Source organism: Butyricicoccus sp., assembly GCF_977037065.1.
In genome coordinates this window covers 1-45,245 of the sequence record NZ_CDRQNY010000020.1, presented here as the reverse complement: position 1 = coordinate 45,245, position 45,245 = coordinate 1, and the positions used below count along the sequence as shown (strand labels likewise).

The window sequence follows — 45,245 nt, the reverse complement described above, 5'->3', positions numbered from 1 at the left end:
CCTAAAGCCAATTTCTTTAGGAGGGACAGCGAGTCGCTGTTCTGGATTTCAAGGTTATCCGCATCGCATAGCGATGCCCAAATCTGATACGCTCCGGCGAATAGCCAATCACTTCATGATTCTCGATTCGCCTCCGCTTAATCAGACCATTTTGTACTGCAAAGGGCTGATTTTTGGGAGGACGCTACACATGAAAATAGAAGGAAGCTGTGTGACCTTTGAGCCGTGCGATGCGGCTTTTGTGAAGAAGTTCGGACCGTTAGAAGCAGCAAATATGGTTTTGGATTACCATTCTGTCCACCCCAATATGCCATTTCTTTATGATGCCGAGCAGCTGGCCGGTTTCTTTGACATAAGCTGTGGTGAATTAAACCACATTGTCAATCACATCCAAAAAGAGTATAAAAAAGCATTTCTCCCCAAAAAAGATGGTACTTATCGCAGCCTATACATACCAAGTATCAGACTTCAATTTTGTTTGGGCCCAATCAAGGATAAAATTCTTTCACAGCTCCCTGTTTCAAAATTTGCAACTGCTTATCAAAAAGGAAGCTCTACTCGCAAAAATGCAGAGCCACATATTGGGAAAAAGAACCTTCTAAAACTGGATATTACCGATTTTTTCGGAAGCATCTCTTTTGAGCAAGTCCTCTGCGCAGCTTTCAACACCCGCTATGTATCGAAGCAGGTCGGCTTTCTGCTGACTTCTCTGTGCTGCAAAAATGATGCTCTTCCACAAGGCTCACCAACATCTCCTGCGCTCTCCAATATCGTCATGCGTCGTTTTGATGACCAGATCGGTCGCTGGTGTAACCAACGCCAAATCACCTATACTCGCTATTGCGATGATATGACCTTTTCCTCCGACCGTCCGCTTTACGGAGTCTATCAAAAAGTCAAAAAAATATTGTTTGAGATGGGCTTTGAATTGAATGAAGCGAAAACACATTTCATCAGCAATGCTGACCGGCAGACAGTAACAGGCTTGGTCGTCAATGAAAAGCTCTCTATCCCCAGCAGCTATAAACGAAACCTGCGGCAGGAAATTTACTATACTTTGAAGTTTGGCATAGAGGACAGCATCGTACACGGTAATCGGTTGAATTTTCTCGAAGACGGTCAACCAATTCGCTGCCCTACATATATGACACACCTAATAGGAAGTGTGCAGTATGTCTTGCAAATCGAACCGGAAAATCGTTGGTTTCTAAATGCCAAGCAAAAGCTGCTGGACTATGCTCGTGCATATTTTAGAGCCGAAGGATTAGGGGAAGAATACTATTTGCATCGCAGTCGCTTACGCGAAAAAGATGAATAAATTGCAGGGCAGTGACCTCGGATTTCGGGATCGCATTCAGATTTATAATGCATCATACTCACATTACCAACCGTGTCATGCGGCAGCAGAAATTTCCTCCCGTAAAGCTATAATCATGCTATACTTTTCCGGCAGAGTATGCTATGATTTAGCAGGTGTTCGGCCGGTCACGACCGAAATATCTTTTGAAACGTTGGAAAAGATGCCCTTCCCTTATGATATGGAGGGCTCTGAAAATCTTTCACTAAGGTGACATACCCCTTAGGTTCTGGTGTCCTCGACGTGCAGGTTCAAGTCCTGTTACCCGCACCAGCAAAAAAACGCTGTGGAATCTCTCCACAGCGTTTTTCTTTTGCTTATTTTTACTTGGACAGCTTGCTCTGTGCCTTCTGCTCAAAGCGCTCCTTCGCTACGATAGCGCGCTGATGCGTGCCCTCACCGATCAGGCCTGCCTCATCATATGCGGCAACCTTGAAGGTGAGCATCTTGCCGTTCGGCGCGATCTCGGTCAGCTCGGTCTCGATACGAACCTCCATGCCCTCCGGCGTAGCGGCAACGTGGCTTACGTTTACCAGCGTGCCGACCGTGGTCTTACCCTCTTCCAGCTCACCAGCTACACTGCCTGCTGCAGTGTTCTCGATAGCTGCGATCATCATCGGGGTGGCAAACACGGATACCAGACCGCTGCCTACATTGCATGCCAGCTGATCCTTGGTTACGATGAACTTCTTCTCACTCTTAATACCAACCTGCATTGGAATCTCTCCTTTTTTCTATAGTTTCTATAGTAAGATAAATTACTTTCTGCGGATCTCAGTCATGCCGCCCATATACGGCTGCAGCGGCTTCGGAATTGCAACCGAGCCGTCCTCACGCAGATTGTTCTCGAGGAATGCGATCAGCATACGCGGAGGTGCAACAACGGTGTTGTTCAGCGTGTGTGCGAAGTACAGCTCCTTCGGATTCTCCTTGCCGCGGACACGGATGCCCAGACGGCGAGCCTGTGCGTCGCCGAGGTTGGAGCAGGAGCCGACCTCGAAGTACTTCTTCTGGCGCGGAGACCATGCCTCTACGTCGCAGGACTTAACCTTCAGGTCAGCCAGGTCACCGGAGCAGCACTCGAGCGTGCGAACCGGAATGTCCATCGAACGGAAGAAGTCAACCGTGTTCTGCCACAGCTTGTCATACCACATCTTGCTCTCTTCCGGCTTGCAGACAACAACCATTTCCTGCTTCTCAAACTGGTGAATACGGTATACGCCGCGCTCCTCGATGCCGTGTGCGCCGACTTCCTTACGGAAGCACGGAGAGTAGCTGGTCAGGGTCTGCGGAAGGGTTTCCTCATCGTTGATGGTGTCGATGAACTTGCCGATCATGGAGTGCTCGGAGGTACCGATCAAGTACAGGTCCTCGCCCTCGATCTTGTACATCATGTTCTCCATTTCCTTAAAAGACATAACGCCCTTAACGACATCACCGTGGATCATGAACGGCGGAATGTAGTAGGTAAAGCCGCGGTCGATCATGAAGTCGCGTGCGTAGGACAGGATGGAGGAATGCAGACGGGCAATATCGCCCTTCAGGTAGTAGAAGCCGTTGCCTGAGGTGCGGCGTGCAGCATCGAGGTCGATGCCGTCGAAGGACTCCATAATATCAACGTGATACGGAACCTCGAAATCCGGAACGACCGGATCACCAAACTTCTCAATCTCAACATTCTCGGAGTCGTCCTTGCCGATCGGAACGGACGGGTCAATGATGTTCGGGATGACCATCATACGGTTCTTGACTTCCTCAGCGAAGGTCTTTTCATCCTCCTCGAGCTTGGTCATCTCATCGGCCATTGCCTTAACCTCGGCCTTGATCTTCTCGGCTTCTTCCTTCTGGCCCTTTGCCATCAGACCGCCGATCTCCTTGGACTTCTTGTTGCGCTGTGCACGCAGCTCGTCACAGCGGGTCTTGGCTGCACGGTACTTCGCGTCAAACTCGATGACCTCGTCAACCATCGGGATCTTCTCGTCCTGGAACTTCTTCTTGATGTTTTCCTTTACCGCATCCGGATTGGTGCGGACAAATTTGATATCCAGCATTGTTTCTATATCTCCTTTTACATTATATACATGTTATTCTGCCGTGTCGTTCGGCTCTGCATCCTGCGCTTGCTCAGCCTGCTCCAGTGTCGCTTTGGCCGACTGGAACAGTTTGCTGATGTTCTCATCAAAGCCATCCTCGCTGCTGCCCAGCAAACGCTCCTCGCTGTATTTCGTCAGCATTTCGTCGTAGGTCTTGCGGGCATCCGCGGTCTGCTTAGCCGCCAGAGAAACGCCGATCTGCGCAAGGTACTGGTACACCTCACGCTCCTCCATGCGCCGCTCGGTCGCGCCGACTACATCGGTTGCCGCCTGCTCATTGTCGAGCGTCTTGCGCACCTTATCCAGTGCAGTATTCTGCATGTCGTACTGCTTCTGCAAATCTTCCACTTTCTGGGTTGCGCCCTGTGCCACGGTCTGCTGCTGTGTCAGCTGCGAGCTCAGGTTTTCGACCTGCTTGTCCGCACGCGACTGCGCCACATAGCTGATCAGAATCAGCGCAATTGCTACAGAAAACAGTCCGACGATATAAAAGGTCAGCGTGGTGCGGCTGAGCTTTTTCTCCGGTTTGTTCTGTTCCGGCTGCTTATTCTGCTCGTCCATTGCTTGCCTCCTTTATACACGCAGGTTTCGGAGTGCTTCACTGAGCCGCTCCAAATCCTCTGCGCCGTAGTATTCCAACGTCAGCTGGCCGCTGTGCTTACCCTGCTGAATGCTGATCTTGCGTCCGAGGACGCCCTCCAGCTCCTTCTCCAGCTCGGCAATGTAGTCCACGGAAACCTCAGGCGGCTGCTCAGGCTTTTCGACCGGTTTTTTGTTCATGCGCTTGGCCAGCGCCTCCGACTGACGGACCGACAGGCCGACCATCTGTCTGGCTGCCTCTACGCGCTTATCCTCCTCGTTTACCGCAAGGACTGCCCGCGCGTGACCGCCGGAGATTTCGCCTTCGCTGACCATCGTACGCACCTCGGTCGGCAAAGCCAGCAGACGCAGTGCATTTGCTACCGCCGAACGTGACTTGACCACGCGCTTGGAAACCTGCTCCTGCGTCAGTCCAAACTGCTTCATCAGACGCTCATAACCTTCGGCTTCTTCGATCGGGTTCAGGTCCTGCCGCTGCAGATTTTCGATCAGTGCCAGCTCCATGACCTCGTCTTCTTCAGCCTCAAGCACCATCGCAGGAATGTCTTCCAGGCCTGCCTGACGTGCTGCACGCCAGCGGCGCTCACCTGCAATGATCTGGTAGTAGCCATCCTTCTCGCCCTTGCGTACCGTGATTGGTGTGATGACACCGTGCAGGCGAATGCTCTCTGCCAACTCGTCCAGAGATACCTGATCAAAGGCCTTCCTCGGCTGATCGGGATTCGGCTCGATTTTTGCCAAAGGCAGTTTTTTTGTGCCGTTATCCAGACTTTCTTCCATCAAATCGCTGGTATCACTGCCGAAAAGGTTGGACAAGCCGCCGCCCAGACCCATTTTTGCGCCTGCCATCAGCTTCTCCCCTTTCGGTCATTTTTCTTCAGAATCTCGTCCGCAAGAGCCAGATAAGCCTCTGCGCCGCGGCACATTCTGTCGTATGCCGTTATGGGCTTGCCGTGGCTCGGCGCTTCACTCAGACGCACATTACGCGGCACAACAGCCGAAAATACCTCGCCTGGGAAGTGCTTTTTCACTTCCTCAACCACCTGAATCGACAGATTGGTGCGTCCGTCAAACATAGTCAGCAGCACGCCTTCCATCACCAGCTTGCGGTTGAGTGCCTTCTTTACCATGCGCACGGTCGTCATCAGCTGACTCAGACCTTCGAGCGCGTAATACTCGCACTGCAGCGGCACCAGAAAGCTGTCGGCTGCACACAGGCAGTTGAGAGTCAGTAGACCGAGTGACGGCGGACAGTCGATAAATACATAGTCGTAATCGTCCTTCACCTGATCGAGTACGTTTTTCAGACGATACTCCCGGTCGGACATTCCAATCAAATCCAACTCAGCGCCCGCCAGATTAACATTCGCGCCCAGCAGATCAACCCACTTAGTCGATACGATGGCGCTCTTGACATCCGGTTGATCGGCTACGATCAGGTCGTAAATCGAGGTTTCCAGTGAGCGCGGATCCACGCCAAAACCGGAGGTTGCATTGCCCTGTGGATCGAAATCACACAGCAGAACGCGCTTTTCGCGCTCCGACAACGCTGCCGCGAGGTTGATAGCGGTTGTAGTTTTTCCCACGCCGCCCTTTTGATTGGCAAACGCGATAATCTTCCCCATAGTCATTTCCTCTCGTCCATGGTTTTTTTCTACGGATTTCATTATATCACATTGCACTTTTAATTGCAAAGCAATCGCAGTATTTTTACAGCTGTTTCACGTGAAACATCAAGTATTTTGCCGTTTTATAGGATACAACTGGTAAATCAACCGGCTTTTGTTTCACGTGAAACAAAAGAGAGCCGTTCGGCTCTCTTACCTTATTATATACTTCTACACGCTTTCCGACTTTCTCCAACTTTACCCAGAAGTGCTGTCCGTAACAGCACGTAAAAAGATCGCGCGACACTGTCATGTCGCGCCTGCGTAGAGTAGCTGACATGTGTAGCAGTACATTATCTGTGAACTGCGAATAGTCTACGAAAGTCATACAAGAGTAATCCAACTGCCGTTCCCCTTTTTCGCAGCAGTTGCCGCTCTCCGATTTTCGCCGTGCTTCCTAAAGGGAAAGGGGTGCTTCACAAGAGGGTGGAAACCGTAGGTGTCTACCCTCTTGTGCCCCTGCCGGGCAGGCAAGTCAAGTTCGCTTCACAAGCGACCATTAAATGTTTCACGTGAAACAAAATCCGCCCTCCTGTGAAACAAAAGTGTTTCACGTGAAACATCAGCTCTTTGCGTGCGGAATATTGATTGTCAGCGTAATTCCATCCTCGTTTTCCTGCCGGTCTACGGTTGCACCGATTCCGGCGTCCACCATTACGCCGACCGCCCGATTGAGCGTATTCAGGAAAAACCGCACATCCTTAATAAGCCGCACAACATTATCCTTATGCGGCGGCTCCGCTAACTCCGGATGCTTTTTCTGCTCCAGCAGGTTCTCGATATACTCCTCCGATCGGCTGACGTTTAATTCGTTCTCGATAATATAGTGCGTTGCGTTCATCCGTTCCTCATCATCATGCAGACGCAGCAGACAGCGCGCGTGCCGCTCTGTAAGGTTCGCACTGCGAATCAATTCCATATTCTGCGGAGAAAGCCGCAGCAGACGCAGCTTATTCGCCACTGCAGACTGTGTTTTCCCTACTTTACGCGCGGCTTCCTCCTGCGTTAGTCCGTACTGATCAATCAGACGCTTGAAACCGTAGGCTTCCTCGAAAAAATCCAGATCACGCCTTTGCAGGTTCTCCACGAGCGCAATCGCCGAGGAATCCTCGTTATCTGCCGCAATCAGCAGACACGGTACGTCGTTGAGTCCTGCAACACGCGCAGCGCGCAGTCTCCTCTCCCCTGCCACCAGCTCGTAACCGCCTCCGGGCGCACGCCGTACAGTCAGCGGATTGAGTACGCCGTACTGCCGAATGCTCTCTGCCAGCTGCGCAATTGCCTCCGGATCAAAATATTTCCTCGGCTGATTGGGATTGCGCGCAATCTCACTCACACGAATACGCCGCAGTGTGCGATCCTCTTTGCCGGAAACCAGCGTTAATACAGACATCATGGTTAACCACTCTCCAATTCGTCTTATTCGTTCATTTTATTCGCGCTTATCTCTGCCGCACCACCAGCAGAATGTCGCCCTCGGTAATAGATTACCATATAATTACATATTGACAAGTAAAATCGACCGCGTAATCTGCAAAATTCAACGAAAATATGACAAATTATATCTGATATCTATAATTTTTCCCTATTTTTGGGCAAAAAATACCCTCTGTAATTTTCCGTACAGAGGGGTACTTTCCGTATATTTCTCGCCTGATTTACAGCGGCGAAGTCTGTATTTTCTTGAAGCGGCGCGGATACTTTTCCGGTGTTTCCTGCGTTTTCTGCAGGCGCACGATGGCGCGGGAAACCTCATCGAACGGCACAGTGTAGTGCAGCACTTCAGCGTCCGGCGCACCGAGAATCGTGCGGGCGTTTGCCGCTGCTTCGACTTCCTCTGTGCAGTCCTCGGCCTTCATGGCGAGGAACGCACCGCCGACCTTGACCATCGGCAGCGCAAGTTCACTCAGCACGCGCAGATCGGCTACCGCACGCGACACCGCCAGATCAAACGTGCCGCGGTTGTCTCTGGCGTAATCCTCCGCACGGGCATGCACCGCCGTGACGTTGGTCAGACCCAGATCGGCAATGACTTCATTTAGAAAATCAATGCGCTTGCGCAGTGCATCAAGCAGCACAAACTCGGTCTGCGGGCACAGAATCGCCAGCGGCATGCCCGGAAAACCGGCTCCCGTTCCCACATCGAGCACGCGTCCATCCTGCGGCATATATAGTGCAAGTGCCGCGCAATCGAGGAAATGCCGGGTCACGATTTCGGTCGGATCGGTAATGGCGGTCAGATTCATAACCTTGTTTTTCTCACGCAGAATCTCGGAATAGCGCAGTAAATTGTCCGCTGCAGACGGACACTCTGCGATGCCCAGCTCGCGCAGACCGGCTGTCAAAAGCTCGCGTTCGGTCATGCCTTTTCCTCCTTTTTATGGGTCTCAATGTAGATCATCAGCGCCGTGATATCCGCCGGTGAAACGCCCGAAATACGGGCCGCCTGACCAAAATTCAGCGGCTTGACGGCGTTCAGTTTCTGGCGTGCCTCCAGTCGCAGCGAGTCCACCTCGTTGTAGTCCAGATCGAGCGGCAGCGGGCGGCTCTGCAGCTTACGGTACTGCTCCACATCACGCATCTGTCGCTCGATATAGCCCGCGTATTTGACGCGAATTTCCGCCTGCTCACGGATAACAGCAGGCAGCTCCGGACGCTCAGGATCGAACATTGCAAGGTCCGCATAGCTGAGTTCCGGACGGCGCAGCAGGTCGATCAGCTTGCAGCCCGCCTTGAGCGGTGTGGAGTTTTTGCCCGCAAGAAAGCCGTTCAATTTATCGCTCGGCGCAACGCCGACCGAGGCTGTACGGTCGATCTCTGCCTGCACGGCTTCGTACTTTTTACGTACTTTCTCTCCGCGTTCCGGCGGATTTAAGCCAACTCGAACACCAATCGGCACCAGACGCTCATCTGCGTTATCCTGCCGCAGGAGCAGGCGATACTCCGAGCGTGAGGTCATCATGCGGTAGGGTTCGCTCGTGCCGCGCGTCACCAGATCGTCGATCAGCGTACCGATGTAGCCGTCCGCACGGTCGAGTACAAGCGGCTTCTCACCCTTGATTTTGAGCGCAGCATTGATGCCCGCAACCAGTCCCTGCGCAGCCGCCTCCTCATAGCCGGACGAGCCACAGAACTGGCCTGCGCCGTACAGTCCGGGCACCTTTTTGGTCTCGAGCGTCGGCCGCAGCTCCAGCGGGTCGATGCAGTCATATTCGATGGCGTACGCCGGCCGCATAATCTCCGCGTTCTCCAATCCCTTGACCGAGCGCAGCATCTCGCGCTGCACATCGAACGGCATGGACGACGAGAAGCCCTGCACATAGACCTCCTCGGTGTCCAGACCCATCGGCTCAAGGAACAGCTGATGGCGCGGCTTATCCGCAAAGCGCACCACTTTGTCCTCGATAGACGGACAATAGCGCGGTCCTACGCCCTCAATCTGGCCGCCGTACAGCGGCGAACAGCTCAGATTTGCGCGGATGATTTCATGTGTTTTCGCGGTCGTGTAGGTCAGATAACACACCGCGCGGTTGTCCGGCGGATGGTCGGTCTCGAACGAAAACGGGATGATCTCATCCTCACCGGCCTGCTCCGCCAGATCGGTATAATTGATTGAACGGCGATTGATGCGTGGCGGCGTACCCGTCTTAAACCGCTGCAGCCGCAGTCCCAGACCGCGCAGCGACTCGGTGAGTGGCTTGGCTGCCGCCATGCCGTCCGGACCGGATTCACGGGTGTACTCGCCGATGATCACACGTCCGCCGAGGAATGTGCCGGACGCAATGACAGCCGCCTTGACCGGATGGCGTGCACCGATAGCGGTAACAACCGCGGAAACGGCACCGTTCTCCACCTCAACGGAAACGATCTCGTCCTGCATGAGAAACAGGTTTTCCTGCCGCTCAAGCGTGTGCTTCATATACTCTCTGTATTTAATGCGGTCGGCCTGTGCACGCAGCGAGTGCACTGCCGGTCCCTTGCCGCGGTTGAGCATGCGGTACTGGATGCAGGCCGCGTCAGCCGCACGCGCCATCTCACCGCCGAGCGCATCTATCTCGCGTACAAGGTGTCCCTTGGCTGTGCCGCCGATCGCCGGATTGCACGGCATATTGCCTACGGCGTCCAAATTGATCGAAAAACACGCTGTTTTTGCACCCAAACGTGCTGCAGCCAGTGCCGCCTCAATACCGGCATGACCGGCGCCGATCACCGCTACATCAAAGCTCTCTGCCGGAAAAACCGTCATTGGCGCTCTCTCCCCTTTCAAAAAATTCCTGTGATTTCGGTTGTGTGAAACCTGTGCGTAACTGTTGATAACTCTGTGGATACTGTTGATAACTTGTGAGTTTTTGACCACATTTTTATACATACAGTTTTATTTTCATTTTATTATTACAATAAGTAGTTGAATATAGGGCAATTTTTTGGGTTATCCACTATATCTCGTATACCGCCGGATAGAGGTTGTGCACAAGTGGTTTTTATTCCATTTTTCACTCGCAGTCATCTGTTAATCATCCTGCAATCATCCGGTAAACATACAGTATATATCATACACGATTTCAGCGCAAAATAAAAGAGGACGTTTGCACAGATTGCAAACGTCCTCTCTGAATTTTAAGTGCAATTTCTCTTAATAACAGCTGCAGCAGCGTCACTTTCCGACGCAGAAGTCGCTGAAAATGCGGGTGACAACGGCATCGGTCACAGTTTCACCGGTGATCTCGCCCAGTGCGGTAATCGCGCCCTCGGCATCCATCACGACCGCATCCGGCGTCATACCGGACTGCGCCGCATACAGCGCCGCTTCACAGCGTTCGGCAGCACGCGCCAGCGCCGCCGCCTGTCTTGCGTTGGTGATGAGCGCACCGTCAAACGCGCCGTCTCCCAGACCCACGGTTCGCGGGATAAGATTGAGCAGCTTATCCAGTCCGTCACCGGTTTTCGCAGAAAGCGGCACAATGTGCAGGAAGTGCTTTTTCAGCAGCTTTTCATCCAGCTGCTGCGGCAGATCGACCTTGTTCACAACCGCGATCGCGCGGTGGCCTGCCGAGCGTGCCAGCACGAGCATATCCTCGTCGCTGATGGGCTTGGAGCCGTCGAACACAGCCAGGATGAGCGAGGAAGCCGAAGCCTCCGCCATCGCCCGGTCAATGCCCGCCTGCTCCACCGGATCGTCCGTGTTGCGCAGACCGGCGGTGTCGGTCACGCGAAGCAGAATCTGTCCGACCTTGACATTCTCCTCGATGAGATCGCGGGTCGTGCCCGGAATATCAGTCACGATCGCCCGCTCGCGGCCGAGCAGCGTGTTCAGCAGCGTGGACTTGCCGGCGTTCGGCCTTCCGAGGATAACGCACGGTACGCCTTCTCTAAGAATACGGCCGCGCTCATAGCTTTCTGCCATGCTGTACAGACGGCTTGTCGTGCGGTGCAGCAGCGCTGCGGCGTCCTCGAACAGCACCGGATCAATGTCCTCGTCCGGGAAATCCACGACCGCGTGAAAATGCGCCACCATGCCGAGCAGCTCATCGCGCATCTGCTGCACGGGAGAGCCGACCGCGCCCATGACCTGTGCCGCCGCATTCTGCGCCGCTTCTGCGGTGCGCGCGGTGATCAGATCATGCACGGCTTCGGCCTCAGAAAGGCCCATTTTGCCATTTAAGAAGGCGCGGCGAGTAAACTCACCTGCCTCTGCCTGCCGCACGCCCTGCGCGAACAGAGCGTCCAGACCGGCACACAGCACGGCTGTCGAGCCGTGGCACTGCAGCTCCGCCATCGTTTCACCCGTATAGGTGTGCGGTGCGTGCAGCGCGACAGCGTAGCAGCAGTCGATCACATTGCCGGACTTGTCCGTCAGTGTGCCGTAAACCAGCTTCTGCGAGGGTGCTTCCGTAAGCGGCTTGCCGTTCTTCGCCTGAAAAACGGCATTTATCGCTTCGATTGCGCGTTCACCCGACACGCGGATCAAACCGATCGGTCCGCCGGAGGAGGAAATTGCGGCAATCGTATCGTTCATAACGAATACCCCGATTTAACCGCGGTTGCGATAGCTGTTATCCGGCGCAATAACAACGCGGCGACCCGGCTCGGTGCCGGTCGAATAGGTGGTCACACCGTTGAAGTCCTGCAGCGCGGCATGGATGATGCGGCGCTCATACGGGTTCATCGGCTCAAGCGTCATGGAGCGATGCGCCTTAACGACCTTCATCGCCATCTTGCGGGCCAGACGCTCCAGGCTTTCCGCGCGCTTCTCGCGGTAGTTTTCGGTATCGACAGACAGACGAACGTGCTCATCCAGTGCATTATTCAGCACCAGAGAGCCGAGGTACTGGATGGCATCCAGCGTGTCGCCGCGGCGGCCGATGATCGGGCCCATATCCGGACCGGAAATCTCCAGACGGAGCTGGTCGCACTCTACCTGAGGCAGGGTCTTAACCTGACCCTCAACGCCCATCTTTGCCAGCAGGCCGGTTACAAAATCGGTAGCCAGCTTTTCCGCCTGCTGCATGCCTGCTTCGGAAACCGGGATCAGCTCACGCTCCTTGGGAACGGACGGCGTGATCGGACGGTCCTCACGCGGGCGGCGCGGACGGCGGTCACGGCCATTGCGGTCGCTGCGGTCACGGCGCGGACGGTCGCTGCGCTCACGGCGCGGCGGACGCTCAAACTCCAGCTTTTCCGGTACAAAGTCTGCCGGAGCAGCCTTTACCAGACGAGGCGTGTTATCATCCGTGGTGATGGACAGCTTCTGCGGCTTCTCAGCGGGTTTCTCCTGCTTCGGAGCCGGCTTTTCCGCCTTGACAGCAGGCTTCTCCTGCTTCGGCTCAGCCTTGGGAGCGGGCTTGCGCTCCTCACGCTTTACCTCCGGCTTTGCCGCTGGAATATCCGGTGCTTCATAGGTCACGCGCACGCGTGCCGGCGTTGCGCCGATACCCAGAAAGCCCTTTTTGCCGATCTCGAGTACCTCTACCGATACATCGTCGCGCTCCAGACCGAGCTGCTTGAGAGCATTCTCGACTGCTGCGTCACGGTTTTCACCGGTAGCCTCTAAAAACTTCTGCATGATTTACTTGTCCCCCTTTTTGTTCTTTGCGTTCTGGGACTGCTGCTTCTGTGCAGCCTTGTGTGCTTCACGTTTGGCCTGCTTCTCTGCCTCGATGCGGGCAGCCTCAGCAGCCTGCTTGGCCTCCTGCTTGCCGCGGAGCGTCTTGGTGAGGATGATCTCCTGTACGCAGGTAAATACGTTGTTGAAGATCCAGTAGATGCCGATCGCACCCGGAAGAATGAACGCAAAGTACAGCGACATCAGCGGCATCATAAAGTTGAGCATCTTCATCTGACCTGCTGCCGCAGAGTTCTGCGTGCCCTGCATCTTCTGCATGATGTAAGAGGACAGGAATGCGGTCAGACCAGACAGGATCGGGATGATCCAGATAATGCTCGGATGAGAGATAGACGGTGTATCAGCCAGATTCAGACCAAAGAAGTGGAAATCCAGCGGGAAAATGGTCTCGCCGCTCTGCAGGCAGTTGGTAACAGCATCCGAGAAATGGCCGCTTCCGTCCACGAAAGCGTTCAGCTTCTCGGCGATCAGGATCTGAACGGTGTAGTTTGCGCCCGCAAGCTGATCCAGACCGATCATCTGCGCCAATGCGATAACTGTCTCGCGGCTCAGGCCGACGATGTACTGCAGCGGCTGCTGAACCGCGTAGTACAGACCCATCATGATCGGCAGCGGGATGAGGTTGGGCAGACAGCCGCTCATCGGGCTGACGCCGTGCTTCTCATACAGCTTCTGCATCTCTTCGTTCAGCTTGACACGGTTGTTCGCGTACTTCTTCTGCAGCTGCTGGAGCTCGGCGTTCATCGCGCTCATGGCGAGCATACTCTTCTTGCTCTTGATGGTCAGCGGGATGCAGACCAGCTTTACCAGCAGCGCGAACAGGATAACGGCAAGACCGTAGTTCTGTACAATGCTGTACAGCCACTGCAGGAGCAGGCCGAACGGTCGAACGATCAAAATACCGAACAGCTTCGGATCTTTGATCAGGTTAGAAAGTTGATCCAGGGTCATAAAAACCTCCATGTTAAATTGTAAAACGACACAGTGAAAAGGATTTTGCAAAGCAAAATCCTCACTTTACCGCCGTAAGGCGGTATTTCATCGGAAATTCTCCGAATTTCCATAAATTCCGGGGATATGTGCCTCAGAATTTATACAAGAAAGAAAATCTGTGTGCCGCAGAGCGACGCGCAGATTTTCGCCCGGGACATATCCGCGTTTGACGTGGTATGTCCTCCTCGTCCGAAAGTGTGGTTTCGGACGAATTAAGGAACCGGGTCATAGAGTCCTCTCTTAGAGAAAGGATTGCAGCGGCAGATGCGCTTAAACGCCAGCCAGCCGCCCTTGAGTGCACCGTATTTCTCGATGGCCTCGATCGCATACTGCGAGCAGGTCGGGATATACCGGCAGCAGGGCGGTTTGTTTGGAGAAATATACCGGCGATAAAACCGGATCATCGCCAGCAGCAGCCGCTTCATGTCCGAGCTGCCGCAACCTTGTTGTCCTTCAAGGCACGCAGCAGCGATTTTTCGATTTCCTGATAGCTTGCGCCTACGGCCCGTACCCGTGCGACCAGCACAAGGTCGATGCCGTCGGCAAATTTGTCCTCGTTGAGACGGTAAGCCTCACGGAACAAACGCTTGATGCGGTTTCTTTTCACCGCACACGCCAGCTTGGCGCTGACGGTGAGCCCCAGCCGGTTGTAGCCGAGCTTGTTCCTGCGGCAGTAGATCACAACGTGTTTTCCTGCCGTGGACACGCCACGATGATACAATCGGCGGAATTCATGGTTTTCCTTTAAGGATACTGTTTTTTTCATCTTCTGATGCTCCCGTTTTTTCCTGATGCCCTCGAAAAAAACGTATTTTTTCTTTGCATCTGATGGTTTGCAAAGCTGATTTTACTGTTTCGTTCGTTTCGGTCAGTAAAATCCGAACCAGAATACCGTATTTTCGCTGCATGGACTGCACCCTAAACAGAATGACACCGATTCAGACAGCGATTGCTTGAGTGGTGTTGCCCGTAAACGAAAAAACGAGCCGCACGAATGCGGCTCGTTACGAACTCTTTTGCGCCGCTGGCGCGAATTTTCAGGAAGTCTGAATACTCCCTTTACAGGCTGTCATTAAGCAGACAGCTTAGCGCGACCCTTAGCGCGACGGCGTGCAAGTACCTTGCGGCCGTTGGACGTGGACATACGCTTACGGAAGCCGTGCTCCTTGGAGCGCTGACGCTTCTTCGGCTGGAACGTTCTCTTCATAACTTTGTGCACCTCCCTGTTCTAAAATTTACAGATGGGCACCGGCATAGGTCCGGCGCAAGACGCGGGCATATGCCGCTGCCTGTCTGCATAATAGGATACGATATTTATTATCCTATATAGGTTCGATTTTGTCAAGCATTTTTTCCGACCCTCGGAACAAATTTCAGCAGTTTGCACAGGTTGTCAACATGTTGTGGATAAGTAGAAGCGTATGCTCAACGGCTTGCGGAATCACGGTTTTCGGCAATCTGCGGATTTTCGGATTTTCGTGGAAAAGCCGAAAATTTTCGATGAATTTTTGCATAAATTCCGCAGTTTTCATAAAAAACGCCGTGCATTTTTTCCAACAGGCTTTAATTTTCGATTTTTTCGACGCAAAAAACGCCGATTTTTTTAAATTCTGCGAAGTAAATAAACCGGTTCTGCTGTTCAAAATCATGCTGCCACGCGGCACGCCGCCGGACAGTTATCCACACCGACGCATTGAACTTGTGGATAAAATATGCTATTATAAAATAGAATCATTATCGACAGGAGGCGCCCTATGGCAAACAATATATTGGAGATGGCGCTCGAGCAGCTGGACTTCCCTCCTTCCACCATTTCCGCTTGGTTTGACGACGTAACGGTCGTTTCCTTTGGGGATAATCGGCTGGTGCTGCACTCTCCGGTACCCTTTAAGAAAGAATTTATCGAGTCCAAATTTATCGCTCCTCTGCAGGAGGTGCTGCACAACCTGACCGGCGACCCGATCACGGTCGTTGTAGTGACCGGCGAATACACCGCGCCGAGCACGAGCACTTCTCCGTATGACGACTACACATTTGAGCGTTTTATCGTTGGTTCGAGCAACAAATTCGCGCATGCGGCTGCACTTGCGGTTTCGCAGCGCCCGGCGGCAGAGAACAACCCGCTTTTCATCTACGGCAACTCGGGTCTGGGCAAAACGCATCTGATGTATGCGATCGCAAACGTGCTGCGCCGCACCCATCCGGAATACCGCATTATATATGTAAAGGGTGAGGATTTCACCAACGAGCTGATCACCGCCATCCAGGAGGGCAACGTACAGGCGTTCCGCAACAAGTACCGCATGGTTGACCTGCTGCTGCTGGACGACGTGCAGTTCATCGCCGGCAAGGAGCGCACGCAGGAAGAATTTTTCCATACCTTTAACGCTCTTTATGAGGCAAAAAAGCAGATCGTGCTCACTTCTGACCGTCCGCCGAAGGAAATCAACACGCTCGAGGACCGCATGAAGACCCGTTTTGAATGGGGTCTGCTGGCTGATATTCAGCCGCCTGATTTTGAGACCAGAATCGCTATTATCCGTGATAAAGCGGTCAAAATGGGCGTTGAACTGCCCGATGACGTATCCAACTACATTGCAGAGAATATTCAGGCAAATATCCGCCAGCTCGAAGGCGCAGTCAAAAAGATCAAGGCCATGCACGAGCTGATGGGCGAACGCATCACGGTTTCGCTCGCGGAAAACGCGATCGACGCACTGCGCACCGAGAATCCGGGTCTCAATCCGACACCGGAGCGCATTATGGAAGCGGTAGCGAACTACTTCTATATCCCGGTCGAGCAGATGATCTCGCAGAACCGCTCCAAGGATGTGGCCTACCCGCGGCAGATGGCAATGTACATGATCCGGCAGGAGCTTGAATACTCCTTCCCCGATATTGCAAAGATATTCAAGCGCGACCATACCACCGTCATGCACGCCTGCAACAAGATCGAAGAGGAGCGCAAGAATTCCCGCGAGACTGAGGACGTCATCAAAAAGCTGCATAATAATATCCGCGGCGACGGCTGATCTTTGCCGTGCATTCGTGCAAAACAGCTTTTCCACAGCCTAAAAATGCACAGTTCGGTTATCCCCAACCATCCTGTGGATTCCACATGGATAACTCTGTGGATAAACAACAGGGTTATTTTCGCTGTGTATCGTTTATTTTTCATCCACAACCTCCTGTGTACGACATTTCCCGCGCCATACCTGAGGATTTTCGGGTTTTCCCCAATTTCCCCAGGTACTACTACGAATACTATATCCTATCCTTCTGTTATGTGTGATCTTTCGAGTCTCTGGCGACGCAGGCCAGAAGCTGTTCGCCCACTGCGGACATGGTCATTAGATGGTGTGTGTAATCGCACAGTATTCGCCGGTGTGTATTTATAAATATGCAGACATTACATAAATCGACTCTTTGTTTTATTTCCATTTTTGAGAGGAGCAACTATGAAGTTTTCCTGTGAAAAAGAAACCCTGCTGAATCTGCTCAACATCGCCTCCCGCGCAGTAACCGGCAAAAGCTCGATGCCGCTGCTCGAAGGTCTGCTGCTGGCAGCCGATGCAGACACCCTAACCATCACCGGCTACGATCTGTCTATGGGCATCCGCACGACCGCGCAAGTCGATGTGGTAGAGCCCGGCAGAATCGTACTGAATTCCCGCCTGTTCTGTGACATCGTTCGCAAGCTGCCGCAGGACGTGGTCTACCTTGAGACCGACGACAAACTGATGACCACCATCAAGTGCGGCCGGTCAGTGTTCAACCTGATGGCCAGCGAGGCTGACGAATATCCGGCTCTGGCTGATGTGGCCAGCGACAAGGGGCTCTCTCTGCCGCAGCCTATCCTCAAGAGCATGATCGCGCAGACCATTTTCTCGGTTTCGGATAACGAATCCAAGCCCATCCACACCGGCTGCTTGTTTGAAATCGAAGGCAGCCGCCTAAACGTCGTGGCCGTTGACGGCTACCGCCTGTCTGTACGCCGCGAGACCGTCGAGGGCGTTCCGGGTGATATGAAGTTTGTTGTGCCGGGCGCGTCCCTGCGCGAGATCGAACGAATTCTGGGAGATGATGACGATATTGTCGAGATTTTTCCGGATTCCAAGAACATTTTGTTCCGCATCGGCGGCACGACCCTCATCACCCGTCTGATCGACGGCGAGTTTCTCAACTACCGTGCGGCCATTCCGAAGGAGTTCGAGCACGAGGTTTCGGCGGATCGCCAGGAGCTGATCCAGTGCATCGAGCGTGTCTCCCTGATCGTGTCGGAGAAGCTGAAAAACCCGATCCGCTTCCACTTTGACGGCTCGTATGTGCAGATGTCGTGCGTGACCGCGATCGGCAAGAGTTATGATGAATGCCCGTTTGACGGCTCGATCGAGAACCTTGAGATCGGCTTCAACAACCGTTACATTCTGGAGGCGCTGCGCGCGGCCGGCGATGAGCAGGTGAAGCTGCAGCTCAAGGGAGCGCTCAACCCGATGATCATTTCGCCGATGGAAGGCGATAAATACACCTATCTTGTACTGCCTGTGAGACTGAAAGCCAATGACTGAAATTAAAATTGAAACCGAATTCATCAAACTTGATGCACTGCTCAAATTTGCAAACCTGGTAAGCTCCGGAGGCGAAGCGAAGATCCGCATTGCCGAGGGCGAAGTGCTGGTAAACGGCGAAATCTGCACCATGCGCGGCAAAAAGCTGCGTTCCGGTGACACGGTGGAGCTGGACGGTGAGCAGGTCTGCATCAAATAAAATAAACACTGTGTACGATAATAAACGCGATTTTGCGCGTTCGTTATCGTACAAAATGTTCAATACGGAGAAGTCCATGTACATCAAGTCGTTAAAACTGCAGAATTTCCGCAACTACGCGGAGGAATCGTTTGCGTTCGATCCGGCGGTCAACCTGATCTGCGGCGAAAACGGACAGGGCAAAACCAACTTGCTCGAAGCGGCAGCGGCCTGCTCGACCATGCGGCTGTTTCGCACGGCCCAGAAAAAAGAGGGGCTGCGGTTCGGAGAGAATCATGCCTTTATCTTTGCTGATTTTGTCGCGCAGGAGCGCGATATCTCGCTTGAACTGCGGTTTTCCCGCGCAAAAGCGATGGAAATCTATAAAAACGGTGTGCGGCAGAAACGCCAGTCAGACACACAGGGACTGCTCAAAACCGTACTGTTCTGTCCGGAGGACCTGATGCTTGTCCGCGCCGGAGCGGCGGCTCGGCGTCGGTTTCTCGATACTGCGCTGTGCCAGATGCGGCCAAACTATGCACGCTATCTCGAGGAGTACAACCGTCTGCACGAGCATAAAACGCGCATTCTGCGCGACAGCGAAGAAAAGCCTTCCCTGCTCTCCATGTGGGAGGATTTCTCGCTTCGCATGGCGCATATCGGCGCGCAGATTATCCGCTACCGCGCGTACTACTGCCGTAAGCTGCTCAAGGCTGCGGCCGCCGTCTATGCGGATATTGCGCCGCACGAGGTGCTCTCCGGTGTGTATAAGACCGTGTCGAGTGTCAGCGACCCGTTTGCAGACGCACGGACGATCGAAAAGCAACTCATCGACCATGTATTCAGCCATAAGACCGCTGAGATTGCAGCAAAAAGCTGTCTCTCCGGTCCGCATAAGGACGATTTGGAACTGTTGCTGGATGGCCGCAGTGTCGCTTCCTTCGGCTCTCAGGGACAGGTGCGGACCTGCACATTATCGCTTAAACTCGCCGAGCGTGAGCTGTTCTTCGACGAGGACGGCGAGTATCCGGTGCTGCTGCTCGACGATGTGCTCAGCGAGCTTGATCGCCGCCGTCAGGACTTTGTGCTCAACCGCATATCGGCGGGTCAGGTCATGATCACCTGCTGCGAGGATGGTATCTCGGAAAAGCTGCGTGCAGGCGCGGTTTTCCATATTCAAAACGGCGAAAAATCCGCAGAAACATACTAGAATCACATAATTTTACAAACTATTGCACGGCGGGAACAGATACCACCTCGAAATTTCCTGCCGTGCCCTTGTTTTCTTTCAAAAAAACAGAGAAATATTTGTTTTTCCTTAGGTTTAGGGTACACAATTAGTGAAAAAAGTGGTATAATTAAATCCAGTTAGTAATTAGAAATTGGGGTGTCGCGCACGGCGCGATTGTTGAAACGGATAGAAAATCCGCAGGACTTTAATTACGCATTACTAATTTCTAATTATTCCGGAGGAATAGAATGTATTTACATTTAGGTCAGGACTACATTGTGCCCTTGCAGAGCGTAGTTGCGGTGTTTGATATGGACACGGCGACCGCATCCAAGCGCACGCGCCTGCTGCTCGAACGCCTGCAGGACGAGGGACGGATCATCGAGCTGTACGACGATCTGCCGCGCGCGGCTGTGCTGTGCGAAAACGCCCTCGGTGAGACCCTGTACCTGACGCAGCTTTCTCCGCAGGCGATTCAAAGACGTGCGGAAAAGGGCTACGCCGTTTGATAATTGAAAATTGAGAATGGGTAATGGAGAATGAAGGTTCGGCGCGGTGCGCTGTGATTTAATAAAAGCATAACCGCGCAAGGATAGCGGCATTTTCCATTTTCAATTCTCGATTATTTTGTTCCCGCAATTTCTGGAAAGGAAATTTAACGATATGAGTGAAGAAATCGAAATCAAGGACGAAGTGCTCGACCTGAAGGTTACCGAGACCTATGATGAAAATCAGATTCAGGTACTCGAAGGCTTAGAGGCTGTCCGCAAACGCCCGGGTATGTACATCGGCTCTACCTCGGCACGCGGTCTGCACCATCTGGTGTACGAAATCGTCGATAACTCGATCGACGAGGCGCTGGCAGGCTACTGCACGCACATCGAAGTTACGATTGAAAAGGGCGATATCATCCGCGTTGCCGATAACGGCCGTGGTATTCCCTGCGGTATTCACCCGCAGATGGGCATCCCAACGCTCGAGGTTGTACTCACCGTCCTGCACGCAGGCGGCAAGTTCGACGGCTCCGGCTACAAGGTATCCGGCGGCCTGCACGGCGTTGGCTCGTCCGTTGTAAACGCGCTGTCTGACTGGCTGGAGGCCGAGGTACGCGATGGCCATACCAAGCACTACATGCGCTTTGAGCGCGGTGTAACGACCGTCAAGATGCGCGATACGCCGTGTGAGAGCGAGACCGGCACGACCATCCGCTTCCACGCGGACCCGGAGATCTTCGAGACTACGGTCTACGAATACGATGTACTCGAAAAGCGTCTGCGCGAGCAGGCGTTCCTGAACGCCGGACTCAAGATCACGCTGCGCGACGAGCGCGACGATGAGCCGGTCGAGGAGGTCATGCACTACGAGGGCGGTATCCGTCAGTTCGTGGAGCACCTCAACCGCACGAAGACGCCGCTGCACGATCAGGTGATCTACATGGAGGGCAGCCGCGATACCTCGATGGCCGAGGTTGCCATGCAGTATACCGACAGCTACAGCGAGCTGATGCTGTCCTTTGCCAACAACATCAACACCACCGAGGGCGGTACGCACGAGACCGGCTTTAAGGCCGCTCTTACCCGTGTACTCAACGATTACGGCAAGAAATACAAGCTGCTCAAGGACGATGAGTCCTTCAAGGGCGAGGACGCGCGTGAGGGTCTGACCGCGATTATCTCGGTCAAGCTGCAGGAAGCGCAGTTCGAGGGCCAGACCAAGACCAAGCTGGGCAACAGCGAAATGCGTGCGCTGGTGGACGCGATGGTTTCCGAGAAGCTGATGACCTTCTTCGAGGAGAACCCGCAGGTGGCGCGCACCATCATCGAAAAGGCGCAGACCGCCGCGCGTGCCCGCGAGGCCGCGAAAAAGGCGCGTGAGATGACCCGCCGCAAGTCCGCACTGGATTCCGCTTCTCTGCCGGGCAAGCTGGCGGACTGCATCGAAAAGGACCCGACCTACACCGAAATCTACATCGTCGAGGGTGATTCCGCAGGCGGCTCTGCCAAGGAAGGCCGCGACCGCCGCCATCAGGCCATCCTGCCGCTGTGGGGCAAGATGCTGAACGTTGAAAAGGCACGCCTCGACCGTGTTTACGGCAACGACAAGCTCACCCCGATGATCACCGCGTTCGGCGCGGGCTTCGGTGATGATTTTGACCTCGCAAAGCTGCGTTACGGCAAGATCATCCTGATGGCCGATGCCGATGTGGACGGCAGCCATATCCGCACCCTGCTGCTGACATTCTTCTTCCGCTTCATGCGCCCGCTGATCGAGCACGGCCATGTGTTCATCGCACAGCCGCCGCTGTTCAAGAACGAAAAGGGCAAGGATGTCCGCTACACCTACACCGAGGAGCAGCAGCGCGACTGCATCGCTGAAATGGGTGACAACGTGCGCGTACAGCGCTACAAGGGCCTCGGCGAGATGGATCCGCAGCAGCTGTGGGAGACCACCATGGACCCGGAGCATCGTACACTGCTGCAGGTTACGATGGAGGACGCGGCAGCCGCCGATGAAACCTTTGCGCTCCTGATGGGCGAAAAGGTAGAACCCAGACGCGAATTTATCGAGCGAAATGCAAAATATGTAATGAATTTGGACGTATAAGGGAGAAAACTATGCTGTTTTTTGAAAATGATTACGGTTATGGCGCACACCCCAAGGTTTTAGAACATCTGGCACAGACGAATATGGAGCCGGTTTCCGGCTACGGCAACGATAAATTTACCGCTTCGGCGGCAGAAAAGATTAAAGCAGCGGCGGACTGCCCGGACGCTCAGGTGTATTTTCTGACCGGCGGCACACAGACCAACATGGTCGTCATTGATACGCTGCTCCGTCCGTATGAGGGCGTTGTGGCGTCCTCTTGCGGGCATGTGAACACGCATGAAGCCGGCGCCATCGAGTCCACCGGACACAAGGTGCTGACCGTTCCGAATAAGAACGGCAAGCTGGATGCGGACGATCTCCGCGAATATGTTCAGACCTTTTACGCGGACGCAAGCCATGACCATATGGTATTTCCCGGCATGGTGTACATCTCCCATCCGTCTGAATACGGCACGCTTTACACGAGAAACGAGCTGGAGCGCATTTCTGCCGTTTGCAAGGAGTTTGCCATGCCGCTGTTTCTGGATGGCGCACGCCTCGGTTACGGCCTCACGGCGGATACCGATGTGACGCTGGCAGACATCGCAAAGCTCACTGATGTGTTCTACATCGGCGGCACCAAGTGCGGCGCGCTCTGCGGCGAGGCGGTTGTGTTCACGCACGGCAATATGCCGAAACAGTTCGTCACGATGGTCAAGCGCCGCGGCGCAATGATCGCAAAGGGCCGTCTGAACGCGCTGCAGTTCGATGCCTTGTTCACTGATGGACTGTACGAGAAAATCTGCGCACCGGCGGTCAAACTCGCCATCAAGCTGCGGGATGGGCTCAAGGCCAAGGGCTATCGCTTTGCGCTCGAGTCCCCCACCAACCAGCAGTTCATCATTGTAGAAAACAGCAGACTGCCTGAACTGAAAACCAAGGTAGTTTACAGCTTTATAGAGAAATATGACGCGGAGCATACGGTCATCCGTCTGGCGACCAGCTGGGCGACGACCGAGGAGCAGGTGGACGAGCTTCTCAGTATCCTCTAAGCGATAAAAACAGTCGTTTTCGGCTGAAAGCCAACACTTTTGGAGGCAAAATTAAAATATGAGTCAAGAATACGAACAGCAGAAAATCATGCAGGTCGATCTCGAACGCGAGATGAAGAAAAGCTATATCGACTATGCAATGAGTGTTATTGTCGGCCGCGCGCTGCCGGATGTGCGCGACGGCTTAAAGCCGGTACACCGCCGCATCCTGTACGCCATGTACGAGGACGGCCTGACCTCGGATAAGCCCTACCGCAAGTCGGCAACGACCGTCGGTAATGTGCTCGGCCGCTACCATCCTCACGGCGACGCATCGGTTTATGACGCGATGGTGCGTATGGCGCAGCCGTTTTCGCTGCACTATCCGCTGATCGACGGTCACGGCAACTTCGGTTCCGTGGACGGCGACCCTCCGGCAGCATACCGTTATACCGAGGCCCGCATGGCCAAGCTGGCAAACTACATGCTGGCGGATATCAAGAAAAACACGGTCGATTTCCAGCCGAACTTCGATGAGGAGCGCCAGGAGCCGGTCGTACTGCCCTCTCGCTTCCCCAACCTGTTGGTAAACGGCTCGTCCGGTATCGCGGTCGGCATGGCGACCAATATTCCGCCGCATAATCTTTCCGAGGTTATCGACGGCACCTGCTATGTCATCGACCATCCGGAAGCCGAGATGGACGAGATCTGTCAGTTTATCAAGGGTCCGGACTTCCCGACCGGCGGCGTTATCATGGGCCGCAGCGGCATCCGTGCCGCCTATGCAACCGGCCGCGGCAAGATCAAGGTTCGCGCAAAGACCGAAATTGTTGATCTGCCGAACGGCAAGAGCCAGATTATCATCACCGAGATTCCGTACATGGTCAACAAGGCGCGTCTGGTCGAGTCCATGGCAAATCTCGTCAAGGATAAGCGCGTGGAGGGTATCACGAATATCCAGGACCATTCCTCGCGCGAAGGCATGCAGATTGTAGTCGATATCCGCCGTGACGCGAACGCGCAGGTCATCCTCAATCAGCTGTTCACCTACTCTCAGCTCGAGGACACCATTTCGATGATTCACATCGCGCTCGTGCCGGGTGCGGGCGGCAAGCTGCAGCCGCGTGTGCTGACGCTGCGCCAGATCCTCGATCAGTATATCGGCTTCCAGAAGGACGTTGTCGAGCGCCGCACGCGCTTCGACCTCAAGAAAGCGCGCGACCGTGCGCACATTCTGGAAGGTCTCAAGGTCGCAACCGACAATATTGACCGCATTATCGCAATTATTCGTGCCTCTAAGAACGAAGCCGAGGCTAAGGAAAACCTGATGGCGGAGCCGTTCTGGATCGACCAGATCGCGCTGCTCGGCATCGTGGACGGCTCGGAGCACTTCGAGTTCCACCTCGACGAGCCGCAGGCGCAGGCCATCGTAGATATGCGTCTGGGCCGCCTGTCCGGTCTGGAGCAGGAGAAGATCAACGACGAGTACAAGGACCTCGAGAGCCGCATTGCGGGCTTTGAGGAAATTCTGTCGTGCGATGCGAATATTCTTGCTGTTGTCAAGCAGGAGCTGCAGGAGATCAAGCAGAAGTATGGCGACGAGCGTCATACCCGCATCGAAAATGTGGCCGATGAGATTGATATTGAGGACCTCATCGAGCAGCAGGACTGCGCGTACACCCTCACCCACTTCGGCTATATCAAGCGCCAGCCGACCTCGGTTTACCGCGCACAGCGCCGCGGCGGCCGCGGTGTTTCTGCGATGAGCACCCGTGAGGAGGACTTCGCAAAGGATATCTTCACCGCATCCACGCATGACACGATTCTGTTCTTCTCGGATCGCGGCAAGGTTTACAAGCTGAAGGGCTACCAGATTCCGGAAACCGGACGTTCGGCCAAGGGCATGAACATTGTAAACCTGCTGGAGCTGGAAAACGGCGAAAAAATCACTGCAATGTTCCCGATTCAGGAGTTTGCAGACGATAAGTTCCTGTTCTTCGTCACCCGTCAGGGTATTGCAAAGCGCATCGTGCTGAGCGACCTGCAGAACATCCGCCGCGCGGGTCTGCGTGCGCTCAACCTCAACGAGGATGACGCACTGGTTGACGTTCGCCTGACCGACGGCGAGCAGAACATCCTAATTGCCACCCACGAGGGCAAGGCCATCTGCTTTGACGAGAACGAGGTTCGTGCAATGGGCCGTGTGGCTACCGGCGTGCGCGGCATCAAGCTGGCTGAGGGCGATTACGTTATCGGTGCGGCGCGTGCCCGCAAGGACGCATTTGTGCTCTCCATCACCGAGAACGGCTACGGCAAGCGTACCCCGGTCGAGGAGTTCACCGTGCATCATCGCGGCGGCGGCGGCATGATGCTGCATAACCTGACCGAAAAGACCGGTCTGGTGGCAGGCATCGCGGTTGTAGACAGCGAAAACGACGTTATGATCATCACCGATGACGGCGTTATCATCCGTACCGGCGTTGAGGAGATCCGCGAATGCGGCCGCGGCTCGCAGGGCGTTATCGTCATGCGTACCGGCGAGGACGTAAAGGTTATCTCGATTGCCCGCACGGACAAGGAGGAGGAAGACCCGGCAGAAGCCGAGGAAGAAACCTCTGAATCCGCTGAAAACGCAGAGAGTACCGAAGAATAAAAAGAAAAAGACGAGTCCGTTTGGACTCGTCTTTTTGTGCCTGAAAAACAGAAAAACCGCCTGTAAAGGCGGTTTTTTTGACTTATACAGTTTTACGCGGTAGCGACTGCAGTATCCTCGACCTGCTCGTAAACGATGCTGATGATAGACAGCACCACGGTAGCGGTAGCGATGCAGATATGCTGCAGATCGTCGTTGATGCCATGCGGCTTAGTCGAAGTGCGGTAAGCCTCGTGCATCGTGGAAATGCGGTTCACGAGTGTGTCCACGGTTGTGGGCGGAATGATGGGACTTGCCCATTTCTCAAACTTATCTTCGGTCATACGGCGGCGAATTACCAGTGCAACGCGCTTTTCATAAACATAATGCGCGAGCAGATTGTGCTCGTAGATATCGTCGTTGTGCGGGTAGGTGAAAAAGTCGGTCATGTAGTGGCAGATCTCGCCGAGATCGACCGACAGCTCGCGTCCGTTGGTACGCCCGATGGTATACTTGCGCGTAAAAGTGCGGATTTTTTCCATCACCTCATCCATCATAATGGATGGGTTATGGCGTTTGGTGAGGTAAGTACCGGTCAGATCCGGTTTCAGGTTGCCGTAAATAAAGCCGCTCTGATCAAAGGTCACGCCGCAGGTCTGCTCAACGTAATCCATCAGCAGATTTGCAACGCGAATGTGGGATACGGAATCCATTTATCAGTCCTCCAAGACGGAACACATGTTAATTCTAACAGTAAATATTAAATTAACAAATTCTTAACGCCCGAAAAGCATCCTCTCCGCTTTTCACGATCGAAACCAGTATAGCACACTTTTTGCACATTGTCTCGCTTTTTTGAAAATTGTAACGCAAACAACACAGAATGTTAACAATTTTGCGGATTATCACAATTTAAGTTGCATTAAATTGGTTATCTTGCCCGGTATTGCTCGCTCTTGAATTTGATTTTGCCCTCAAGTGCCTTGCGCAGACGTGCACACATGGCTTCCCTGTCCTGATTGAGCGTGCCCGCCAGATTAACGTAGTTAGACGCGTGATTTGCACGGAAAATACTGCCCTCGGAGTCGATATGCTCGAGCAGGATAAGGGTTTCGTGCGCGATTTCAATCGGGTTCATCAGGTAGAAACGGCCCTCCTGCCAGTCGCGCATGAGCGGTGTCGGCAGCTCAAACAGCAGGGTCAGCAGGCCGATGTACTCCGGCTTCATGCGGGAGAGTGCTTCTGCGGTCTTGATGGCGTGCTCCTCGCTCAGCTCCAGCGAGCCGAGACCCGCAATGCAGGTAACGGACAGCTTCATGCCGGCTTCCTTGACCATCAAACCCGCATGAACGATCTCATCGGCGGTTTCGCCCTTGTTGATGCGGCGCAGTACCTCATCCGAGCCGGATTCCAGACCCAGATAGATCATATCCAGACCCAGATCGTGCAGCATGTTCAAATCTTCCTGCTTTTTGCACAGAATGGACGCCGGAGAACCATAGCTGGTAACGCGCTCGCACTCCGGAAATACCTTCTTGATGTAGCGCAGGATTTCTGCCATGTGCTCGGGACGGCACATCAGCGCATCGCCGTCTGCCAGAAAAATACGGCCGACACGGCGGTATATGCGGCGTGCTTCATCAAAATCAGCCTTGACCTCCTCCAGCTTGCGCACGCGGAAACGCTTTTCCTTGTACATATCGCAGAAGGTGCACTTGTTGTGGCTGCAGCCGATGGTGACCTGCACAATCAGGCTGTATGCCTCAGAGGGCGGACGAAAAACTCTGCCTTCGTATTCAATCATGGGTAAAAACTCCTTATTTTAGCTATTTGGATAAACAAAACGGACGGAGTATTCCGTCCGTTTGCTGGTAACATTGGATTAGTCCTCTTCGGCTTCCGGCTCTTCCTCGGCCTCAGCCTGCGGCTCCTCAGCCGCCGGTTCAGCTGCCTTGGGCGCATCGTCAAATGCGTCCTGATATACCGAAGTATCCGCACACTCCTCTGCGCATGCGCAGGAGGCACAGTCGGACTCGGCACGCATCATTTCCTCCAGCTCATCCATGGCCTTCAGTTCAGCCTCGTGGTAAACTTCCTCTTCACGCTTTTTCTGAAGCATGACAAGCGCTGCGGTAGCACCGGCTGCACAGGCAAGGCTGGTCAGCAGCAGACCTGCTTTCACCTTGGTAGAATTTTTCACGGTATCCACTCCCTCTCAAATGATGCGGAACTATTGTCATAATAAAAATCAATTAAACAAAATACAGCGTAAATGCCGATTAAGTGCTTTGCCTATACTTTACCATACGGACGGGGTAAAGTCAATGCTAATGGCACATTTAGCCGAGCTCATAGGCGCGCTTAATGCATTTATCGCAGGCTTCCGACACGATTCCGTACAGATCGCGATCCTCAAGCACCTTCATGCCCTCAATAGTGGTGCCGCCGGGCGAGCACACCGCGCGGATCAGCTCTGCTGGTGTCTTATCGCGGCGCAGCAGCATTTTTGCCGAGCCGATCATGGTCTGACAGATGAGCGTCAGCGCGTCGTCCTCGTTGATGCCGTGCTGCTTTGCGCTCTGCACGAACGCGTCCGCGTAGGCATACAGGTACGCCGGAGCCGAACCGGCATACGGAATGACCTCGTTGAGCATGTTCTCCTGCTCAAATGTGACGGTAACGCCCATGGTGTTGAACAGTTCACAGAGTTCGGACAGCTGCTTGTCGGTTGCGGCCGCATTCTTAACCAGCTGGGTTGCACCCTCGCCGAGCATAAGCGGCGTGTTCGGCATCACGCGGATCATTGCGGTGTCTGCGCCGAGTGCACCCTCCAGCTTGGCGAAGGTCACGCCTGCGGCAATGGATACGACAAGCGGCTTCTCCCCTTCATATTTCGCCAGATTCGGCAGGATTTCGTCGAAATTCTGCGGCTTGACGGCCAGCAGCACGATCTCGCTTTCTGTGTAGACCTCGGTATAGTCACCCGTGACGGCGTAGCCCTTGGCTGCATGAGCGGCGCGTTTTTCCTCGCTGCGGTTGAACATCAGCACCTGCTCAGGCGCAAAACGGCCTGCGCGCACTGCGCCTTCCGCGATGGCGGTACCCATGTTGCCGGCACCGAGAACACCGAATTTGTATTTTTTCATGTCAATACACCTCATTTATGGTTTATTTTCATATATGCTTAAATGATAGAAAGCAGCCCGCTCTGCGAAAGGAATGCTGCCGTTTCTTTCAAATTATGGCAGATAAAACAATCATATCTGATAAAAGATATTATAGCACAATGGACTTTTCCTGCAAACAGCTTGTGAAAAACTTTCGGATATGGTACAATAAAAATACTTTTATTTCATTATGGCTGTCATTTCGAACAGGCTAAAAGATATTGTATGTAAGGGAGTAAAACACAAAACATGGAACAAAAAAAGAGAAGCAGCTTCTCCAGCCGAATTGGTTTCGTGCTGGCGGCGGCAGGCTCGGCGGTAGGTCTGGGCAACCTTTGGCGATTCCCCTATCTGGCGGCACGGTACGGCGGCGGTATTTTCCTGCTGGTGTATCTCATTCTCGCGCTGACGTTCGGCTTTTCACTGATGATTACCGAGATTGCCATCGGACGAAAGACCCGTCTGTCCTGCATCGGTGCGTATAAGGCGCTCGATAAGCGGTTCGGATTCCTTGGCTGGCTGGCGGCGTTCGTGCCGTTCATCATCACGCCGTATTACTGTGTTATCGGCGGATGGGTTATGAAATACCTGTTCACCTTTATCAGCGGCAACGCACTTGAGGCGGCCGACAACGGCGGATTTTTCAGCAATTTCATTGGCTACGATGCGGGTTCGCTGTCCTCGACGATTTTCAGCTTCAACGGACCGACCCCGTGGTTCATCCTGTTCGTGCTGGCGACCACCATTGTCGTTATCTTCGGTGTTGAGAAGGGCATCGAGAAGGCAAGCCGTATCATGATGCCGATTCTCGCCATTCTGGCGGTCGTTATCGCAATCTACTCGCTGACCATTCCGGGTGCGCTGCAGGGCCTGAAATATTATATTCTGCCCGATTTCTCGCAGTTTTCGGTATCTACCGTGCTTGGTGCGATGGGACAGATGTTCTACTCGATGTCGCTGGCAATGGGTATTATGATCACCTACGGCTCCTATATGCAGAAGGAAAATCTGCTTGAGCACTCTGTCACCCAGATTGAGATTTTCGACACGCTGTTCGCGTTTGTGGCCGGTCTGATGATTATTCCGGCGGTTATCGCGTTCAACGGCGGCGATCCGTCTCAGGTAAACAGCGGCCCGGGTCTGATGTTCATCACTCTGCCGATGGTATTCGACTCCATGAAGTTCGGCACCATTATCGGCGCGGTATTCTTCCTGCTCGTACTGTTTGCGGCGCTGACCTCCTCCATTTCGCTGATGGAAACACTGGTTTCCGTGCTGATGGACAAGGCACACATGAAGCGCAAGACGGCTACCATCGCTATTACGGCAAGCTGCCTGATCATTGGCATGCTGTCCTGTCTTGGCTATGGTCCGTGGGCAACGATTACCGTTATTGGCATGCAGTTCCTCGACTTCTTTGACTTTATTTCCAACTCCGTGCTCATGCCGATCGTGGCGCTGCTCACCTGCATCCTGATTGGTCATGTAGTCGGCACCAAGGTCATCGCAAACGAGGTAAAGGAAGGCGCCGGTTCGTTCCACCGCGAAAAGCTGCACCGCGTTATGGTGCGCTGGGTGGCTCCGGTGATGCTGGCAGCGATCCTCGCTTCCGAGTTGGCAACCAAGGTATTCCACCTTTTCACTATCTAAAGGCAACACCGCACAATTAAAGCCGCGGCTCCTTGCGCAGGCTCCGGTCGCGCTGCCGCGGCGCTTTGCGGAAATTTTGCGCCCTGATTTTGGCTTCGGTTCCTTGCGCGAGTTCCGTCCGCGCTGCCGAGATTTCTTGCAATACGGCAAGTATTGCTGCAAATTCGCGCCTCATCAGTACGCAAAATTTGATCGCAAATCGCTCTTGTTCAATGATGCGGTATTGCCTAACACTCTCACAGGAGAAAACCAATGAAAACTGTAACCATTTACACGGATGGCGCGTGCTCGGGCAATCCGGGTCCCGGCGGCTGGGGTGCAATCCTGCAGTACGGTAAGGCGGAAAAGGAGCTTTCCGGCTCCGAGCCGTCCACCACGAACAACCGCATGGAGCTGCTCGGTGTAATTACCGCCCTCGAGACACTCAAGGAGCCGTGCTCGGTAGATCTGTATTCGGACAGCAAATATGTTGTTGACGGCATTACCAAGGGCTGGGCCAAGGGCTGGCGTGCGCGCGGCTGGGTTAAAAGCGATAAGAAACCCGCCAAAAATCCGGAACTCTGGGGTCGTCTGCTCGATTTGCTGGATAAACACGAGGTGCGGTTCCATTGGGTCAAGGGTCACGCGGATAATCCATATAACAACCGCTGTGACGAGCTTGCCGTCGGCGAGTATCAGAAGTATAAGTAAGGCTGTCGCGAAACTACAGTTTCGCCGACAAGCAGGAACGGACCGTGGGCCGTTCCAAAGTCGTCCGAAAGTTCCTATACAGAAACTTTCTCCCTCCAGAAGTGTAAAAACCGAGATATATGCTCCCGGTTTTTACGAATTTGCGAAGCAAATTCTATTTTACGCGCGCTACAGCGCGAATTTGATGGAGCGACAGGAATATCCACTCTTTAGACAAACTGAACACCTTCTTCACATTTGGTGAGGAAGGTGTTATTTTTTGCGTAAAAAGGTCTCTTTTACGCCGATATAGAGTAAAACCACGCCGAAAGCACGCCGCAGCAGATCGGTGTCCACTCTTGCGGCAAGCAGCGCCGCAAGCACGGACGTCACCACGCCTGCCGGTACGCAGCATTTGACAGCTTCCCTTTCGATGAGTCCGTTTTTGCAGTGTGAAATCAGCGCTGCAGGCGCACACGAGAGAAAATACAGCAGGTTGATGCCGCCCGCCTGATACTGCCCTGTCCCTTCAAAAAGTGTCAGATACAGCAGCAAAAGTGAGCCGCCGCCAATGCCGAAGCCGCTTAAAATACCGGTCAGCAGACCGATTGCGACCGCAAGTACCGCGCTCACAGCAGCAGGACGGCACGGATGCCGCCATAGAGAATCAGCACGCCGAATGCACGGCGCAGCCAGTCCGCCTTTACCCTGCCGAATAGCTTTCCGGCCAGCACGCCGCCTGCCGCGCCGCCGAGCAGATACGGCACCGCCTGCCCAATCGGCAGACCGCCCTTTAGCCAGTAAATCACCGCTGAGACCGCGCACAGCGGGAAAATTACCGCGACTGAGGTCGCAAATGCGCGCTTCTGCTCCATGCCGCACCAGGAAATCAGCAGCGGCACGAGAAATAACCCGCCGCCCGCCCCGAAAAATCCGTTTGCTGCACCGGAAAGTGCACCGGTGACCGCATATTTTACTGAAATTTTCATAAAAGAAACCCTCCGGTGACAGTTTGCACCGAAGGGCTTGCTTTTATGTGTATTATTTGTCGGCTTCGCGCTCGCGTTCCTCTTCCTTTTTGAGCTTCTGCTCGTTGGCGTAAACACGGTTCTGCAGACGGCACAGCTCCTGTGCAAGCGGGTCCGGCAGGTTGATCTGGTCGAGCGCATACGCCGGAGACGGACCGACACGCTGACCGGCAATCTTAACGACGCGCGCCTTGATGCCGACAACCGTGGAATCCGGCGGAACCTCCTGCAGTACGACAGCATTCGCGCCGATACGGCTGTTGTCACCCACCTTGAACGGTCCGAGAACCTTCGCGCCGGTCGAAATGAGCACGTTGTTGCCAATGGTCGGATGACGCTTGCCGGTGTCGTGACCGGTACCGCCGAGCGTTACACCGTGGTAAATCGTGCAGTCATCACCAATCTCGGCGGTTTCACCGATAACGATGCCCATGCCGTGGTCAATAAACAGGCGTTTGCCGATCTTTGCGCCCGGGTGGATCTCAATACCGGTCATATGCCGTGCAAACTGCGACAGTGCACGCGCAAGAAAGAAATGCTTGTGCTTGTACAGCCAATGCGCCTGACGGTGGTAAAACAGGGCATGAAAGCCCTGATAGAGCAAAACAACTTCCAATGTGGTGCGTGCTGCCGGGTCACGGTCCCGGATCGAGCGTGCATCCTCGAGCAATCCCTTAAAAATCATAGTATCCCTTCCAAACTTTAGGGGTATAAAGCAGTATATGCAATCGGAAGATAAAAGGTTCCGATTGCCGTTTATGATACTTGCATAAACGAACGATAGTATCATTATAGACTCTTTTCGGTGAAAATTCAAACACTACGTTGAATTCCGTGAAAAAAGTGGTATAATGTAAGAAGATTATGCTGAACGAGGTACGAAAATTATGAAAATTACTGTCATGGGACTGGGTTATATCGGCCTGCCGACGGCGATTACGCTGGCTGAGGCCGGTTTTGAGGTCTGCGGCTTTGACGTAAACAAAAATACCATCGAGACCCTGCAGGGCGGTCATATCCATATTGTAGAGCCGGGTCTGCAGGAAGCCTTTGAAAAGGCTGTTGCACACGGTCATCTGCATTTTTCCGAAGAGCTTGGCAAGTCCGATGTATTCTATATTTCGGTTCCGACGCCGTTCTTCAAGGACGAGAACGGCAGCCACAAGGCCGATCTGCGCTTTGTAGAGTCTGCAGGCCGTATGGCAGGCAAGGTGCTCGAGCCGTCCAATCTGGTCATTCTGGAGTCCACCGTGCCGCCGCACACCTCCGAGATGCTCGCGCGTGTACTGAGCGAGGAATCCGGCATTCCGATGAATGAGATTCACGTTGCACATTGTCCGGAACGCGTTATCCCGGGCAACATGATGTACGAGCTGAAGAACAATGACCGCATCGTCGGCGCCCGCACGCCGGAGGCTGCTGAAATGGCGGCATCCATCTACGAGAAGGTGCTTGAGAAGGGTGTCGTTCACAAGACCGACGACCTGACCGCCGAAATGTGCAAGCTGACCGAGAATACCTTCCGTGATGTCAATATCGCTTACGCAAACGAGCTGTCCGTTATCTGCGACAAGATGGGCATTGACGTATTTGAGCTGATCAAGCTGGCAAACTGCCATCCGCGTGTTAACATCCTGACTCCGGGTGTCGGCGTCGGCGGCCACTGCATCGCAGTTGACCCTTGGTTTATCTACGAGCAGTTCCCGGCGGAGGCTAAGGTTATCCTTGCGGCACGCGAGCGCAACGAGAACAAGCCGCACTTCGTCGCTGACAAGGTTGTAGCAAAGATGAAGAAGGTAACCGACACGGTCGGCGTGCTTGGCTTGTCCTACAAGCCGGACGTTGACGATCTGCGTGAGTCGCCGTCCATCGAGCTGTGTCACATCCTGCAGGAAAAGGGCGTAAAGGTTATTGCGTGCGAGCCGTTCGCCAAGGATACTGAGGTGCAGAACATCCCGAACGTATCGTTCGAGGAGGTTCTCAAGGCAGATTATCTGGTCATCACACTCGGTCACACGCTGTTCAAGGAGAACAAGGACAAGATCGCAGAGAAGCCGTACTTCGACTGCGTTGGTCTGATGGAATAATTTCGCAAATAACAGAAAGCCGCCTGTCTGGGCGGCTTTCTGTTGTTTGAAGTAGGAATTAGTCGTTAGAAATGAGTGATTATGGGCGTTCTGCCGCTGAAATCCGGTTCATATAATGCGGAACAGGGGAGAGGTGGGATGCCGATGGACGATATCTTACAGGTAAATGAGCGGCTGCGCGGCCTGATATGGGGCGCGCCCATGCTGATTTTGCTGCTCGGCACCGGATTGTACTTCACGGCGGTGACCGGAGTTTTTCAGGTGCGGTACTGCATGCTCTGGCTGCGGAAAACACTGTTTTCCTGCTTTACCGGTGCTGCAAGACGGACAAGCGGCGGCGTTTCTCCGTTTGCGGCCATGTGCACTGCGCTTGCCGCGACGGTCGGCACGGGCAACATCGCCGGTGTGGCAACCGCGCTGACGCTCGGCGGTCCGGGCGCGGTATTCTGGCTGTGGGTAAGCGCATTTGTCGGCATGATGACCGCGTTCGCAGAGAACACGCTCGGCATGCTCTACCGTGAAAAGGGAAGCGACGGCAGCTGGCGCGGAGGAGCCATGCTGTACCTGAAAAACGGTCTGCGCAGTCCGCTATTGGCGGGAGCCTTTGCGCTGTTCTGCGTGCTGGCATCGTTCGGTATCGGCAACATGAGCCAGTGCAACTCAATCGCGCAGGGACTTTCCGGCTCGTTCGGCATACCGAGCGGGATCGTCGGTGCGGTGACAGCGGTTTTGCTCGGCGCGGTGCTGCTCGGCGGCCTTAAACGGCTGTCCCGCGTGACGGAAACGCTCGTACCGTTCATGGCGCTGTTCTACATGGGCGGTGCGGTCGTTGTGCTGTGGGTGCATCGGGCGGCGCTGCCGCAGGCGTTCGCGCAGATTTGCTCGATGGCGTTCGATACAAGGGCAGGCACGGGCGGCGTGCTCGGCTACGGCATGACGCAGGCCGTCCGGGCGGGTGTGTCGCGCGGCGTATTTTCAAATGAAGCCGGGTTGGGCTCATCCGTCATGGTACATGCTGCCGCAGACGCAAAGGAGCCGTGTGAACAGGGGATGTGGGCGGTGTTTGAGGTGTTCTTCGACACGATTGTGATGTGCAGCGTCACCGCGTTCGTCATTCTCACGAGCGGGGTATACGACGTAAGCCGCTACGCGCTCGCGTCCGGCACGCCTTTGCTTTCTCAGCTGACAACCGGTGCACAGCTTACCGCAGAGGCGTTCTCCACCGTATTCGGACGGTTCGGCGGGGGCTTCGTTGCGGTGTCGCTCGCGCTGTTTGCATTCTCGACCCTGCTCGGCTGGTCATATTACGGACAGCGTGCAGCGGCCTATTTGATGGGGGAGCGGGTGATTCCGGTCTACAAGGCGGCCTTTCTTCTGGCGGCGGTAGCGGGCTGCATGATGCGGCTTGAGCCGGTGTGGGCGCTCAGCGACACGTTCAACGGCCTGATGGCACTGCCTAATCTGGCGGGTGTGCTGGCGCTTCGGCGGCAGGTGATTGCGGAATGGTGTCGCTATAAACGCAATTTATGACGTTAAACCATTGCAAGTTGCACAAAAATATCTTTTCGGACGGAAAAAACCGGATTAGCACTTGTAAATCCGGTTAAATCCATATAAAATAGAATGGAATTGCGGACACGATTTGTCTGCGTATAAGGGGGAAATAAGGAATGGACATTACGGCAACTGTCTGGACATTGCTGCCGCCGATCATTGCAATCGCGCTTGCGCTGATTACGAAGGAGGTTTACTCCTCACTGATGATTGGTATTCTTTCGGGTGCGCTGCTCTATACGGGCTTCCATCCGCTGAAGGCTGTCGAGACGACTTTTACCATCATGGGCAGTAAATTGGGAGATAATATCAATATTTGTATCTTCCTTGTATTGCTCGGTATTCTGGTTTCGCTGATCACAAAATCGGGCGCGTCACGCGCATACGGTGAGTGGGCGGTCAAAACCATTCGCAGCCGGCGCGGCGCGTCGTTTGCGACCTCGTTCCTCGGAATGTTCATTTTCGTGGACGATTATTTCAACTGCCTCACCGTCGGCACGGTCATGCGTCCGGTGACGGACAAGTACAGCATTTCCCGGGCAAAGCTGGCGTACATCATTGATGCTACCGCCGCTCCGGTCTGCATTATCGCTCCGATTTCCTCGTGGGCGGCTGCAGTCGGCTCGTCTCTGCCGGAATCGAGCACGATGGACGGCTTCTCGCTGTTCCTCAAGACCATCCCGATGAATCTGTACGCGCTGCTGACGCTCGCGTTCCTCATCTGGCTGATGGCGGCGGACTTCGACTTTGGTGTGATGAAAAAGTACGAGCTTGCACACAAGGATGACGATCTCTCTCTGATTGAGGAGACCCACGTTGTAGCCGGCTCGGGCAAGGTTTACGACCTGATCCTGCCGATCAGCGTACTGATCGTGCTCTGCATTGCAGGCATGCTGTACACCGGCGGCATTCTGGACGGCGCAAACGTTGTTGAGGCGTTCGCAAACTGCGATTCTTCCACCGCACTGGTGCTCGGCTCGTTCTTTACGCTGCTGTTCACCTTTGTGCTGTACATTCCGCGCAAGGTGCTGTCCTTCGGTCAGTTCTGCGAGGCGTTTACCGAGGGCTTCAAGGCAATGGTTCCGGCCATCCTCATCCTGACGCTCGCGTGGACGCTGTCCGGTGTGTGCCGCGACGAGTACCTCAACATCGGCGGCTTCGTATCTTCTGTGGTGAATGCGGAATCCACCATCGGTATGTTCATGCCGGCGGTATTCTTCCTCATCGCGCTCGGTCTGGCCTTTGCGACCGGTACCTCCTGGGGCACGTTCAGCATCCTGATCCCGATTGCTATTGCGGTATTTGGCGATGCACCGTCCACCATGCTGGTCATGACCGTGGCAGCCTGCCTGTCCGGTGCGGTCTGCGGCGACCACATCTCGCCGATTTCGGATACGACCATCCTCGCATCCGCGGGTGCACAGTGCAACCATATTGATCACGTTTCCACGCAGATGCCGTACGCGCTGATGATCGCGGCGATGAGCTTTGTCGGCTTCCTCGTCGGCGGTGTGACCGGAAACGGCATTCTGGCGCTTGGCGTAGGTGTGGTACTGCTGGTGCTCACTATTGCGGTTATTACCGCACGTCAGAAGAAAAAGGCGTAACAACGTCAATTAAAGTCGTAAAATTATGCTCTCCCTTCGGGGAGAGCATAAAATTGCAATAAACCCCATTTTATCCGGTCAAAACTGGATAAGCAGACTCCCGAAAGAAGGTATCCCATTTGACCACTGACCTTACCGTCGGAAAACCGTCGCAGAAGCTGTTCTGGTTCTCGATTCCGCTGCTGCTCAGCGTCGCGTTCCAGCAGCTGTACCAGATGGCTGACTCCATCATCGTAGGCCGTTTTGCCGAAACTGTAGAAGCCGGTGAGCTGGCGCTGGCCGCCGTCGGCGCCAGCTATCCGATCACACAGCTGTTCGTTGCGGTCGCAACCGGTATCAACATCGGTACTGGCGTGCTCGTCTCGCAGCTGTTCGGCGCAAAGCGCTATCTGCGCATGAAGACCGCCATCTCGACCGCACTGCTCACCACCACGGCGGTAGCGCTGCTGCTGACGCTGATCGGCGCTGTCGGCACGACGGGCATTATGAATGCGCTGTCCACGCCGGAGAATATCTTTGCGGACGGCTCACTGTATCTGCGCGTGTATGTGTTCGGTCTGCTGTTCCTGTTTATCTATAACGTGTGTACGGGTATCTTCAATGCCATGGGCGACAGCCGAACGCCGCTGATCCTGCTTGTGCTGTCCTCGGTCGGCAATGTCATTCTGGATATGGTATTTGTTGCCGGTCTGCACTGGGGCGTTGCAGGCGTTGCATGGGCGACATTTATCGCGCAGGGCGCGTCCGGTATTCTGGCGTTTGTGCTGCTGCTGCGCCGTGTGCGCTCGTTTGATACGGGCAACCATTTCGTGCTGTTCGCGCCCGAAATGCTGCGCCGCCTGACCAACTACGCCGTGCCGTCTATCGCACAGCAGAGCTTCGTATCGGTCGGCAATGTTGTCATCCAGTATTACATCAACCTGTGCGGTGCGACCGTCATCGCGGGATTCTCGGCGGCAAACCGTGTCAACCAGTTTGCGCTGACCTGCTGTATGTCGTTCGCTTCGGGTCTGTCGAGCTACGTTGCGCAGAATATCGGCGCCCGCAAGATGGACCGCATCGGTCCGGGTCTCAAATGGGGTGCGGTGTATTCGCTCGGCCTGTCCGTGGTGTTTATGGCGATCTATCTGCCGTTTGCGAACAAGATCATCAGCCTGTTTGTTCCGGCAGGCAGTGCCTCCGGTGTTATTGATGTCGCACGAGGCTACCTGTTCACGGTTGTGCCGTTTTATCTGGTCGTATGCACCAAGTTCGTATGCGACAGCGTCCTGCGCGGCGCCGGCGCAATGCGTCCGTTCATGGTAACGACGTTCTCCGACCTGATTATCCGCGTGGTGCTGTCCATTGCACTGTTCTATGTGGTCGGCAACGAGCACGGTATTTGGCTCAGCTGGCCGATCGGCTGGTTCCTCGGCTCGGGTCTGTCGGTGTTCTTCTATAAGTCCGGCGCATGGAAAAAGAATCTGCCTACATTCTAACCGGCCGTAAAATTGTAAATGAAAGGGTTTCCTATCGGGAAACCTTTTTTCATGCCTGTTTATTAAGAATCTGCATAACGACACGGCTGACAATTTCTCGCTTTAGGGCAGGGGATTTCTACATTTCATTCCCCTAAAACTGCATTTCGTGAAAAAGACGTTCCGGCTGATCGAAAATCTGCTACGGTATAAACACAGCAGACAACGCGGAAGGAGCGGACAGCACCGTCGAGTAACGGCTTCGATACCGGCTGGCGAATTGCAAGACCACAGCTTCCGCAATATGAAGAACAACTCCTCATAATTGAGATACCCCGCCGGATGGAAAGCGAGTAAAATTCCGTTCGGCGGGGTACTGTTTTACACGGAAAAAAACGAGGCGCGCATGCCGTTCACCGGAATGGTGGAGCACCGGGGTTTTGAAATTGCGTGACGATTGCGGCTCTGTGTGGTATGATGGAGAAAACAGCAGGAGGCGTTTGGGTGAGGATACTTTTTATCTGCCATGGGAATATATGCCGCAGTCCGATGGCAGAATATATCATGAAGGAACTGGTAAAGCGAGAAGGCGTCGCGGGTGACTGGGAGATTGAATCGGCGGCTGTCAGCCGTGAGGAGATCGGCAATCCGGTGTATCCGCCGGCGCGGCGCAAGCTGCTTGAGCAGGGAATCCCGTGCGGCCATCATGCGGCGCGGCAGATGACACGCGCGGATTATGACCGATTTGATCTGCTGATTGGCATGGACCGGTCCAATCTGCACACCATGCAGCGCATTTGCGGCGGCGATCCGGATGGAAAGCTGCATTTGCTGCTGGATTTTACCGACCGACAGGGCGAAGAGGTCGCTGACCCGTGGTATACCGGCGATTTTGATGCCACATGGAACGACCTGTGGGAAGGCTGCCAAGGTCTGCTGGCGGAATATCGGTAAAGAAAAAAAGGAAACCCGAGAGGGTTTCCTTTTTTCTTACTTAGACACCGAAGGTTCTCCGGTAAATCCCGGAATGGTGATTTTCAGAGTCAAATTAGAAGTGGTATTTGTGCCAACAAATACTACATTATAAGTTGTGGACCAAAGTTCGCTGGGAAAACACATTGCAATAGTCTGGTTGTCGGCATCAATGCGATATGTTTTTGTAGATAAGCGGTCTCCGCCAACTTTATATTCCGAACCATCAACCGTAATGGTGTCAAGCTGTCTCAGCCACTCTGCGGCGTCGGAAAATGTCAGAAGGTAATATTGATTGCCAGAAGAATCTTGAGTTTTTTCAATCGTCGGCAGTTCGGTCGGTGCTGTTACCGCAGAGCCGCCGGAACTACTCGAATCACCAACCGTCAGCGTATACTCTACATCAGTATAGCCATCTGCGGTGAGTTTGATTTTATAGTCACCGGCATTGGCAAACAGGCTAACGGGCAGATCGAGAACATCGTATGCAGACGTACTATAAGTGGTATCGGTTGCAGCCGGACGGAAGTTGTTGTCCGCAAGGCTGCTGCTGGAATAGCCGCGGGTCAAAACAGTATCGTTCACCTTGACCTGATTTACTTTAGCCAGATATGTTGTGAGGTCAGATGCATTCAGACCGGTGAAGCTGAGACGATAGTAGGAATACGTTCCCATATAACTGGTATCCGTTTTCTTTTCAGCACTGGAAACCGTCGGTGCGGATTTTGCAGCTTCCGCAGGTTTTGCATTAACCGTAAACTTTGCCGTCAGCGGCTCACCATAGTACTTTGCCGAAATAGCAACCGTATGCTCACCGGACGGTACGTTATACAGAGAGATGGTTTTGTTATCCTTGCCGATTACATAATAAGCCGTTTCGGAACCGTAACCGTAATATCCGTAAGTACCGATGTCCGTTTTGTCATCCAGCTTAACAGATGCCAGATTCTTGAGGAAATCACCGTTCGAGCCATCTACCGTGAATACGATCGGCTTGCCCGATTCGGTAGTCTCGGCAACCGACAGAGAAAGGTTTTTCTCTAGCTGCTTTGCAACGGTCAGCGTCAGGCGCACCTTCTGGAAGGTATCGACCTGCAGCGTCAGCGCGTTATCGCCCAGCTTGAGCTGGTTTGCCGGAATGGTGATGGTGTTCTTCTCGGTGTCGATGGAGTATACGTCCTTGCTCAGCGCCGAGGTGGTGTTGAGGTAAAGCTGGCTGTCGGCATTCTCTTTCAGTTTTTCCAGATATGCCGCTGCCTTGCTGCCGGAAACGAGCAGAACTGCGTCCTTACCCTCATTTACTTCGCTGATGGACTGGTAGCTTGTCTGACCGTCCTTGGTCACTTCCTTGACCAGAGTCAGGTCAGGAGCTGCGGACGAGGACGCCTCGCTGAACGAAGTCGTTTCGCCAAGCAGATTATCCTCCAGCACCTTCTTTACCGCATACGGACGGTTGCGTGTGGTTTCTGCGTTCTCAGAGGTGACATACTCCGCAAAGGTGAGCAGCTTGTCCTCGGTGCGCGCGGTATTTGCGGCAGCGAAGAAGCCTGCGCTGGTGTAAACCTTATCTGCGCCTTCATAATAAACCGCGTCATGGAGCATATTGTCCCAGCGCTCGGAGATAGCGGCTGCATTGGCGTTGTCCAGACCCAGCTTTTCCACGATCTTCGCGTTGGTCAGCAGGTCGGCGCTGAATACCAGATTTGCGTTCATGGTGTTGCTGCCGCCTTCAGAACCGGAATCCGAGGAGGCACCGCCGCCGCCGCTGGTCGCTGCGGAAAGCGCGTCTACGCCTGCCGCTGCGGCACGCGCCGCCGGAGAAACCGACTGCTTATCTGCACCGTAGGCATAGAAGGTCTGGGAGAACGACTTGAAGCCGTTCGCGTAGATGGTCAGCGTATACTTTCCGCTGTGCGTCAGATGGTTGGTAGTATCGTTATACAGCACGAAGGTATCGCCGATGAGATACCAGTCGTCAAACTTATTGAGAACCTGTACCTCGGAATCGCCCACATACTGCAGTTCTACGCGGTAAATCGGCTGGGTGATGCCGTACAGCATATCCTTCACCGTAAAATGCGTGTTCACGCCGCTGTATGCGCCGGTATCGCTCAGCACCAGAGACGGCGTTTTCTCGTTTACCACATGGATCGGGAACAGCTCGGCATTGCCGTTCGATACCACGCGCAGCTTGTAGCGACCGTTCGAGAAGAAGTTCGACTGACCGAGTGGGACAGTGATGCACGCAACGGTAGCGCCGTCAACACCGTGCGGCAGCGCCTTGTTGAGGCTCCACTTCAAATTGCTATTGAGCACGCTGTTACTTTCATCGTCCTGCACGAGTACAACGCTCGTAATGCCGTCCACAAACGCCTTTTCCGCGTCGGTGCCGTTGGCATAGTTGAACATAAGCTGTACTTCGCCGGAAACTTGATAGAGATTATCGTCGGATTCGCTTAGAACGGCGTCCGGAGAGTAGAAACGTACCGAATTGGAGGCAGTTTTCAGGTCAATGGTTGTGTGGGTCGGATTATAGCGTACCTTACCGGCGGCGTCCTTGTTGGTCTGGTGATAATCCCAGACGTAAACCGGACCGTTTGCAAGGAAGTAGTAATCGACTGGTACACCGGAAACGGTCGGCTTTACCGTGTTCTTGCCGCCGAGGCTGACGGTCTGGGTCTTGCCGGTGGTCTTATTGGTAACGGTCAGCGTGCTCGGGTCGAGTACGGTGGACTGCCACTTGACAATGCTGCCGTCGGTGGAAACCTTGGAGCAGCCGGCGTTGATTTCGGTGCCGTCAACGGTCAGTGTGCAGTTATCCAGCGTGTTGCCGTCCTCAAAGCGGACAACAACGAACTGACCCAGTGCGCCGAGCTGAACGGTGTTCATGTCGATGAGCTTGGTCTGCTCGGGTACGACCAGACTCTGCTGTGCAACCGAACCACCAGAGGACGAACCGCCGCCGGAAGAGGAGCCGCCGCCGGACGAACCACCCGAAGACGCACCGCCGGAAGCTGCCGCGCCGACCGTCTCGGTTTTGCCTGCGGCAACCGATTTATTGCCTGCCTTGACGCCGGAAACGCCGTTTGCGGCAGTAACCTTGGTGCCGGAGGTAGAAACGGTGACGTTATCGGCGTTCGCCTGCACCGCGCCGACCTTGCCCGAGCCGGTGATCTTTGCACCGTCGGCAACAACGGTGATGCTGTCAACTGAGCCGGAAACCGCAATGTCGGTATTGGCGATAATGCCCTTTCCGGCCTTGGTGTCCTTAAAGGTTACACCGCTTTCGCCGCCGCGCAGTACAATGCGGCCGGCAACAGTAACACCCGTCAGGTCGATTCTGCTGACGCCGTCTGCAATGATGAGGTCGCCGTTGATGGTCTTGCCAGACAGGGAAACGCCGTTTTCACGCACAATAACGCTGCCGTCCACCGTGGCAGACAGAGAATCGTCTGCATCGGCGTAGGTGCTGGCCATTTCACTGATGACCTTGGCAAATTCCGCACGGGTGATGCTGGTTTTCGGGTTCAGCTTACCATTTGCACCGTTGACATAGCCGTTTTCGATCAATGCAGCTACACTGCTTTGTGCCCATGCAGAGACCGAAGCACCATCGGTGTAATTGTTCAGAACGGACGTATCGCCGCTTTCAAGTGCAAATGCACGCGCGAGGACAACAAAAGCTTCTTCACGGGTGATCGGCGCTTCGGGATTCAGTTTGCCGTTTGCACCCTGAAATGTGCGCATGGCAACGGCCAGTTCGAGATCATTATAATACCATGCGGAAGTGTTTGCATCGCTGTAAACCGACAGGTCAGCTGTTTTGCGAGCGGCAAAGGCACGGTTGACGATAGCAGCCATCTGGGCACGGATCAGCAGGCCGGAGCTGTTAATCTGGCCGTTTGAGCCGTTCAGCAGGCCGTTCTGTACAGCGCTGCGCAGTCCGGCTGCGGACCAGTCGGTTGGGAAATCGGTAAAATCTTCAGGCGAGGCAGCGAATGCATTCGCTGGCAGGAGCATAGCTCCGGCCAAAAGCATCGCAAGGGTACGTTTTTTGTTCAAGTATATTTTCCTCCTTGCTGTTAGACTGGGCTAACCATACCAGTAAAAATTTTCCTTTCCATAGGAAAGGAGCGTGATCACAGTGAGTTATCAAATGCTAACTGATAAGTGGGTAATAAGATACCATAAAGATTTTATGTTGTCAAATCCTGATATTTACATAAAAGAACGGCCGTATCACATAAACAACACAAAAGTACACAAAATCCTGCAATGAGTTAGAATAAGCTAACTCCAAACGTGGTTTTTAATAAAAGAAAAATTTTTTGTATGTGCGATATATATTGCATACAGCGGAAAAGACACAAAGTAGCGCACAATTTCCGCGGAAATATTAAAAATATGGTATAAAAGTTAGTAATATGTGATAAAGATTACAACCGAATATTGAAATATCCTCGGAAAGATGGTGTGCTGCATTATTTCCGCGATTGTCGGTGTACAGCGGCAGGTGGTGTTTTATTTTCAGGACATTTGGACAGGAGGAATATATAATATAGGTATATATAGAGTGTACAAATTTCCTGTAAATTTTTTTTGAAAAAGTTGAAGAAAAGTGTTGACATTAGGCGCATACTGCGGTATACTAAATAAGCTGTCAGCAATAGTTGATGAGCTGAAAAAGTTCAGAAACAAGCGCAAAACAGCAGATTGTACCTTGTAAATTAAACAACGATGTGCTTAAACTTTTGTTCGATATGAACAAGGTTGTAGTGCGAACCTGAAATTTCGAGAGTTTTTTACTCTTGGTAAATCGCTGGAAGTCACAACTCCAGTTAAAATAAAGTGACACGTCAGACTCTAAAGTCGGTTAAATGAACTTCGGTTCTTTTAATACAATTTTTAGAGAGTTTGATCCTGGCTCAGGATGAACGCTGGCGGCGTGCCTAACACATGCAAGTCGAACGGAGTCGATTTGGAAAATCCTTCGGG

At 53.8% G+C, this 45,245-nt stretch carries 38 protein-coding genes and 1 rRNA gene; 17 read left to right on the top strand and 22 right to left on the bottom strand.

Translation table 11 applies throughout. The features are described 5' to 3' along the window. The coding region (locus ACWVX6_RS08095; protein WP_455152855.1) for a reverse transcriptase domain-containing protein at positions 1-1,318 on the top strand (1,318 nt) is incomplete at its 5' end. Positions 1,319-1,680: 362 nt separating this feature from the next. On the opposite strand, the gene ACWVX6_RS08090 is transcribed toward ACWVX6_RS08095, so the two are convergent. From ACWVX6_RS08090 to rpmH, 14 genes are all read right to left on the bottom strand, one after another. Continuing rightward, complete coding sequence (locus ACWVX6_RS08090; protein ID WP_455152854.1) at positions 1,681-2,073, bottom strand: thioesterase family protein; 393 nt, start codon at positions 2,071-2,073, stop codon at positions 1,681-1,683. A gap of 42 nt (positions 2,074-2,115) precedes the next feature. After that, the gene (serS, locus tag ACWVX6_RS08085) at positions 2,116-3,408 is read right to left on the bottom strand and encodes a serine--tRNA ligase (protein ID WP_116705073.1); all 1,293 of its coding nucleotides are present in this window, start codon (positions 3,406-3,408) and stop codon (positions 2,116-2,118) included. 33 nt (positions 3,409-3,441) lie between these two features. Next, positions 3,442-4,011, bottom strand: a complete 570-nt coding sequence (locus tag ACWVX6_RS08080; protein WP_455152853.1) for a hypothetical protein — start codon at positions 4,009-4,011, stop codon at positions 3,442-3,444. A 12-nt stretch (positions 4,012-4,023) separates the two neighbouring features. After that, a complete protein-coding gene (locus ACWVX6_RS08075) occupies positions 4,024-4,899 on the bottom strand; it encodes a ParB/RepB/Spo0J family partition protein (RefSeq protein ID WP_188886080.1) in 876 nt (291 codons plus the stop codon). After that, entirely contained in the window at positions 4,899-5,675 is a 777-nt protein-coding gene (locus ACWVX6_RS08070) for a ParA family protein (RefSeq protein WP_110435749.1), read from the bottom strand. Before ACWVX6_RS08070 ends, ACWVX6_RS08075 begins: the two co-directional genes overlap by 1 nt. Before the next feature lie 604 nt (positions 5,676-6,279). Beyond that, complete coding sequence (locus tag ACWVX6_RS08065; RefSeq protein WP_243022086.1) at positions 6,280-7,113, bottom strand: ParB/RepB/Spo0J family partition protein; 834 nt, start codon at positions 7,111-7,113, stop codon at positions 6,280-6,282. 262 nt (positions 7,114-7,375) lie between these two features. Next, the gene (rsmG, locus tag ACWVX6_RS08060) at positions 7,376-8,080 is read right to left on the bottom strand and encodes a 16S rRNA (guanine(527)-N(7))-methyltransferase RsmG (protein WP_455152852.1); all 705 of its coding nucleotides are present in this window, start codon (positions 8,078-8,080) and stop codon (positions 7,376-7,378) included. Further along, positions 8,077-9,963, bottom strand: a complete 1,887-nt coding sequence (gene mnmG / locus ACWVX6_RS08055; RefSeq protein ID WP_455152851.1) for a tRNA uridine-5-carboxymethylaminomethyl(34) synthesis enzyme MnmG — start codon at positions 9,961-9,963, stop codon at positions 8,077-8,079. The genes rsmG and mnmG overlap by 4 nt, the downstream gene beginning before the upstream one ends. A gap of 408 nt (positions 9,964-10,371) precedes the next feature. Further along, entirely contained in the window at positions 10,372-11,733 is a 1,362-nt protein-coding gene (gene mnmE / locus ACWVX6_RS08050) for a tRNA uridine-5-carboxymethylaminomethyl(34) synthesis GTPase MnmE (protein ID WP_110435752.1), read from the bottom strand. 15 nt (positions 11,734-11,748) lie between these two features. Then, on the bottom strand, positions 11,749-12,780 hold the full coding sequence (gene jag / locus ACWVX6_RS08045) for an RNA-binding cell elongation regulator Jag/EloR (RefSeq protein WP_455152850.1): 1,032 nt from the start codon (positions 12,778-12,780) through the stop codon (positions 11,749-11,751). Positions 12,781-12,783: 3 nt separating this feature from the next. Further along, a complete protein-coding gene (locus ACWVX6_RS08040) occupies positions 12,784-13,791 on the bottom strand; it encodes a YidC/Oxa1 family membrane protein insertase (protein ID WP_158574658.1) in 1,008 nt (335 codons plus the stop codon). Positions 13,792-14,045: 254 nt separating this feature from the next. Further along, positions 14,046-14,258 (bottom strand): membrane protein insertion efficiency factor YidD, encoded by a 213-nt coding sequence (yidD, locus tag ACWVX6_RS08035; protein WP_455152849.1) that lies wholly within the window; start codon positions 14,256-14,258, stop codon positions 14,046-14,048. Then, on the bottom strand, positions 14,255-14,599 hold the full coding sequence (rnpA, locus tag ACWVX6_RS08030; protein ID WP_110435756.1) for a ribonuclease P protein component: 345 nt from the start codon (positions 14,597-14,599) through the stop codon (positions 14,255-14,257). The genes yidD and rnpA overlap by 4 nt, the downstream gene beginning before the upstream one ends. A gap of 306 nt (positions 14,600-14,905) precedes the next feature. Next, on the bottom strand, positions 14,906-15,040 hold the full coding sequence (gene rpmH / locus ACWVX6_RS08025; RefSeq protein WP_110435757.1) for a 50S ribosomal protein L34: 135 nt from the start codon (positions 15,038-15,040) through the stop codon (positions 14,906-14,908). A gap of 547 nt (positions 15,041-15,587) precedes the next feature. Here rpmH and dnaA point away from each other — a divergent pair. The 8 genes from dnaA to gyrA all read left to right on the top strand — a co-directional run bounded on the left by dnaA (position 15,588) and on the right by gyrA (position 26,080). After that, positions 15,588-16,865, top strand: coding sequence for a chromosomal replication initiator protein DnaA (gene dnaA / locus ACWVX6_RS08020; RefSeq protein ID WP_243022900.1), 1,278 nt, complete (start codon positions 15,588-15,590; stop codon positions 16,863-16,865). 426 nt (positions 16,866-17,291) lie between these two features. Beyond that, on the top strand, positions 17,292-18,401 hold the full coding sequence (gene dnaN / locus ACWVX6_RS08015) for a DNA polymerase III subunit beta (protein WP_118761411.1): 1,110 nt from the start codon (positions 17,292-17,294) through the stop codon (positions 18,399-18,401). Next, the gene (gene yaaA, locus ACWVX6_RS08010) at positions 18,394-18,600 is read left to right on the top strand and encodes a S4 domain-containing protein YaaA (protein WP_118360550.1); all 207 of its coding nucleotides are present in this window, start codon (positions 18,394-18,396) and stop codon (positions 18,598-18,600) included. The genes dnaN and yaaA overlap by 8 nt, the downstream gene beginning before the upstream one ends. A gap of 76 nt (positions 18,601-18,676) precedes the next feature. Beyond that, positions 18,677-19,789, top strand: a complete 1,113-nt coding sequence (recF, locus tag ACWVX6_RS08005; RefSeq protein ID WP_118761410.1) for a DNA replication/repair protein RecF — start codon at positions 18,677-18,679, stop codon at positions 19,787-19,789. Between the two features lie 269 nt (positions 19,790-20,058). Then, entirely contained in the window at positions 20,059-20,319 is a 261-nt protein-coding gene (gene remB, locus ACWVX6_RS08000) for an extracellular matrix regulator RemB (RefSeq protein WP_110435761.1), read from the top strand. Between the two features lie 154 nt (positions 20,320-20,473). Next, positions 20,474-22,414 carry a DNA topoisomerase (ATP-hydrolyzing) subunit B gene (gene gyrB / locus ACWVX6_RS07995; RefSeq protein WP_118360549.1) on the top strand — a complete coding sequence of 647 codons (1,941 nt, stop codon included), beginning with the start codon at positions 20,474-20,476 and terminating at the stop codon, positions 22,412-22,414. A gap of 11 nt (positions 22,415-22,425) precedes the next feature. Continuing rightward, positions 22,426-23,448: a threonine aldolase family protein gene (locus ACWVX6_RS07990; RefSeq protein ID WP_455152848.1), complete on the top strand. Its 1,023-nt coding sequence runs from the start codon at positions 22,426-22,428 to the stop codon at positions 23,446-23,448. Positions 23,449-23,506: 58 nt separating this feature from the next. After that, a complete protein-coding gene (gene gyrA / locus ACWVX6_RS07985; protein WP_455152847.1) occupies positions 23,507-26,080 on the top strand; it encodes a DNA gyrase subunit A in 2,574 nt (857 codons plus the stop codon). A 92-nt stretch (positions 26,081-26,172) separates the two neighbouring features. Here gyrA and ACWVX6_RS07980 read toward each other — a convergent pair whose 3' ends face one another. The 4 genes from ACWVX6_RS07980 to proC form a co-directional block, all read right to left on the bottom strand. After that, positions 26,173-26,772: a zinc dependent phospholipase C family protein gene (locus tag ACWVX6_RS07980; RefSeq protein WP_118284841.1), complete on the bottom strand. Its 600-nt coding sequence runs from the start codon at positions 26,770-26,772 to the stop codon at positions 26,173-26,175. Between the two features lie 218 nt (positions 26,773-26,990). After that, complete coding sequence (locus tag ACWVX6_RS07975) at positions 26,991-27,860, bottom strand: radical SAM protein (protein WP_455152857.1); 870 nt, start codon at positions 27,858-27,860, stop codon at positions 26,991-26,993. Between the two features lie 81 nt (positions 27,861-27,941). Continuing rightward, complete coding sequence (locus ACWVX6_RS07970; protein WP_117750626.1) at positions 27,942-28,259, bottom strand: hypothetical protein; 318 nt, start codon at positions 28,257-28,259, stop codon at positions 27,942-27,944. A gap of 139 nt (positions 28,260-28,398) precedes the next feature. Then, positions 28,399-29,205, bottom strand: a complete 807-nt coding sequence (gene proC, locus ACWVX6_RS07965) for a pyrroline-5-carboxylate reductase (RefSeq protein ID WP_455152846.1) — start codon at positions 29,203-29,205, stop codon at positions 28,399-28,401. A 270-nt stretch (positions 29,206-29,475) separates the two neighbouring features. Between proC and ACWVX6_RS07960 the strand changes: the two genes are divergently transcribed. Together ACWVX6_RS07960 and rnhA are read left to right on the top strand one after the other, a co-directional pair. Further along, positions 29,476-30,876 (top strand): sodium-dependent transporter, encoded by a 1,401-nt coding sequence (locus ACWVX6_RS07960; protein WP_455152845.1) that lies wholly within the window; start codon positions 29,476-29,478, stop codon positions 30,874-30,876. A gap of 252 nt (positions 30,877-31,128) precedes the next feature. Then, positions 31,129-31,566 (top strand): ribonuclease HI, encoded by a 438-nt coding sequence (gene rnhA, locus ACWVX6_RS07955; protein ID WP_110435770.1) that lies wholly within the window; start codon positions 31,129-31,131, stop codon positions 31,564-31,566. Between the two features lie 252 nt (positions 31,567-31,818). Here the strand turns inward: rnhA and ACWVX6_RS07950 are convergent, their stop codons facing one another. From ACWVX6_RS07950 to epsC, 3 genes are read right to left on the bottom strand one after another with little or no spacing between them, the layout of a single operon-like run. Beyond that, entirely contained in the window at positions 31,819-32,178 is a 360-nt protein-coding gene (locus tag ACWVX6_RS07950; protein WP_270580297.1) for a sulfite exporter TauE/SafE family protein, read from the bottom strand. Then, complete coding sequence (locus tag ACWVX6_RS07945; protein ID WP_118360541.1) at positions 32,175-32,534, bottom strand: sulfite exporter TauE/SafE family protein; 360 nt, start codon at positions 32,532-32,534, stop codon at positions 32,175-32,177. The genes ACWVX6_RS07950 and ACWVX6_RS07945 overlap by 4 nt, the downstream gene beginning before the upstream one ends. Positions 32,535-32,586: 52 nt before the next feature. Further along, entirely contained in the window at positions 32,587-33,363 is a 777-nt protein-coding gene (gene epsC / locus ACWVX6_RS07940; protein WP_118761402.1) for a serine O-acetyltransferase EpsC, read from the bottom strand. 97 nt (positions 33,364-33,460) lie between these two features. Here epsC and ACWVX6_RS07935 point away from each other — a divergent pair, with 97 nt between their 5' ends. The 5 genes from ACWVX6_RS07935 to ACWVX6_RS07915 all read left to right on the top strand — a co-directional run bounded on the left by ACWVX6_RS07935 (position 33,461) and on the right by ACWVX6_RS07915 (position 40,232). After that, positions 33,461-34,660: a nucleotide sugar dehydrogenase gene (locus ACWVX6_RS07935; protein WP_118761401.1), complete on the top strand. Its 1,200-nt coding sequence runs from the start codon at positions 33,461-33,463 to the stop codon at positions 34,658-34,660. 144 nt (positions 34,661-34,804) lie between these two features. Beyond that, the gene (locus ACWVX6_RS07930; RefSeq protein WP_118761504.1) at positions 34,805-36,190 is read left to right on the top strand and encodes an alanine/glycine:cation symporter family protein; all 1,386 of its coding nucleotides are present in this window, start codon (positions 34,805-34,807) and stop codon (positions 36,188-36,190) included. A gap of 140 nt (positions 36,191-36,330) precedes the next feature. Next, positions 36,331-37,821 carry a Na+/H+ antiporter NhaC family protein gene (locus ACWVX6_RS07925; protein WP_442861278.1) on the top strand — a complete coding sequence of 497 codons (1,491 nt, stop codon included), beginning with the start codon at positions 36,331-36,333 and terminating at the stop codon, positions 37,819-37,821. Between the two features lie 119 nt (positions 37,822-37,940). Then, positions 37,941-39,299: an MATE family efflux transporter gene (locus ACWVX6_RS07920; RefSeq protein ID WP_118761400.1), complete on the top strand. Its 1,359-nt coding sequence runs from the start codon at positions 37,941-37,943 to the stop codon at positions 39,297-39,299. Between the two features lie 456 nt (positions 39,300-39,755). Further along, complete coding sequence (locus ACWVX6_RS07915) at positions 39,756-40,232, top strand: low molecular weight protein-tyrosine-phosphatase (protein ID WP_455152856.1); 477 nt, start codon at positions 39,756-39,758, stop codon at positions 40,230-40,232. 36 nt (positions 40,233-40,268) lie between these two features. Here ACWVX6_RS07915 and ACWVX6_RS07910 read toward each other — a convergent pair whose 3' ends face one another. Continuing rightward, on the bottom strand, positions 40,269-44,312 hold the full coding sequence (locus ACWVX6_RS07910; protein WP_455152844.1) for an S-layer homology domain-containing protein: 4,044 nt from the start codon (positions 44,310-44,312) through the stop codon (positions 40,269-40,271). Between the two features lie 840 nt (positions 44,313-45,152). Between ACWVX6_RS07910 and ACWVX6_RS07905 the strand changes: the two genes are divergently transcribed. Beyond that, positions 45,153-45,245 (top strand): 16S ribosomal RNA (locus ACWVX6_RS07905); the annotation flags it as partial.

Coding starts and splice junctions, on each gene's coding strand:
- ACWVX6_RS08090 (WP_455152854.1), bottom strand. CDS start 2,073: ATGCAGGTTGGTATTAAGAGTGAGAAGAAGTTCATCGTAACCAAGGAT.
- serS (WP_116705073.1), bottom strand. CDS start 3,408: ATGCTGGATATCAAATTTGTCCGCACCAATCCGGATGCGGTAAAGGAA.
- ACWVX6_RS08080 (WP_455152853.1), bottom strand. CDS start 4,011: ATGGACGAGCAGAATAAGCAGCCGGAACAGAACAAACCGGAGAAAAAG.
- ACWVX6_RS08075 (WP_188886080.1), bottom strand. CDS start 4,899: ATGGCAGGCGCAAAAATGGGTCTGGGCGGCGGCTTGTCCAACCTTTTC.
- ACWVX6_RS08070 (WP_110435749.1), bottom strand. CDS start 5,675: ATGGGGAAGATTATCGCGTTTGCCAATCAAAAGGGCGGCGTGGGAAAA.
- ACWVX6_RS08065 (WP_243022086.1), bottom strand. CDS start 7,113: ATGATGTCTGTATTAACGCTGGTTTCCGGCAAAGAGGATCGCACACTG.
- rsmG (WP_455152852.1), bottom strand. CDS start 8,080: ATGACCGAACGCGAGCTTTTGACAGCCGGTCTGCGCGAGCTGGGCATC.
- mnmG (WP_455152851.1), bottom strand. CDS start 9,963: ATGACGGTTTTTCCGGCAGAGAGCTTTGATGTAGCGGTGATCGGCGCC.
- mnmE (WP_110435752.1), bottom strand. CDS start 11,733: ATGAACGATACGATTGCCGCAATTTCCTCCTCCGGCGGACCGATCGGT.
- jag (WP_455152850.1), bottom strand. CDS start 12,780: ATGCAGAAGTTTTTAGAGGCTACCGGTGAAAACCGTGACGCAGCAGTC.
- ACWVX6_RS08040 (WP_158574658.1), bottom strand. CDS start 13,791: ATGACCCTGGATCAACTTTCTAACCTGATCAAAGATCCGAAGCTGTTC.
- yidD (WP_455152849.1), bottom strand. CDS start 14,258: ATGAAGCGGCTGCTGCTGGCGATGATCCGGTTTTATCGCCGGTATATT.
- rnpA (WP_110435756.1), bottom strand. CDS start 14,599: ATGAAAAAAACAGTATCCTTAAAGGAAAACCATGAATTCCGCCGATTG.
- rpmH (WP_110435757.1), bottom strand. CDS start 15,040: ATGAAGAGAACGTTCCAGCCGAAGAAGCGTCAGCGCTCCAAGGAGCAC.
- dnaA (WP_243022900.1), top strand. CDS start 15,588: ATGGCAAACAATATATTGGAGATGGCGCTCGAGCAGCTGGACTTCCCT.
- dnaN (WP_118761411.1), top strand. CDS start 17,292: ATGAAGTTTTCCTGTGAAAAAGAAACCCTGCTGAATCTGCTCAACATC.
- yaaA (WP_118360550.1), top strand. CDS start 18,394: ATGACTGAAATTAAAATTGAAACCGAATTCATCAAACTTGATGCACTG.
- recF (WP_118761410.1), top strand. CDS start 18,677: ATGTACATCAAGTCGTTAAAACTGCAGAATTTCCGCAACTACGCGGAG.
- remB (WP_110435761.1), top strand. CDS start 20,059: ATGTATTTACATTTAGGTCAGGACTACATTGTGCCCTTGCAGAGCGTA.
- gyrB (WP_118360549.1), top strand. CDS start 20,474: ATGAGTGAAGAAATCGAAATCAAGGACGAAGTGCTCGACCTGAAGGTT.
- ACWVX6_RS07990 (WP_455152848.1), top strand. CDS start 22,426: ATGCTGTTTTTTGAAAATGATTACGGTTATGGCGCACACCCCAAGGTT.
- gyrA (WP_455152847.1), top strand. CDS start 23,507: ATGAGTCAAGAATACGAACAGCAGAAAATCATGCAGGTCGATCTCGAA.
- ACWVX6_RS07980 (WP_118284841.1), bottom strand. CDS start 26,772: ATGGATTCCGTATCCCACATTCGCGTTGCAAATCTGCTGATGGATTAC.
- proC (WP_455152846.1), bottom strand. CDS start 29,205: ATGAAAAAATACAAATTCGGTGTTCTCGGTGCCGGCAACATGGGTACC.
- ACWVX6_RS07960 (WP_455152845.1), top strand. CDS start 29,476: ATGGAACAAAAAAAGAGAAGCAGCTTCTCCAGCCGAATTGGTTTCGTG.
- rnhA (WP_110435770.1), top strand. CDS start 31,129: ATGAAAACTGTAACCATTTACACGGATGGCGCGTGCTCGGGCAATCCG.
- ACWVX6_RS07945 (WP_118360541.1), bottom strand. CDS start 32,534: ATGAAAATTTCAGTAAAATATGCGGTCACCGGTGCACTTTCCGGTGCA.
- epsC (WP_118761402.1), bottom strand. CDS start 33,363: ATGATACTATCGTTCGTTTATGCAAGTATCATAAACGGCAATCGGAAC.
- ACWVX6_RS07935 (WP_118761401.1), top strand. CDS start 33,461: ATGAAAATTACTGTCATGGGACTGGGTTATATCGGCCTGCCGACGGCG.
- ACWVX6_RS07930 (WP_118761504.1), top strand. CDS start 34,805: ATGGACGATATCTTACAGGTAAATGAGCGGCTGCGCGGCCTGATATGG.
- ACWVX6_RS07925 (WP_442861278.1), top strand. CDS start 36,331: ATGGACATTACGGCAACTGTCTGGACATTGCTGCCGCCGATCATTGCA.
- ACWVX6_RS07915 (WP_455152856.1), top strand. CDS start 39,756: ATGGAGAAAACAGCAGGAGGCGTTTGGGTGAGGATACTTTTTATCTGC.